Below are 55629 nucleotides of genomic sequence, written 5' to 3' on the forward strand. Positions count from 1 at the left end.
GCCGACGACAAGGCGGTGCTCGCCGAGATGCTCACGCTGCCCTCCGAGGCCTACATCGCCGAGCAGCAGCCGGTGGTCGACGTGGACGCCATCCACGCCGCGCGCGAGTTCGTCCGCCAGTCGCTGGCCACGGTGCTGCGTGACGACTTCATGGCGCTGTACCGGGCCAATCGTTCCGAGGCGCCCTACGCGCCCTCCGCCGAGCAGATCGCCAGTCGTCGCCTGAAGAACGTCGCCCTGGCCTACCTGATGAGCATCGAGGACGAGGAGGCCATCGAGCTGGCCCGCCAGCAGTTCGAGGCCGACCACAACATGACCGACGTGCGCGCCGCGTTGACGCTGCTGGTCCACAGTTCGCGCAGCGCGGTCGCCGATCCGCTGCTGCGGGCCTTCGGCGAGAAGTGGGCGCACGATCCGCTGGTGATGGACCAGTGGTTCAGCCTCCAGGTCACGCGGCCGCAGGCGGACGCCCTCGATCGGGTCAAGTACCTGATGGAGCATCCGGCCTTCTCGCTGAAGAACCCCAACCGGGTGCGCGCGCTGATCGGCGCCTTCGCCGGCCAGAACCGGGTCAACTTCCACCGCCTCGACGGCGAAGGCTACCGGCTGCTCGCCGACGTGGTGATCGCGCTCAACACGCTCAACCCGGAGATCGCCGCGCGGATCATTACCCCGTTGACCCGCTGGCAGCGCTACGACGAGACGCGTCAGTCGCTGATGAAGGCCGAGCTCGAGCGCATTCGCGCCGAGGAGCTCTCGCCCAACGTCTACGAAGTGGTGGAGAAGGCGCTGGCCGAGTGAGGCCCTCGCGGCCTGGGTGAATGCAAGCGGGGCGCCCCAGGGGGCGCCCCGCTTGTCGTTTGCCGGCGGGTGTGCTTCTTCAGGGGGCGATCTGGCTGCTGGCGTCGCTGAAGCCCATCAGCGAGATCGCCAGGTCCAGGCGCTGGCCGCGCGGGTCGATCAGGCTCAGCGTGGCCTGGCTGCCCTGGCGCAGCTGCTGCATCAGCGCCGGCTTGAGGGGGATATCCGCGCGGCAGCCGTCCGGCACGCAGACCTGATAGGGGAACTTGATCGGCTTGCCGCCGTCCACGGTCAGTTGCAGCCCCGGGGCCAGGCGCACGCCTAGCGGCAGCAGGAAGACCATGGCCGGCCCGTCGGCCTGCGGCGGATAGGCGACCACCACGCGCAGGACCGGCTGGTTGCCGTCCGGGTTGTTGATCAGCTGGGTCATGGAACAGCGGCCCTGGCCGGCATCCGTCGGGCAGCGCACCTGCCAGTCCTGGACGGTGCGGGTCTGGATGTTGTCGGCATTGCCGTTCGTGGGCTGCTGGGCGAGGGCGGTTGCGGTCATGGCCATCAGCAGCATGCCGGTGGCGATCAGGCGTTTGGCGCAATCCTGCATGGCGGGCTCTCCGTTGCGTGTGGGTGAGGGAAAGAACGGTCAGTTCAACACGAGGGCAGGGCACCTGGCGAGTCGTCCGGCAGGATATGCTCTCAGACGATCAGCCAGCTCAGTATCGCCAGCCCGAGCAGCGTCCAGATCAGGGCGCCGATCACGGCGCCGCGCAGGAAGCCTCGCAGCCCCTTGTAGAGCGTCAGCAGGCCGATGACGAGCATCAGCATGGCGAACAGCGAGTCGCTGATGCCCAGCGAGGCGGTCAGGCCGTCGACGAAATCGCCGGCCGCCGAGAAGGCACCGCCGAACAGATGGTTCAGAAAGGCGACCAGCTCGCGCAGGGCATCGCCCAGTCGCTCGCCCAGCCAGGTGAAAAAGCCGTTGTCTTGCATGAGGGGAGATTTCCGGAGATGTCTGGTAGTGGCGGCGAGGGCCCCGATAGCTGGCATGGCTGCCTGATGCAGCGGCCATGGTAATCCCTGCGGGGCCGTCCCGCGAGCCGCTGAACGGAGATTGTGATGGGGGATTTCACGGAGTCGGCGCCTCTGTAGGAGTTTCGTATCCTTGCCCAAGATTGGCGTGGCTCGGCCGATATCAGGGGTGCTAGCGTCACCATTCACCCCTTCACACAGCGAGGTATGCGCATGGATTCCATCAATGCGATGAGCGGCATGGCCTCGGCATTGCAGCAGTACAATGCCGGCCAGCAGACCCAGATGAGCCTGCTCAAGGAGTCGCTGGACACGCAGTCCGCCCACGTCTCCCAGCTCATGGAGTCGGTGGCTCCGCAGCAGGACAACCAGCTGGCCACCTCCGGCAGCGTCGGTACGCAGATCAATACCTACGCCTGAACCGGTGACCGAAACGCCAGACGCCGCGGTGATCCCGCGGCGTCTGGCGTTTGTGTCGGCGCCGATGCGCGACCCTCAACTCACTCGCCCCTGGCCGGCGAGCCCCCGCCCACCGGCAAGCCGGCGATGGCCGGCAACCGGGATGAAGGGGATACTGTCTCCGCTGTGGGCGAGGCGCTGCCGTGGTCGACGGTTCCGCCATCGATCTGCCCCGTTGGAATCCCTGTCCAAGGAGAGACAAGCATGAAGACCATCGGTCTGCTGGGCGGAATGAGCTGGGAGTCCACCCAGAGCTACTACCGCCTGCTCAACGAAGGCGTCAAGACGCGCTTGAGCGGCTTCCATTCCGCCCGGCTGTGTCTGGTCAGCGTCGACTTCGCCGACATCGAGACCCTGCAGCGTGCCGGCGACTGGGAGGCGGCCGGCCGCTATCTGGCCGCATCGGCGCGCCAGGTTCAGGCGGGCGGCGCCGACTGTCTGGTGCTGGCCACCAATACCATGCATCGTGTCGCCGAGGCGATCGAAGCGGCCATCGACATCCCGCTGCTGCACATTGCCGACGCCACGGGGGCGGCGCTGCGCGAGGCCGGTGTCCGGCGCGTCGGCCTGCTGGGCACCCGCTTCACCATGGAGCAGGCTTTCTATCGCGAACGCCTCGAGCAGCGTCATGACATCGAGGTGATGGTTCCCGACGCGGATCAACGCCAGATGGTTCACGATGTGATCTTCCAGGAACTGGTGCAGGGAACCATCGACGAGACGTCACGTCAGCGCTATCTCGCGATCATCGATGAACTGGCCTCGCGCGGCGCCGAGGGCGTGATCCTGGGCTGCACCGAGATTGCCATGCTGGTACATCAGTCGCACACGGCCCTGCCGCTGTTCGACACGACCGAGTTGCATGCTCGGGCTGCGCTGGCCTTTGCCCTGGACGGTTGAATTCAGGGCCGTTTCATGCCTCGGTGCGGCGGCGTCAGCGGGGCCGGTAGAACACGAAGTCGCCGGAGGTCAGGGTGCGCTTGAAGCGGCTGGCCCAGCGCGGCGAGATGCCCCGGTGATGGAAGTAGAGTGCCCCGTGCGTGATGTCCCTGGCCTGGCCGTTGAGGGTCCGGCGGGCCACTTCCTTGGCATTCCCATAGGCGTCGCTCTCGCCGGCGTCGTCGGCGCGGCCGTCGCACCACCAGGAAAACTGGCAACGGCCCTGTTCGGAGCCCTGGAGCACCACGCCGCAGACGGTGTCGGGGAAGCGGGCATCGGCGAGCCGGTTCATCACCACGCTGGCCACGGCACCCATCTGCCGGGACGACGTGCCGCGCGCTTCCCAGTAGAGGGTGCGGGCCAGACAGGTCAGCGGGTCGTCCAGCGGGGCGGCGCCACGCGGGTCGACGGCCTGGGCGCCGCCCGGAGTGATGCGCGCGGTGTCGGGCGACGGAGCCGCGCCGGGCTCGGCGGCGATCTGCTCGAGAATCCTCGCCTTGTGCTCGGCCCTGCTGGCCAGCGAGGTCTCCGCCCGGGAGAGCGGCACGGTGGCCAGGGCGGCCAGCCCGAGCAGGGCGGCACCCCCCACGACGGCGAGACGCTTGGCGTGATGCCTGTTCATGTCGAATCCTCGCAATGGGCACCACCCATCGGGTGGTCAACACGTGCGACTGTCGCCCTCTGCCGAACAAGCCGGGGCGGGGAATGGGCCGAGTGTAGCGCGACCGCGGCGCTGATGGTTAGCGGGAATCGCGGCGAACATGCTCCGGCAGTCCCAGCGCCAGGGGAACCGTGACGACGCCGCCTGCAAGCGCCACCCACAGGGGCGCCGTCGCGCCCCATTCGGCAGCGATCGGCCCCAGGGCCATGACACCCAGTGCCGCCAGCCCGTTGGACAGCCCGAGCGCCATGCCCGAGCCCAGGGAACGATTCTCCGGCAGGATGTCCTGGGCGATCAGGATGCTCAGCGGCAGCGTCGAGAACAGGCAGATGCCGAGCACGCCCAGGGCGATCCACAGCCAGAGGCCCTCGGCCATGAGGAAGGCGGCCAGCATCACTACCGAGATGCTCATCGCCGCGATCAGCAAGGGGCGGCGTCCCAGGCGGTCCGAGAGATGCCCGCCGCCGACATTGCCGATCACGCCGATGACCAGCATCACGGTGATGAAGCTGGCTCCGGTGGTCAGCGAGCCGCCGGCCTGGGTCCACATCAGCGGCACGAAGGTCACCACCGAGAAGATCATCAGCGAGCGCAGGGTCGAGAAGGCCACCAGACGGGTCAGCGGGCCGGCGTGGCATCGCCACTGGACCGGGGCCGCATCGCCGGCGCGGGGCGGCAGGCTGGGCGCCCACTGCAGCAGAAACGGCAGAGTCAGCAGCGCGGGCAGGGCGAGCACCCACAGGTATTCCAGCCCCCACTGGACGACGACCCAGCTGGCGATGGCCGGCCACACGCCGCGTCCCACCTCGCCGCCGACCAGGAAGATCGACATTGCCGTGCCGGGCTTGTCGCCGCCCAGCCGGCGCACGCCCGCCAGGGCCTGCGGGTGGAAGAAGGAGTTGGAGACGCCGATCAGCACGAGCACACCCAGCAGCGCCCAGACATCGGAGGTGAAGCCGACCAGCGCGCCGCCCAGCGACGAACCGGCGAGCCCCAGGGCGACCATCACCCGGCCGCCCACCCGATCGGCGAGCAGCCCCACCAGCGGCTGCAGGGCCTGGCCCATCAACAGGGCCGCCATGATGGTGCCGGCCAGTGCCACCGACAGGTTGAGAGATACCAGGATCGCCGGCAGCACGCCCGGCAGGTAGTTGGCGGCGCCGTCGTTGAGAAAGTGCGCCCAGCTCATGCCGGTCAGACGGCCGGGTTGGGTGCGGGGTGTGGCGGCGGTGGTAGCCTCCATGGAACCTCCGTTCAGTGATCAGAACACAAGGGAGGACTCAGGCTGAGTCGCTCCGCCAGGAGCTATTGTAAGCCGACTAAAGGGTGGGGTGCCCGGTTGTATCGAGGCGCTTCTCCATGACCAGCCCTCCCGGGGTTTCCGCTGTCACCCGAAAGCCCAGGCGGCGATAGAGCCGGAGCGCCGGGTTGTGTTTCATCACATTCAGGCGCAATGGCTTGTGCCCGTGTTCACCGGCCAGCGCCTCCGCATGGCGGATCAGCCAGGTGCCGACACCCTGCCCACGAAAGTCGGTGCTCACCTGCAGTTCGCGCACATGGAGGTGGTCGTCGGCATGAAGGAGCGACAGGAAGGCCACCAGGGCCGCTGACGACACCAGGCAGGCATTGTCCGCTTCCTGAAAGCGTCGGCGGAACTGCTCGCTGTTCCAGCTCAGCCCCTGGTCAGTCAGGTAGGGGCGCATGTTGTCGTGGACCAACTGCTCCACGTCCGCCAGATCGGCGGGGGTCGCCGGTCTCAGGGTCAGCCGAGTCCGGCCGAGATGCAGCGAGGCATGACCGTGGGCGGTGCCGATCCCGGTCAGCCATTGCCGGGAACCATGGAGCATGGGCGGTACGCGATGTCAGAGCATGGGGGCGTCGAAGTCGGTCGGCTCGTCGGTATAGACGCAGACGTTGGCGTCCTCGATGTCGCCGTCCTCGGCTTCCAGATGGGTAGCGAAGAAGTGGCGGATCTCCGCGCGCTGGCAGTGGGCTTCGAACGCCGCACGGTCGGCCCAGACTTCGTGGAAGACGATCGGATAGCTCGTGCCCCGGGCGAAGGGATTGTCGACGTGGCGGGTCACGGTATAGCGCAGGCAGCCGTCCTCGCGGTGGGCGTTGGGCTCCAGTGCCTGCAGGGCACGAAAGACGGCATCCTCCCGGCCGGGCCTGGGCTTGAAGCTGGCGATGCAATAGACCTTCGAGGACATGGCGCTCTCCCTGTGCGGATACCCGGCGAATCGGGTGTCGATGGATGAGTCGCCGACGATAGCATCTTCCGCCGGCGAGGGGCATGGCGCGGTGGCCTCAGTCCGGCGCCGGCAGCACCGTGTCGTCGATCACCCGGCGCAGCACGAAGCTGGAGTGCGCACCGCTGACGCCCTCGATGCGGGTGATGCAGTTGAGCAGCAGGTTCTGGTAGTCGTCCATGTCGCGCACCACCACCTTGAGCTGGTAGTCGGCCTCCTGTCCGGTGATCAGCAGACATTCCTGCACCTGGGGCAGGGCGGCGACCTGGGCCTCGAAGTTGGCGAAGCGCTCCGGCGTGTGCCGGTCCATGGAGATGTGCAACAGTGCCGTCAGGCTATAGCCCAGCCGACGGCTGTCGACCCGGGCCCGGTAGCCGACGATCAGTCCGCTTTCCTCGAGGGCGCGGACGCGGCGCAGGCAGGGCGAGGGCGAAAGCCCGATGCGGTCGGCGAGTTCCTGATTGCTGATGCGCCCTTCGCGCTGAAGGATCTCGAGGATGTGTCGATCGTAGCGATCCAGGGCCAATGGTGCGGGCTGTTTCGTCATGTCGGGAATTTTCTGCCGAAATTTCTTTTCGAATTGGCATTTTATGCCGATTTCATTGCGAAGCGGCAACGCATTCGCAATCCATTGCCTCGCGTCTGGGCATATGCTGTTCCTGTCGCCACAAGCGATGTCCGGCTCACCGTCCGGAAGTTTCGAAAACGGGCCGCACGCCTCACAAGGGCCGGCCCCGTTCCCCTGAATCGTCGACCCGACCGCGGGAACCCGAGCAGCGCCGCCCATGCCGCTTTCTCCCACGCTTTCACGATCGACAGGATACCCCCATGGCTTCGTTCGACCATCGCAAGTACACGCCGGCCACGCCGGTGCCGCTCGCCCAGCGCCAGTGGCCGTCACGCACCCTGACCCGTGCCCCGATCTGGGCCAGCGTCGACCTGCGCGACGGCAACCAGGCGCTGCTGGAGCCGATGAGCGTCGAACAGAAGAAACGCCTGTGGGCGCTGCTGGTCAAGGTCGGCCTCAAGGAGATCGAGGTTGGCTTTCCCGCCGCCAGCCAGCCGGACTACGATTTCGTGCGCTGGCTGATCGAAGCGGACCAGATTCCCGATGATGTCACCATTCAGGTCCTGGTGCAGGCCCGCGAGCCGCTGATCGCCCGTACCTACGAGGCGCTGGAGGGCGTGAAGCAGGCGATCGTGCACGTCTACAACTCCACTTCGACGGTGCAGCGTGAGCGTGTCTTCGAACAGGACCGTGACGGCGTGACCGCGATCGCCGTGCAGGGCGCACGCTGGGTGCAGGAATACGCCGCGCGCTATCCGCAGACCGAGTGGCGCTTCCAGTACTCGCCGGAAAGTTTCACCAGTACCGAACTCGATTACGCGGTGGAAATCTGCGAGGCGGTGATGGACGTGTGGCAGCCGACGCCCGAGCGTCCCTGCATCCTCAACCTGCCGGCGACCGTCGAGGTGGGGCCGGTCAATCACTTCGCCGACATGATCGAGTACTTCGTCACCCACCTGAAGAATCGGGACGGTGCGATCATCTCGCTGCATACTCACAACGATCGCGGCGGGGCCGCCGCGGCGGCCGAGCTGGGCCTGCTGGCCGGCGCCGACCGGGTCGAGGGCACCCTGCTCGGCAACGGCGAGCGCACCGGCAACATGGACATCGTCACCCTGGGCATGAACCTCTACAGCCAGGGCATCGATCCCCGGCTCGACCTGTCCAACCCCGACGAGATCATCCAGGTCTGCACCGAATGCACCGGCCTGCCGCTGCACCCGCGCCACCCCTGGGTCGGCGAGCTGGTCTACACGGCGTTTTCCGGCAGCCACCAGGACGCGATCCGCAAGTGCCTGCGCAAGCAGGACGACGACGAGCCCTGGCAGGTCGCCTACCTGCCCGTCGACCCGCGGGACCTGGGCCGCGACTATCAGGCGGTGATCCGGGTCAACAGCCAGTCGGGCAAGGGTGGCATGGCCTTCCTGCTCGAGCGCGACTTCGGCATCAGCCTGCCGCGCTGGATGACGCTGGAGCTGGCGCCCCACGTCCAGCGGGCCAGCGAGCAGGTCACCGGCGAACTCTCCAGCGAGCAGATCCGCGACATCCTGATGGGCACCTTCGTCGCGGCACAACCGCTGAGCCTGCAGGGCTACCGGCTGGATCGCGACGGCGCCGAACGGCTCCAGGTGACGCTCGGCGACGGCTCGCGCCGGCTGCAGCTGGAGGGCGAGGGCAATGGCGTCATCTCGGCCTTCATGGATGCCTGGCAGCGCCACAGCGGGCAGACGGTCAGCGTGGTCGATTACGGCGAGCACGCCCTCGGCGAGGGCAGCGATGCCAGCGCGATCGCCTTCGTCCAGCTGAATGTCGACGGGCAGCGGGTCTGCGGTCTGGCCGAGGACGGCGACACCGTCAGCGCCTCGCTCAAGGCGGTGCTCTCGGCACTCAACCGGGCCGGGGTGACGGTCGCCGACGGCGCCCCCCACGAGACGGCGACCGCCTGACGCTCTCGCCAGCAGTGACGGCCGCCACATCCGGCGGCCGTCGTCGTATTCGGCTGTCGCTGCGGCCAGCCGTCGCTGCGGTCAGCCGTCGCTGCGAATCTGCGCGTGGCTGATCAGCGCGAAGATGAAGGTGCCGCCCACCACGTTGCCGGCCAGCACCGGCAGGATGAAGGTGAACAGATACTCGCCGAGCGAGGCCTTGCCCGCGAATACCAGGTACATCACCTCGGTGGAGCCGGCGATGATGTGGGTGAAACCGCCGATCGCCACCAGGTAGGTGACGATCAGGATGACCCAGATCTTGGCGGCGCCGGCGGCGGGAATCAGCCAGACCATGGTGGCGATCATCCAGCCGGCGACCACTCCCTTGGCGAACATCTCGTCGAGCCCGTTTTCCAGCACGTGCTGCCCGAGACCCAGGAAGATCCGGTGCGTCTCGCCGTCGAACAGCGGCATGGCGGCGATGGCATAGGCCGAGATCGCGGTGCCCAGCAGGTTGCCGACCAGCACCACGCTCCACAGCCGCAGCAGGCACAGCAGCTTGGTCAGCCCCGGCTGGCTCATCAGCGGCAGCACGGCGGTGACGGTGTTTTCGGTGAACAGTTGCTGGCGGGCGAGGATCACTACCAGAAAACCCACCGTGTAGCCCAGCGAGGCCACAAGATAGGCGATGTCGCTGTCCGGCAGGTGGGCGGCGAGCAGCCCCTTGGCCAGCATGGAAAAGCTCATCGACAGGCCGGCGGCCAGCGCCGACCAGAACAGTGCCGAGGCGGTGCGGGTCAGCTCCTTCTCGCCATCGGCGCGAATGGTTTCGTGAACGGCGGCGGCCTGCGAGGGCAGGTGCCGGTCGTCGAGTTCCCGATCGTCGCCGGGTGGTGTCGTGGATCCTGATGGGGTCACGCGAGCCTCCTTGTCGCGATGAGCGTAACGTCCTGACTCTGGGCGATTGTCCGGCCGGCTGCAAGCCGGTGGTGTGGCCGTTTCGGCTACGCTGGAAGACACTGACGGATCGCAACAGAAGGAAACGGCGATGCAGGACGGTGTGCTGGCCATTCTCGTCAACCTGGGCTCGGCCTGGCTGGCCGGCAGCCTGATCGGGCTGGAGCGCAGCTTTCACGGTCGCCCGGCGGGCTTTCGCACGCATGCCCTGGTCTGCGTGGCCTCGGCGCTGCTGATGCTGGTGACCACTCACCAGTGGCAGTGGCTGGATGCCAGCCTGCCCGAGGCGACCGTGAGGACCGATCCGACCCGCATGGCGCAGGGCATCATGACCGGTATCGGCTTTCTCGGCGCCGGCGTGATCTTCAAGGAGGGCCTCAACGTGCACGGCCTGACCACGGCGGCCTCGATCTGGATGACCTCGGCGCTGGGCATCCTGTTCGGCGTGGGCTTCATGATGCCGGCGGTGCTGGTCACCCTGAGCACGCTGCTGACCCTGTCGCTGTTCCGCTGGATCGAGCAGCGCCTGCCCGCGGAGTATTACGCCGATCATGTCCAGAGCTATCCGATCAGCCGCGTGCCCGACGAGACGGCGGTCCGTCGGCAGATCGGCGAGTTCGGCTGCACCATCCAGACCATGAGCTACCGTCTGAGCGAGCATGGCACGCTGTTTCACTACCACATGGTGTTGCAGACCCACGACAAGCGCAATCTCGAGCGTCTGGCGGCCTATCTGCGCCATTCCGCGGACAACGTGCTCGAATTCCATCTCTCCCCCGCGGGGCAGTGAGCCCTTGAACGGCCCGGTGCGGACGCTACAGTGGTCGCCTGCCGACACCTGGAGCCTGCATGTCCCGAGACGTTCCCGCTGCCTCCGGCGCCGGGCGGCTGGCGCTGCTGATCGCCGCCGTCATGCTGACGCCGCTGGCGATCGACATCTACCTGCCCTCGCTGCCGGTCATGGCCCGCGACTTGGACCAGCCCTCCTCGGCGCTGCAGGTCACCATCACGCTGCTGCTGTTCAGCGTGGGGCTGGGTCAGATCCTGGTCGGTCCCCTGACCGATCGCTTCGGACGCCGTCCGGCGCTGCTGCTGGGGTCGCTGCTCTACGGGCTGGGCGCCCTGCTGGCCATGAGCGCGACCACGCTGCTGCCGCTCTACCTCTCCCGGGTGCTGCAGGGGCTGGGGGCCTGCGCCGCCACGACGGTGGCCTTCGCCGCGGTGCGCGACCTGTACACGCCGGCCGAGGGCGCCCGGCTCTACAGCTATCTGAACGGCTCGCTGTGCCTGATCCCGGCCCTGGCGCCGGTGGTCGGCGGGGTGCTGGCCGTGCAGCTCGGCTGGCGCAGCAACTTTGCCTTCATGGCGCTGTTCGCGCTTGTGCTGCTGGCGACGGCGTTCGCGACCTTCGGGGAAACCCGCCCACGGGACGCCGAGCTCCCGCGCCCCCTGTACCGGCTCGCGCGCTATCGTCGCGTGCTCGGGGATCGCCGCTTCCTGCGCTATGCCGGCACGGCCGGGGTGTGCATGGCGGCGATCCTGATCTATGTCTCGGCGGCGCCGGTGCTGCTGGTCGAGCGCCTGGGGCTGAGCGAGCTGGCCTTCGCCGCCTGCTTCGGCGGCAATGCGCTGGTCAACATTGTCACCTTCTTCCGGGCGCCACGGGTCATCCATCGCCTGGGGCGCCGGCGCACCGTGCGGCTCGGCCTGGGGCTGGTGCTGCTGGCCGGCGGGCTGCAGGGGCTGGCCGCATGGGCCCTGCCGTTGTCGGTGGCGGCGTTCATGGGGCCGGTGGCCGTGCTGTCGGTGGGCTTTTCGCTGACCCTGGGGGCGGCCTCCAGCCTGGCGCTGGAACCGTTCCGTGGCCTGGCGGGCACGGCGGCGGCGCTGCTGGGGGCCCTGCAGCTGGGGGGCGGCGCGGTGCTGGCCAGCCTGATGCTGGCGACGCCGCTGTCCCTTCAGATGGCGCTGGCCGCCATGGCGACGCTGCCGGTGGCCCTGTTGCTGGTGACCGACAGGGCTTCCCGCCCGGCGTGAGCGGCCTGGCACTTGCGAGGGGCGCGCGGAGGGGCGATGGTATAGCGGTCAATGGAATGCACAAGGAACACCACGCATGGTTCAGCCCGAGGCGCCGCAGGCCCGCTTGATCTTGAACGGCAAGTCGGCGCAGATTCCCGATGTCCGCGACGCCGTCCAGGCCATGCGCGACCAGGGCCATTCCCTGGACGTGCGTGTCACCTGGGAGGCCGGTGATGCACTGCGCCTGGTGCACGAGGCGGCCGAGGCCGGGGTGTCGAGGCTCGTCGCCGGTGGCGGCGACGGCACCGTCAACGAGGTGGTGGCGGGGCTGATGGCTCTGGAGGCCCCGCGGCGGCCGATGCTGGGCATCCTGCCGCTGGGCAGCGCCAACGACTTCGCCAATGGTCTCGGTCTGCCGCTCGAGCCGGAGCCGGCCTTGTCGCTGGCCCTGACCTCGCGCTGTCACGGGGTCGACGTGGCCCGCCTGGGCGAGGACTGCTTCATCAACATGGCCACCGGCGGGTTCGGGGCGGAGGTCACCACCTCGACCCCGCTGGCGCTCAAGCGCCTGCTCGGCGGCGGCGCCTATTCGCTGATGGGCATGCTCAAGGCCTGGCACTATCAACCCTATCAAGGGCGTCTCGAGTGGGCGGACGAGTCCCTGGAGACGCCACTGTTCCTGCTGGCGACCGGCAATGGTCGGCAGGCCGGGGGCGGCCAGTGCCTGGCCCCCGGCGCCAAGCTCGACGACGGGCTGCTGGACGTGCTGGTGGTTCGGCATTTCGCCTCGCTGAGCGAGATGCGTCAGCTGCTGCATGAAATCGAGCAGCTGCCTCGCGACGGCGAGTTCGTGCGCACGATCCGCACGCCCGACCTGACCTTCACCAGCCGCGACGCCTTCCCGCTCAACCTGGATGGCGAGCCGCGCCATCTGCGCCGCTTCGAGGTGACGCTCGAATCCCGGGCGGTGAAGCTGGCGATGCCCGACAGCAGCGATCTGCTCGCCGGGGCCGGCTGACGTCGCGACAGGCATTCCCGCAACGGAGAGAATCATGGACAGCTTCATGCAGGCGGCGATCGACGAGGCACGCCAGGGGCTGGCGGAAGGGGGCGTTCCCATCGGCTCGGTGCTGGTACACGACGGTCGCATCATCGGCCGCGGTCACAACCGTCGCCAGCAGCGGGGCAGCGTGGTCCTGCACGGCGAGATGGATGCGCTGGAAAATGCCGGGCGCCTGCCCGGCGCCGTCTATCGCCAGTCGGTGCTCTATACCACGCTGTCGCCGTGCCCGATGTGCAGCGGGGCCATCCTGCTCTATGGCATCCCGCGGGTGGTGATCGGTGAAAATCGCACCTTTCTCGGCGACGAAACGCATCTGCGCGAGTGTGGCGTCACGCTCGAGGTGCTCGACGATCCGACCTGCCGGGAACTGATGGCGACCTTCATCGCGCGCCATCCGGAGGTCTGGAACGAGGACGTGGGGCGATGAGCGCCTTGCGCCGCCAGGGGGTGTTTGCTGCAATAGCGCGAACCTGAATCCCGTCAATGCAAGGAGATCGGAATGCCCAAGACGCCCTGGAGAACCCTGGCCGTCACGGTACTGGCGCTGGGCCTGGCGGCCTGTAACGGTGACGACGACGCCTCGCAGGCGTCCGGTCAGCAGGGCGACGCCACGTCCACCACCCAGTCGTCGTCGACGCAGGTGGGTGGCGACAGCGCCACGAGCGACGGCGTCTCACGCACGGCGCGTGACGATCAGTCCGCGGCCGCCGCAACGGCAACCCGGGACGCCCGCGATGGCGAGACATCGTCGACCGGCGACAATCCCGAGCCGTCGGCCGGACAGTCCGGTGGCGGGGCGGTGGAGACACCGACCCTCACTGCCGAGGGCGATACCGGAGACGCCACCGTTGATGGCCCGAGCGGGGGTGCCGGCGATGAAGCTGCGGCAACCAGTGGCTGGGACAATACTCAGGATGAGGTCGATCAGGCGCTCAAGGAAACCGAACGACGCTTCAAGGAAGCCGAGCGCGAGATCAACCAGCAGTTCGAGCAGGCTCAGCACCAGGACGTCAAGTCGCAGCAGGCGGTCGATGCGCCCGATACGGGCACGGACAGTGGCGAGACGAAGGGCGGCAGCAGCGACACGCCCTGACGCCGTCTTTCAGCGTGGCGGGGCGCTGCTGGCGCGAAAGGCTGCCAGCGCTGCCTCGTCACCTGCCAGGGCGGCGCTCAGGCCGGTGATGCTGGCGCCGACGACGGTGATGCGCGATGACGGCATGGTTGCAGCCTCCAACGACGAACGCCCGGCGCGAGCCGGGCGTTCGAGGACTTCAGGCGGTACTTGTTGCTGTTACTTCACCACGTCGGCGATGGCCTTGGCGACATAGGGCAGGTTGTCGTTGACCAGGCCGGCGACGTTGGCGCGACCGGAGCGCACCATGTAGATGCTGTACTCGTCGCGCAGGCGATCCACCTGCTCGCCGGACAGGCCGGTGTAGGAGAACATGCCACGCTGCTCGGCAATGAAGGCGAAGCGCTCGTCCAGGCCGTGAGGCTTGAGGGCCTCGACGAAGTCGCGACGCAGGCCGTTGATGCGGTTGCGCATCTCGGCCACTTCATCACGCCACTGGGCGGCCAGTTCGGCGGATTCGAGGATCTCGATCACCACCGAGCCACCGTGGGCGGGCGGGTTGGAGTAGTTCTCGCGGGCGACGATGGCGAACTGCGAGCGGACGTTTTCCATCTGCTCGCTGTCCTTGGCGATGGCGATCAGACAGCCGGTACGCTCGCGGTAGATGCCGAAGTTCTTCGAGCAGGAGCTGGTGATCAGCAGCTCGTCGAGGTTCTCGGCGAACAGCCGCACGCCGTAGGCATCCTCGTCGAGGCCGTCGCCGAAGCCCTGGTAGGCGAAGTCGATCAGCGGCAGAAGCTGACGGGCCTTGACCACCTCGAGGACCTGCTTCCACTGCGCCTGGGTCAGGTCGAAGCCGGAGGGGTTGTGGCAGCAGGCGTGCAGCAGCACCACGTCGCCCTCGGGAATCTCCTTGAGGGCGGCGAGCATGCCGTCGAAATCCAGGCGATTGTCGGCATCGACGTAGGGGTACTTGTGCAGCTCGACGTCGGCGGCGTGGAAGATGCCCAGGTGGTTGGGCCAGGTCGGGTCGGAGACCCAGATGCGCTTGCCGGGCAGCTGCGTCTTGATGAAGTCCGCCGCCAGGCGCAGCGCGCCGGTGCCACCGGGCGACTGGGTGGCGCTGGCGCGGTTGGCGGCCAGTACCGGCGAGTCCTCGCCCAGCACCAGCGACAGGATGGCCTTGCCGTAGCGCGGGTCGCCGTGCGAGCCGATGTAGCTCTTGGTGGTCTCGTTCTTCAGCAGCCGCGCTTCGGCCTCCTTGACGGAGCGCAGGATCGGGGTGTTGCCCTGCTCGTCCCGATACACGCCGACCCCCAGGTCGACCTTCTGCGGATTGGAGTCCTTCTTGAAGGCATCGATCAACCCGAGGATGGCATCCCCGGGGACCCGCTCAATCTGCTCGAACATTGGACTTTGCTACCTCGTCGGTTCTGGCGGCTAGGATGAAGTCGTTCTTGTGCAGACCCTTGATCGCGTGGGACCACCAGGTCACCGTGACCTTGCCCCATTCGGTCAGCAGCGCCGGGTGATGACCGGCCTCTTCTGCCACTTCACCGATCCGGTTGGTGAACGCCAGGGCCTGCTTGAAGTTGCGAAACGTGAAGACGCGCTCCAGTTGCATGATGCCATCGCGCTCGAGGATCTGCCAGTCGGGGATCGATGGCTTGAGCTGCTCGATCTCGCTGTCGGTCACCAGGGGGGCGTCCCAGCTGCAGGCTTCACAGGCTTGTTCGGAAAGCTGGCTCATCTTCAACTCCGTGGCTTTGTTGTCTTCAGGGTAGTGAGGGCAGGGGGCGTCTGTCAGGCGCCGGCGGCCTGCCTGGGTTCGAAGGTGGGCGCATACAGCCCCAGCGCCATGGCCTCGTGGACCAGCGCCATGATGTCGCGACCGGCCAGTTCGTGCAGGGTCTCGAGGCCGTCGATGACGTAGTAGAGCGGCTGCAGGATGTCGATCCGGTAGGGCGTGCGCAGGGCGTCGAGCGGATCGAAGGGATGATGGGCCGGCACCTCGGAGAGCGCGTGAAACGTCTCCCTGGGCGAGGAGATGATGCCCCCGCCGTAGATGCGTCGGCCCTGGGGCGTGTCGACCAGACCGAACTCGACGGTCATCCAGTACAGGCGCGCCAGGTAGACGCGCTCCTCCTTGCTCGCGGCCAGCCCCAGCTTGCCGTAGGTCTCGGTGAATTCGGCAAACGCCGGATTGGTGAGCATCGGGCAGTGGCCGAAGATCTCGTGGAAGATGTCCGGCTCCTGAAGGTAGTCGAGCTCCTCGGGCGTGCGAATGAAGGTGGCCACCGGGAAGCGCCGGTTCGCGAGCAGTTCGAAGAAGGTGTTGAAGGGGATCAGTGCCGGCACCGGCGCGGTGCACCAGCCGGTCGTCGCCTGCAGCACCCGGTCGACGTCGGCCAGCTGCGGAATGCGCTCCATGGGCAGGGCCAGGCGCTCCAGGCCGTCCAGGTATTCCTGACAGACGCGTCCCTCGATGATCGCCATCTGACGTTCCATCAGGGTCTGCCAGGTGGCGTTCTCGGTCTCGCTGTAGTGGATGATGCCGTCGGCGTCGGGATGATGGGCCTGATATTTTGTCTGCTTTGCCATCGTGGGCTCCCGGTTGCAGGTTGTCATTGTCGGGGAGAGTGGCTCCTAGCTTAGGCGGCCCCGATGGGCTGTAGCAGGGGGCGACACGCGGCTCCGGCGCATGGCGCGCCGGTTTTCCGTCAAGAAAGTGTGACAGAGGGTGGCCGCAGGGGAGGGGCCGACGGCAAGAACCCGGATTGCATTGATCGACGGCGAGTCGGGTGTCAGTTTATCGTTACACATGAGTCACGCCGTCGTGACGCGTATTTCCCCATCGTCGCCGTTTTTCGAGGGCCCCGGCTCCATGCGCCTCAAGTTCCACTGCCAGAATCGCATCGGCATCCTGCGCGATGTCGTCTCCCCCTTTGCCGACTATGGCCTCAACGTGGCGCGTGGCGAGGTCGGCGGAGACCAGGGCAACGCCATCTACCTGCTGGTGCCGCAGCTGCTCAACGCGCAGCTGGCCACGCTCAGGCCGATTCTCGAGGCTCTCCCCGGCGTGTTCAGCGTCAAGCGGGTCAGCCTGATGCCCAGCGAGCGCCGCCACCTGGAGCTGGATGCACTGCTCTCGTCGCTGTCCGATCCGGTGATGTCGATCGACATGGACGGACGGATCGTCGCCGCCAACCGCGCTGCCGGTCAGATGCTGGGCGTGCGGGTCGACGAGGTGCCGGGGCTGTCGCTCGACCGCTACCTGCACGACCTGGACTTGCCCGAGCTCATCCGGCGCAACAACGCTCGGGTCAATGGCCTGCGGCTCAAGCTCAAGGACGAGGTCTATCTGGCCGACATCGCGCCACTGCACACCGAGAGCGACGACGTGGCCTCGCTGGCCGGGGCGGTGGTGACCCTGCACCGCGCCGACCGGGTCGGCGAGCGCATCTATCACGTTCAGCGCCAGGAGTTGCGCGGCTTCGAGGCGATCTTTCAGGCCAGCCCGCGGCTCGCCGCGGTGGTCCGCGAGGCGCGACGCATGGCCCCGCTGGATGCGCCGTTGTTGATCGAGGGCGAGACCGGCACCGGCAAGGAACTGCTGGCGCGGGCCTGTCACCTGGCCAGCCCGCGCGGCCAGGCGCCGTTCATGGCGCTCAACTGCGCCGGGCTGCCGGAGTCCATGGCCGAGACCGAGCTGTTCGGCTATGCCCCCGGCGCCTTCGAGGGCGCCCGGCCGGAGGGCAAGCTGGGGCTGCTGGAGTTGACCGCCGGCGGCACCATCTTCCTCGACGAGGTGGGCGAGATGAGCCCGCGCCTGCAGGTCAAGCTGCTGCGTTTCCTGCAGGACGGCGGCTTCCGGCGGGTGGGCAGCGACGAGGAAACCTATCTCGACGTGCGGGTGATCTGCGCCACCCAGCAGGAACTGCCGCGGCTGTGTGCGGCGGGGCAGTTCCGTCAGGATCTCTACCACCGGCTCAACGTGCTGTCGGTGCACATCCCGCCGCTGCGCGACTGCCTCGATGGCATCGCCGAGCTGGCCGAGCATTTCATCGACCGCGCCGCCCGCCAGATCGTCTGCCCGCTGCCGGCGCTGTCGGAGGCGGCTGCGGCGCGGCTGGCCGAGTACCACTGGCCGGGCAATGTGCGCCAGCTCGAGAACGTGCTCTTCCAGGCCGTGTCGCTCTGCGAGGGGGACGTGCTGTTGCCCGAACACCTGCGCCTGCCCGACGTCGGCGATGCGCCGGGGATGGGCGGCATCGAGCTGGATGGCACCCTGGCCGAGATTCTCGGTTCGGTGGAGCGCCGGGTGCTGGCCGCCTTATACGTCGACTACCCGTCGAGCCGGCAGCTGGCCCGACGTCTGGGCGTGTCGCACACCACCATCGCCAACAAGCTCAAGCGCCACGGCATCGGCGATGCCTGACGCACTTTTCTGACCCTCGGCTTCAGCGTCCCTAGCCGGCGGCGGGGGTGATATTGCGCACCACGGCGATCGCCGCCATGCCTTCCCGCAGCCCCAGGGCATGGCAGGCATGGCGGGTCAGCCGGGCTCGCAGGCGCGCCTCGCCGAGGCGCAGGCCGATATCCACCGTGGCGGCGTCGGTGGTCGAGCGGGCGATGCGTTCGATGACCACCTCGAGCCGGTTGTGATCGCTGGTGGGCGTCGGCGTGATCAGCGCCAGGGTGATGTCGCGTACCGGCACGCGCAGGCGCACGCTGTCCCCGGGGCGTCGGTCGATCGCGGGAACGACGAGCGGCTGGCCGTCGGCGAGCCGCAGCCGGGTCAGGGCAAAGGCCGTGTCGTGGGATTCGATGCGCGCGGTGAGCAGTGACACCGCATCGAAGCCGCCGAGCGCGTCGCCGAACTCCAGGCGGGTCAGCACGTCGTCGAGGGGGCCCTCGGTCAGCACGCGGCCCTGGTCGAGCAGTGCCAGCCGGTCGGCGATGCTGACCAGCTCCTCGGGATCGTGACTCACGTAGATCACCGGGATGTCGATGCGGCGGGTCAAGCGGGCGATGTAGTGCAGCAGTTCCTGCTTGCGCGCGCCGTCCAGCCCGGTCAGCGGCTCGTCCATCAGCAGCAGGCGCGGCTGGCTGAGCAGGGCCCGGCCGATGGCCACGCGGCGTGCTTCGCCCCCGGACAGGGTGGCCGGGAAACGTTCCAGCAGCTGGCCGATACCCAGCAGGGCCACGATGTCGTCGACGCTCGTGGTGGCGCCGGCGGGCATGCCGTAGGTCAGGTTGCCGCGGACCCGATAGTGCGGAAACAGCCGCGCCTCCTGGAAGACCACGCCGAGGCGGCGCCGATGCGGCGGCACGTGGCGGCCACTCCGGGCATCGCTGAGGACCTCGTCGCCCAGGCGGATGACGCCGGCGTCCGGACGGTCGAGGCCGGCAATCAGGCGCAGCAGGGTCGTCTTGCCGCTGCCCGAAGGCCCGAACAGGGCGGTGACGCCGCGTCCGGGGGTGGTCAGGGCGGCCTCGGTCAGGAAGGTGCCCTGGCGCTTGCGGAGGTCGAGGTGCAGGCCCTCGTGGAGGGCGTTCGGCATCGTCCGGGTCTCCGAGTCAGCCATCGCGTTCCTGCAGCCTTTGTCGCGCCCGCCGTGCCAGCCACTCCGAGACCAGCAGCGACATCATGGCGATGGCGATCGACAGCGCACAGAGCCGGGCGGCCGCGGCTTCCCGGCCGGGGGTCTGGATCAGGGTGTACAGCGCCAGCGGCAGGGTGCGTGTCTGGCCGGGGATGTTGGCGGCGAAGGTGATGGTGGCCCCGAACTCCGAGAGTGCCCGGGCGAAGGCCAGCAGGCTGCCGGTCACCAGCCCCGGAAAGGCCAGCGGCAGGGTGATGGTGAAGAACACGCGCCAGCGCCCGGCACCCAGGGTGCTGGCGGCGGCCTCCAGCTTGACGTCCACGGCCTCGAGCGAGAGGCGCACGGCGCGCACCAGCAACGGAAAGGCCATGACGCCGCCGGCGACCGCCGCGCCCTGCCAGGTGAACGGCAGCGTGACACCGAAGAGGCGATCCAGCCAGTGGCCCAGCCAGCCCTGGCGCCCCAGCGACAGCAGCAGCAGGTAGCCGACCACCACGGGGGGCAGCACCAGCGGCAGATGCAGCACCCCGTCGAGCAGGGCCTTGCCGCGGAAGTCGTGCCGGGCCATCAGCCAGGCCAGGGCCACGCCGGGCGGCAGGATCCCGGCGACGGCGGTGCCGGCGACCTTGAGACTGATGGCGATGGTCTGCCATTCGGCGTCCGAGAGCATGATGACCGGTGTCAGGGGGTGCCGGCAGTGGCCGGCGTGAAGCCGAACCGCTCGAAGATGGCCATCGCCTCGCTGCCGGTCAGCCAGTCACGGAACGCCCGGGCGGCGCGGCTGACGGGCGGGTCGACCAGGGCCAGCGGGTAGGTGATGGACTTGTGGCTGGCGGCGGGAAACACGCCCAGCGAGTGCACCCGGTCGCTGGCCCGGGCGTCGGTCCGGTAGACGATACCCAGCGGCGCCTCGCCGCGCTCGACCAGCGCCAGTGCGGCACGCACGTTGTCGGCCCGGGCCAGTCGCGGCTCCAGGGCCTGCCATTCGCCCAGCGACTCGAGCGCCTGCCGGGCATAGATGCCGGCGGGAACGTGGTCGGGGTTGCCCACCGCCAGGCGCTGGTCGTCATCGAGCAGCGCGCGGATCGGCCGGCCCGCGCCCGGGGTGAAGGCCTCGAGCGACGTCCCGGGAGCGGCCACCAGCACCAGGCGGTTGTTCAGCAGGTCCGTGCGCTCGGCCAGCGTCACGTCCTGGCTCGCCAGCCAGTCCATCCATTGCTCATTGGCCGAGAAGTACAGCTCCGCCGGGGCGCCGTGGGCAATCTGTCGCGCCGCGGTGGAAGAGGCGGCATAGACCGGCACGATGTCGACGTCATGGTCGGCCTCGTAGTCGGCGATCGCCGCATCGAGTGCGTCGGTCAGCGACGCGGCGGCGAAGATCGTGACCCGGGGTGGCGTGGCCTGCGCCGGCGATGGGCTGAAGAGCAGCACTGCCGCCAGGCCCAGAAGACAGGTGACGGCGCGCGACGACAGACCGGACAGGGGCGTTCCATGCATGGGGGTTCCCGCTATGTTTGCGTGGGTATAGCGGAGACACTATAGCCATGGCGGTGGAGGCATGCCAAGGCGCCGGGACACTCAGTCGATCGCCGGTCGGCGCCCCAGGCAGTCGAGCAGGGCGCGCGCATCGGGGTTTGCGTCCGGGCTCAGCCGGCGCTCCAGCGCCCGGTAGCGGGCGAGCACCTCGCGGCCCAGCGGGGTCAGGCTGGCGCCGCCGCGCTGGTTGCCGCCCGTCTGGGTGTCGATCAGCGGTGCGGTGAAGTGGCGGTTCATGGTCTCGATGAGCTGCCAGGCCTTCTTGTAGCTCATGCCCAGCTCGCGGCTGCTCGAGGCGATCGAGCCGTTGCGCTCGATCGCCTCGAGCAGGTCGGCCTTGCCGGGGCCGATGACCACGTCCTTCTCGGCGGCCAGGCGCAGCTGGAAGGTCGGGGTGGCGTGTCGCGTGCGCGTCATGGGGCTCGTCCGGATCGGGAAACGCCTCGTTGTACCATGCCGGCGGCGGGGTTGCAGTCGCCTCAGCCGGCATGGGTCACTCCGGGCACGTAGTAGCGGCGTTCCACCCAGTTGAGGAAGCTGGCCACGCTGGAGGTGAGCGCCAGGTAGATGAACCCGGCCAGCAGGAAGATCTGGAAGAACTCCAGGGTCCGCGAGCCGATGTCGGAGGCCCGCGCGGTGATCTCCACGACCCCGATGGTGTAGGCGATCGAGGTGAACTTGAGCTCGATGATGGCCTCGTTCGACCACTGCGGCAGCACCCGCCGCAGTGCCTGGGGCAGCACGATGTAGCGGATCGCCTGCCACTGGCTCATGCCGCAGGCGCGGGCCGCGACCATCTGGCCGCGCGGCACCGAGAGCACCGAACCGCGGAAGTACTCGGCCTGGTAGGCGGCACTGTTGAGCGTGATGGCGATCACTGCGGAGGTGAAGGCGTCGAAGACGATGCCGACCTGGGGCAGGCCCAGGTAGATGAAGAACATCTGCACCAGCATCGGCGTGCCGCGGAACAGCTCCACGTAGGCGGTACTCAGGGCATACCAGAAACGGTTGCCGTAGACCCTGGCCCAGGCCAGTGCCAGGCCGATGAAGAAGCCCAGCACGATGGCGATGATCCACAGCGACAGGGTGATCGGCACGCCCTTGAGCAGTTCCGGAAGCTGTTCGGCACTGAACTGGAGGAAGTCGGTCATGGGGCTCACCCGTGCTCGGCAATGACGTTGAGAAAGGCTCTGGTGCGTTCCTGCGCCGGTGTCGAGAACAGCACGTCCGGTGGCCCCTGCTCGATGATGTGGCCGCCTTCCATGAAGATGATCTCGTCGGCGGCCTGGCGCGCGAAACCCATTTCGTGGGAGACCACCAGCATGGTCATGCCGTCGTCGGCCAGCTGCTGCATGACCTTGACGACCTCGCCGGTGAGCTCCGGGTCGAGGGCCGAGGTGGGCTCGTCGAAGAGCATCAGCATGGGGTCCATGGCCAGTGCCCGGGCGATCGAGACGCGCTGCTGCTGGCCGCCGGAGAGTTCCGCCGGGTAGGCGCCGGCCTTGTCGCCCAGGCCGACCCGTTCGAGCTCCTCGTGGGCGCGCCGCGTCGCCTCCTCGTGGGACAGGCGCTTCACCTTCAGCTGGCAGATACGCACATTGTCGAGCACCGTCAGGTGCGAGAAGAGGTTGAAGTCCTGGAAGACAAAGCCGATCTGCGCCCGCATCCGGTCGATGTTGGCGTCGGTGACGCGCTGGCCGTCGAGCTCGATGGTGCCCCGGTCCGGCTTGTTGAGGTGGTTGATGCAGCGCAGCAGGGTGCTCTTGCCGGACCCCGAGGGGCCGATCAGCACCTTGGTCGCGCCGCGTTCGAGGGTCAGGGAGATGCCCTTGAGCACTTCGTTGTCGCCGTAGCGCTTGTGGATGTCGTCGACACGCAGCACGGGAACGTCAGCCATGAAGGAATCCTGTCGGTTATTGGCGTTTTTCGAAGCCGGGGACGGCGAGTCTGGCTTCCAGCCAGTACAGCCCGCTATTGCCGGCCTTGTTGACGATGAAGTAGAGCAGGGCCACCACCGCGAACACGGTCAGCACATTGCCCTGGGTACTGGTGATGATGTAGTGGGCCTGCCGGGTCAGCTCGACGACCCCGATCACGTAGGCCAGCGAGGTTTCCTTGATCTCCGAGGAAAACTCGTTGGTCCAGGGGCCGATGGCATAACGGATCGCCTGGGGAAACAGGATCCAGCGGATCGCCTGGGTCAGGGTCATGCCGCTGGCCCGGGCGGCGGTCATCTGGCCGGCGGGAATCGACTGGAAGGCGCTGCGGAAGATCTGCGACTGGTAGGCGCCGGAGCGAAAGCCCAGGGCCAGGATGGCGGCCGCGAACGACGAGATGTCGAAGATGCCCGCCAGGCCGTAGTAGAAGATGAACAGCATGATGATGATCGGCACGCCGCGAAAGATGCGTTCGTAGACCTTGAGGGGCCATTGCACGAAGCGGGTTCGCGGGCCGTAGAGCTGGATCAGACAGATCGTCAGTCCGATCACGAAGCCCAGCGCCAGCAGCGCGGCCAGGAGTACCAGGGCCACGCCCAGGCCCTTGAGCAGGAAGGGAAAGTCGCGGAGAAGAACGTCGTAGATGTCCATGCCGTTGCCTGATCGAATGCGCGAGTGAAGAGCCCGGCCCGGCCGGTTGCCCACGCAGGGGCAACCGGTGCGGACCGTGTGCACGGAATGGCAGGGATCAGTTGCCCAGTTCGGGCAGGCCGGCTACCGGCTTGCGGTAGGTGTCGACGTACTCGGGCATGTTGCCGGGCACGGACGGGACCGTCACGCCGGGGATGTAGTTGTGCACGATGGTGGCCCACTCCCCGGACTTGGCCAGGTTGACGATGCCCTGGTTGAGTTTTGCGAGCAGCCCCTGGGGGTCGCCCTTGCTGACCGCCAGGGCCAGGGGCGCGCGGATGAAGATCTTGCCGGCGATCTTCACCGGACGGCCTTCATTGATGTATTCCTGCGCCGAGGTGTCGTCGACGTCGACCGCCGAGATCCGTCCGTTGAGCATGTCGGTGATCGCGGTGACGTAGCTGTCGTAGCTCTTGAGGTTGACGTCGATATCGGAGTTGGTGACGTTGTCTTCCATCCACGCCTTCTGGGAGGAGCCCCCCTGGACGCCGACGGTGGCGCCGCAGCACACGGCGGTGAAGACGTTCAGGTCCGAGTCCTTGGGCACCACGATGACGTCGTTGGTTTCCCACCAGGGGACGGTGAAGTCGATGACCTTGGCGCGCTGCTCGGTCACCGTCAGGCCGGTGGCGAGGATGTCGATCTTCTCGGCGGACAGGGCGGGAATCAGCGAGGGAAAGGGCAGGTCCTTGAACTCGATGTCGAGCCCCTGATCCTCGGCGATCTTCTCCATGGCATCGATGGCGATCCCCTTGTATTCGCCGCCCTCCACGTAGGCCCAGGGCGGGAAGGAGGCCTCCACGCCGACGGTATAGGTGTCGGCGGCCTGGCTGCTCGCGGCACCCAGGGTGCCCAGCGAGAGGATCAGTCCGGCGGTCAGTGTTCTTGTCTCGAGTCCCAGAAGTCTCATCGGTCAACCTCGTTGTTGTGTCGCTCGTTGTCGGCTCGGGTGTCCTGCAGCGCCTGGCCATGAATCACCCGGCGCTTCTACAGCGTAGTCGAGGTTGCCGGTCGTTTTCGTTCAAGAACTGTTGAACATTAGGCGCTTGCGCCACGTCCCGGGAGCGGGGCGGGGGCTTGCCCGAAAAACGGCGGCGCCGAAGCGCCGCCGCAATGGCTGTGGTGGTTGTCTCAGGCGCGTGATGAGCCGGTACTCCGGGACCCCTTTCGCATCTCCTCTTCACGGGGTGGCTGGGACGGGTAGGGGAAGCGCGCCTTGCGGCCCGGATGGCCGGGGACGCGCTCCTGCATCAGCCCGCGGGTCAGGCCCCAGGCCATGAAGATCATCACGAGCGAAAAGGACAGGCCCGTGGTCACCGCCGCGGTCTGCAGCGGCTGCAGGGCCGCGGAGGCCTCGCCCGACGCGGCCCAGCCCGAGGCCAGCAACACGGCGGCGACCACGCCCTCGAGTACGGCCCAGAACAGCCGCTGCTGCCAGACGGGATGTGGATCGCCGCCGTTGGTGAGCATGTCCACCACCAGCGAGCCGGAGTCCGAGGAGGTGGCGAAGAACAGCGCCACGACCAGGATCGCCAGCAGCGCGGTGAGCGTCGAGAGGATCGGCAGGATCGGCAGCTGGTTGAGCAGGATGAACATGGCGTCCGTGGTCCCGGCGCTGGCCAGCGGATTGCTGCTGTCGTCGAGGATCATGCGGATGGCGCTGCCGCCGAAGATCGCGAACCAGACGATCGAGGCGCCCACCGGTGCCAGCAGGGTGCCGGCGATGAACTGGCGAATGGTCCGGCCGCGCGAGACGCGGGCGATGAACATGCCCACGAACGGCGACCAGGAGATCCACCAGCCCCAGTAGAACAGCGTCCAGCTCTTGAGCCAGTCGGACCCGGCCTGGGAGAAGGAATACATCTCGAAGCTGCGCTCCGGCAGGTGCTGGACGTAGTAGCCGGTGCTGTTGACCATGAATTCCAGGATGAACGTCGTCGGCCCGACGACGAACACGAACACCGCCAGCAGGATCGCCAGGTAGAGGTTGATCACCGATAGCCGGCGGATGCCGGCGTCGACGCCGAGCATCACCGAGGTCACCGCCACCGCGGTGATCACGCCGATGATGATCACCTGCGAGGTGGCGCCGATGCTGATGCCGAAGACCTCGTTGAGGCCGGCGTTGATCTGTGTCGCCCCCAGCCCCAGGGAGGTCGCCAGCCCGAACAGGGTGCCGAACACGGCGAGGATGTCGATCGCGTGACCGACGGGGCCATAGATGCCCTTGCCGATCAGCGGGTAGAGTGCCGAGGCCGGGCGCATCGGCAGGTCCCTGCGATAGCAGAAGTAGCCCAGCGACAGGCCGATGACGATGTATACCGCCCAGGGGTGCAGGCCCCAGTGGAAGAGCGTGATGCCCATCGCCTTGAGCGCGGCCTGGCCGGTTCCGCCTTCGCCGACCGGCGGGCTGTTGAAGTGAAAGATCGGCTCGGCGACGCCGTAGAAGACCAGGCCGATGCCCATGCCCGCGGTGAACAGCATGGAGAACCACGACCAGGTGCTCCATTCGGGCTCGCTGTCGTCCGGGCCGAGCTTGACATGCCCCCAGCGGCTGAACATCAGCACCAGCACGAAGATCAGGAACAGCGTTACCACCAGCATGTACCACCAGCCGAAGGTCTGGGCGATCCAGGTGTTGATGTCGCTGGCAATCGCGCCCAGCTGTGCCGGAGCGACGATGCCCCAGATCACGAAGGCCAGCACGATGAACGCCGAGACGAAGAAGACAGGGGGGTTGGTATGTTTCTGCAGATAATCCTTCATCTCCCTGCACCCTCCCGGTGGCTACCGATCCTACAACCAGTGTAGTGCACGGCCTGTGTTGTCCAGCAGGGAGGCGAGAGCGCCACCGGGTTGGCGGCGGGGGAGGCGTGTCATGGTCGCCTCGGGCTTGCTCAGCCGGGGGACCGCCCGGCCCCGAGCGGGGTCGGGCGATGGCGGGCTGTGGCTCAGAGCTTGCTCAGGATCGTTTCGGCGCTGCTCTGGTCGACGCCCTTGGTGTCGATGCCCAGGTACTCGACGACCCCGTCATTGGCGATCAGGGCGAAGCGCTTGCTGCGAATGCCCATGCCGCCGCCGGTGGCATCCAGTTCCAGTCCCACGGCGCGGGTGAACTCGGCATTGCCGTCGGCCAGCATGGTGATGCGCTCGGCGTTCTGGTCCTTCTGCCAGGCATCCATGACGAAGGCATCGTTGACCGCCAGGCAGGCGATGGTGTCGACACCCCTGGCGAAGATGTCGTCGGCCTTGATCACGAAGCCGGGCATGTGGGTGTTGGAGCAGCCCGGCGTGAAGGCGCCGGGCACGGCAAACAGCACGACGCGCTTGCCGGCGAAGAGTTCGCCGGTCGAGAGGTCCTCGGGACCGTTGGCGCCGTTGGTCTTGAGGGTGATGTCGGGCAGCGTGTCGCCGATGGAAATGGCCATGCCGAACCTCCAGAGAGTGGAATGAACGGCTATCCTAGCGCGCTCCCGCCGGCCGGGTACAATCCTGGCGACGGGAAAGGGCAAATGCCCCGGGCCAGACGACACGACCCCGCCGAGGCGGGGTCGTGAGGGCGACATGCGGTCAATCGGCTCAGGTGCCGTCGGACGTGAGCGTGTCGGGGTCCAGCTTGGCGATCTGGGTGTTGCTGTCGTCCTCGAGCTTGGCCAGCAGCGGGCCGGCCTGTTGCTTGAAGGCGGCCAGGGCCTTGCCGGAGAGGTTCCTGCTTTCCGGCAGCTTGACGCGCATGGCGTCGACCGGCCGGTTGTTGACGATGATCTCGTAGTGCAGGTGAGGGCCGGTGCTGCGCCCCGTGTTGCCCGACAGGGCGATGCGCTGGCCCATCTTCACCCGGTCGCCTTCCTTGACCAGCGTCTTGGACAGATGCATGTAGCGGGTCTTGTAGCCGTTGTCTTGGCGAATCACCAGGTAGTTCCCGGCGCCGCCGCGCTGGTAGGCGGCCTTGACCACGCGGCCGTCGGCGGGGGCGCGGACGGGGGTGCCCCGGGGCATGGCGAAGTCGGTGCCGTAATGGGGCGAGACGCGCTTGGTCACCGGGTTGACGCGACGCAGGTTGAAGGAGGAGCTGATCCGGTAATGCCCGTTGAAGGGGTAGCGGTCGAAGGCCGGGTCGAGGCTGTGGCCGTCCGGCGTGTAGAAACGGTCGTCCTTGTCGTTGCGCACCACTGTCAGGTCGGTGCGCCGGCCTTCATAGTGGGCGGCGAGAATCCGTGATTCCATGGCCTTGCCGTCGATCATGTCGGACTCGACCAGCACCTGGAAGTGATCGCCGCGCCGGGTGTCGCGACGGAAGTTGATCTTCTTCGCCAGCAGGTTGGTGAGCTCGGCCACGTCGCCGCTGGAGAGGCCGGTGGCGGCCGCCGAGCCGGCGAAGCTGCCGTTGACGGTGCCGGCGAACAGCCGCTGGGTGGCTTCCGTGGCCTTCTGGATGTCGGACACGGCGAAGGTGGCATCGGGCGCCTCGCGCTTGATCAGATAACCGCTGCGCGCATCCTTCATCACGCGCAGGGCGAGCAGGTGGCCGTCCTGGTCGAGCTTGAAGTCGATGTTGTCGCCCACGCGCCAGCGGGTGAGTACTGTCTTGTCGGGCAGGGTATCGAGCAGGCCCAGCACCTCGCGATACCCCAGGCCGAAGGTGCGCTCGGCCATCACCGCGAAGGTGTCGCCGGGCTGCACGGTATAGGTTTCCCACTGCGGGACGAAGACTTCCTTGGCGGCCAGTTCGTTGGAAAGGTCCACGTCGCCGTCGTCCAGCACCAGCGGATCGGTGGAGAACACGTCCTGATCGCCGCCATCCGTCGGCCGATCGGCACCGCTGAGCTGCAGTGAGGCGAGGACGGCGCCGTCGGCCACCTGTGGCAAGGCATCGGCTGCGGGCCGGGCGACCGCCATGGCCGGCTCGACCTCCAGCGTCGGGGGCAGGGCGCTCGCCGTGTCGGCATGGGCCTGGCTGATGAAGTCGATGTCGACGATGCCCTGGGGCGCGAGCTCGGAAAGGGGGATCTCCTTGCCGATGGCCGATGACGCCGCGTGAATGGCATCGCTCAGGGGATGGGAGGCATCGATCGACGCTGTCTCGATGGACGTCGACGGGGCAGTGTCGAGGGAAAGCGCGACACCGTCCGCTGCGACCGACGGTGCGCTGTCGTCGAGTGCGGCAAGAATCTTGTGCGCGCCCAGCACGGTGACCATGGTGGCAACGGGCAACAACAGCAACTTGTGCGTGCGGGGCAGCGAATTGAGTATCCGCAACATAAACAGGAGCCTGGGTGCATGTCGGTGAATATAAACCGAAAGCACCTTACCCCATGCCATACCAGCTGCCTAGCCTGTATGGGTGTACAGGCTATTAAACTCAGTATTAACGCCTACATGATGTTACTCATGCTTACGTCCAGTGTCTTCCCGCGCCCCTGAGTTACGCATCATGACCGTCACTGTAGGGTGTCTGCACGCGAGTGGAAAGCGGCTCAGACCGTGGGTGACGCGAAGGTGCCATCCCGGTAGTCGCGCAGGGCCTGGTCGAGTTCTTCATGGGTGTTCATCACGAAGGGGCCGTAGTGAGCGATGGGCTCGCCATGGGGGCGGCCGCTCAGCAGCAGGGCCTGGCTGTCGGTGTCGCTGTCCAGGGTCAGGGTGTCGCCGGTGCCCAGGCGGGCCAGCTGGCGAGCGCCGATGGTCTTCCCCGCCACATCCACGGCCCCCGAGAAGACATACACCAGCAGCGTCGGGGCATCGGTCTCGAGCGTGACCGTTGCCCCCGGGGTCAGTGTCAAATGGGCGACGCCGGCGTCACCCGCCAGGGTGTCGAGCGGCCCCGCGAGCGGGGCATGTCCGGCGACCCGCCAGGTGCCGCCCAGCGCCGCCAGCGTGATGCCTTCGGCGTCGAGGCGCGGCATGTCGGCGTGGCGCACGTCACGGTAGGTGGGCGGGCTGAGCTTGTCCCGGGCCGGCAGGTTGATCCACAGCTGGAAGGCGTGCAGGCCGTGGCTGTCGGTCAGCGGCATTTCCGAGTGAATGATGCCGCGGCCGGTGTGCATCCACTGGGCGTCGCCGGTGCCGATGGTGCTGCGGTGGCCGAGGTGGTCCTCATGGGTCAGGCCGCCGTGTACCACGTAAGTCAGTGTCTGCAGCCCGCGATGTGGATGAGGCGGAAAGCCGCCGATATAGTCATCCGGCTGGTCCGACCCCAGTTCGTCGAGCATCAGGAAGGGATCGAGCCCGCCACCGAAGTCATGGATGCGCGAGATCTTGACGCCGTCGCCGTCCTGGCTGGGGTGGCTAGCGACGAGGCGGTCGATAGTGCGAGCGATCATCGGGAACTCCTGAACAGGTCGTTGCTTGACTCCTTTCGATTCTAGGACGATTTTTTCGAAGGTTAAGCGCATAGTTTTGCCGATACCATTCGAGGAAAACGAAATGTCACGCGTCACCCTGGCCCAATGGCAGATGCTGGCGGCGGTCGTCGATCATGGGGGCTTCGCTCGCGCCGCCGAGGTCATTCACAAGAGTCCGTCGACGCTCAATCACGCCGTGCACAAGCTGGAGACCCAACTGGGAGTGGCGCTGCTCGAACCGGCAGGGCGTCATGTCCGCCTCACCGAGGCCGGCGATATGTTGCTGCGCCGCGCCCGGCAGCTGATCGAGAGTGCTGCGGCAATCGAGGATGTGGCGGCGAGCCTGGCGACCGGGCTGGAAGCGGAAGTCTCACTGGCCGTCGATCAGGTCTTTCCGCCCGATGCGCTGGCCGAGGCCCTGCAGCAGTTCTCCGGCGAGTACCCCCACGTGCGGGTCCAGCTGCACGAGACGGTGCTCAACGGCGGGGTGGAGATGCTCTACGATCGGCGCGCCGACCTGGTGGTCTCGGGGCTGGCCGCACAGGGCTTCCTGGGCGAGGCGCTGGCGACGCTGCGCTTCATCGCCGTGGCCCATCCCTCGCATCCCCTGCATCGCCTCGGGCGCAGGCTGGATCTGCGCGACCTGGCGCAGCATCGGCAACTGGTGGTGCGCGATTCGGCGTTGCGCCAGTCGATGGATGCCGGGTGGCTGAAGGCCGAGCAGCGCTGGACGGTCAGTCACCTGGCCACGTCGCTGGACATGCTGGAGCGGGGACTGGGCTTCGCCTGGCTTCCCGAGACACGCATCCGCGGCGCGCTCGAGGCCGGGCGCCTGGTGCCGTTGCCGCTGGAAGTCGGTGGCGTGCGCGAGGTGCCGGTGCACCTGATCTTTCAGGATCGCGACCGCGCCGGGCCGGCGACGCATGCGATGGCAAGGGCGCTGCATGAGGCCGTGACAGCGTGCAGTGATTCGAATGCGTCGAATGCATAGGCCCAAATAATGCGCAGCAGCGTCGATGCAATCGACTTATCCTGAATCGCGAAGACATGCGTCAACCGAGGAACCGAAAGCATGGGCCTATTGATCGACGGACGCTGGCACGACCAGTGGTACGACACCAAGTCGCACGGCGGTGAGTTCGTGCGCGAATCCGCCCAGCTGCGCAACTGGGTCACCCGCGACGGCAGCCCGGGCCCCGAGGGGCAGCCCGGCCTCGAGGCCGACGAAGACCGCTTTCACCTCTATGTCTCCCTGGCTTGCCCCTGGGCGCATCGCGCCCTGATCCTGCGCAAGCTCAAGCAGCTCGAGCCCCTGATCGGCGTGTCGCACACCAGCCCCCTGATGCTCGGCAACGGCTGGACCTACGACACCCGCGAGGGCTCGAGCGGCGACGCGGTCAACGGCGTCGATTACCATCACCAGCTGTATACCCTGACCGATCCGCACTACACCGGCCGGGTCACGGTGCCGGCGTTGTGGGACAAGCGCGAGGGGCGCATCGTCAACAACGAGTCCGCCGATCTGGTGCGGATCTTCAACGATGCCTTCGATCATCTCACCGGCAATCGGCTGGACTTCTACCCGGCGGACCTGCGCGAAACCATCGACGCCGTCAACGCCGACGTCTACGATCACATCAACAACGGCGTCTACAAGTCCGGGTTCGCCACCGAGCAGGCCGTCTACGAGAAGCACGTCACGGCGTTGTTCGAGGCCCTGGATCGCATGGAGTCCCGGCTCGGCGAACAGCGCTACCTGGCCGGGGAGTGGCTGACCGAGGCCGACATCCGCCTGTTCACCACCCTGATTCGCTTCGACGCGGTCTATCACGGCCACTTCAAGTGCAACCTGCGGCGCATCGAGGACTATCCGAACCTGGCGAACTACCTGCGCGAGCTGTATCAATGGCCGGGCGTCGCCGAGACGGTGAACCTGGACCACATCAAGCGCCACTACTACTACAGCCACGACACCATCAATTCTACCCGGATCGTCCCCCGGGGGCCGCTGCTCGAGCTCGACCGGCCCCACGATCGCGAGCGGCTGCCCGGGCGCGGCGTCCGGCGCAAGTAGCCTCGGGGCGGCATCGGCGCCGGCCTGCACCGACAGGTCGCCGCAGAAGCCGACGCGATTGGCGTCGATTGGACATTTTGTTTGCAGGGTAATAGTATGCCTGCCCTCGGGTCGGGTGCCGTGCTGCCCCGGCCCGATACCGCTCCCGCAACGGGAGCGGCTGGTCTCGCCACGACGATGACTGGATCACCGGGACTTTCGACCGTCCGATGCCGACGTCATCGATAGATGAGGAATCCATGTCGCCCCATTACACCGACCAGGGCCGCTGCATGCCGCGTCGCCCGCCACCACCTCTCCGGCCCTTCCGGGGCTAGCGTCGCCGCGACGACGCTTCCCGCCTCCTGCCGCCGCCACGGCTGACACGACAGGCTCGCCCTGCCTTCAAGGCGCGCGTTTCAGGCGCGACCGAGGGCAGCGCGTCGCGCGTGTCATCCGGGCGATCACGGCGATATCACCGCGTTCCGGGCATGTCGACCTCCGTCGGTGTGCGCGGCCGCCTCCTGCCAATCCACCGAGGGACTGCCCTTGAGCAACGCATCACTCCATCAATTCTCGACCCTGACAGTGATCCTGTTGATGCTCGCCTTCTATGGCGGCACCTACCTGATGACGCTCGGCATTCGCAAGAAAGAGGAAGATGCCGACGCCTTCATGGTCTCCAATCACCGCGTCGGCTTCGGCATCGGCGCGGCCAGCATGACCGCCACCTGGATCTGGGCGGCTTCCTTCTATGCCGCCGCCACCTCCGGCTACACCTACGGCGTCTCGGGGCCCATCCACTACGGGCTGTGGGGGGCGCTGATGATCCTGTTCATCTACCCCTTCGGCCGCCGTTTCCGCAAGCTCGCCCCCAATGCACATACCCTGGGCGAGCTGATCCATGCCCGCCACGGCGCGTCCAGCCAGTTGATCCTGGCGCTGTCCAACCTGCTCGGCAGCATCATCAGCCTGATGGTGAACTTCACCGCCTCCGGCGCCCTGGTGTCGGTGCTCTCGCCACTCTCCTTCCAGGCCGGGGTGATCATCGCCGGCGTCGGCGTGCTGCTCTATACCCTGTGGTCGGGCTTCCGCGCCTCGGTGCTGACCGACTTCGCCCAGCTGGTGGCGATGATGGCCATCGCCGTGGTGATCATTCCGGCGGTCTTCTTCGCCATGGGCGGGCCGAGCGAACTGGTGGCGGGTCTCGGTAATCTCACGCCGGAGCAGGCCGACTTCTTCTCGGTCGACGCCATCCTCAATCAGGGCGCGCCGTTCTTCGTCGCCGTGCTGGCCTATGCGATCGGCAACCAGACCATTTCCCAGCGGCTGTTCGCGGTCAACGAAGACCACATCAAGCCGACCTTCCTGACCGCCACCGTCGGCTACGGGGCCATCGTCATCGGCCTGGGCATGATCGGGCTGATGGCGCTGACGCTGGGCATCGAGCCGCTCAACGGCGACATGAACAACCTGATTCCGCAGATGGTCTCGGGCTATCTGCCGCCGCTGTTCATCGCGCTGTTCTTCATCCTGGTGATCGGCTCGCTGTCGTCCACCGCCGACTCCGACCTCTCGGCGCTGTCGGCGATCATGATGGCCGACGTCTACGGCAAGAACATCGCCCGGGGCAAGGCCGATCCCCGGCGCATGCTGCTGGTGGGGCGTCTGACCATGATCGTCGCCACCGTGATCGGCATCGTCTTCGCCAGCTTCTCGCTGGATATCCTGGTGATGCTGGTGTTCGTCGGCGCCCTGTGGGGGGCCATCGTCTTCCCGGTCATCGCCAGCTGCTTCTGGAGCCGGGTCACCAATGCCGCCTTCACCACCTCGGTGATCGTCGCGATGCTGCTGTTCTGCGTGGCGCGCTTCGAGTGGCTGCCCCTGACCGGGCTGGTCGGCCTGGGCTTCGAGGTGCTGGCCAGCATCGGCGGCGGCGTGATCATCGGCCTGATGGCGTTCGGCTTCCTCGGCCGGGTGGCCGGTTTCCTGGCCGGCGCGCTGGCGCTCGTGGCGATGCTGGTGTTCGCCACCGGCTTCCTGCGCGACTACACCGTGCTGCTGGCCTCGCTGACCGCCTATGGCACCAGCACCCTGGTGTGCGTGGTGATGAGCCTGGCCAGCCGCGAGCGCTTCGACTTCGACAGCATCCGCGAGCGGGTCGGCGACTACAGCGACCACCATCCCGCCGCCGAGCCGGTCGAGCCGGCCCGCGACCCGGCGCCGGCCTCTCTCGCCACGCCGCGCTGATCCTCATCCCTGCAGACCGGGCGCCGGTGAACCGGCGCCCGCCAACCGGAGTTCGACCATGACCACCTTCTTCACTCTCTACGTACTGATCTGGCCGGCCCTGACGCTGGGCGTGCTGATCGTGATCTGCCGCGCCGTATTGCGCGATCGGCGCGAGGCGCGTCGCCAGCGCAAGCAGCTGGTCTGAGCCGCGGTATGCCGGCGGCCGTATGCATGCGGCCGCCTCGCCCCCCGGGGCGAGGTCAGCGATGCCTGGCCAGCCAGCGGTCCAGGGCGTTGGCGAATTCGCGGCGATCGGCGTCCGAGTAGCCCTTGGGGCCGCCGGTGTGCTCGCCGCTGGCGCGCAGGGTCTCCATGAAGTCGCGCATCTGCACCCGCGAGCGGATGTTGTCCGCGGTCAGCGGCTCGCCCCGGGAAGTCATCACCGCGGCGCCCTTGTCGAGCGCCTCCATGGCCAGCGGCAGGTCCGAGGTGATCAGCAGATCGCCGGGCACGAGACGCCGCACGATCTCGTCGTCGGCGGCGTCCAGGCCGCTGGCCACCGAGAGCCCCTTGGCCCAGCGCGAGGGCGGCAGCGGCAGGGCATGATTGGCCACCAGCCAGGCGGGGGTTCGGGTACGTTCGGCGGCACGGATCACGATGTCGCGCGCGGCGCGCGGGCAGGCATCGGCATCGACCCACAGGGAGGGCATGGCAGGCTCCAGTTTGGGCCCGCGGCAAGGCGGGCCGTTAAAAAGACGTAGGCAATATGCCCGCGACGATGGTAGCATGGCGCTTCCTCGCCTGTGTTGACCCCTCCATCCCGGTGATTTGTCCTGCCCGTGCGGCGGACGATGACGTGACTCCAGCACCGGGCGCCCTGTCGTGCGACATGCCGATGCACCGCGCCCGGGAGCCTTGATTGATGGATTGCCGGCGCCGATGAACCGGCCGGCGTGAAGAGGTCGCCACACTGTTCGTGCCGTCGAGCGACGGTCGAGCAGGAGCAGGAGTGAGCCGCGGCGCGCAAGCTGCGGCAGAGCGACCTGGTGCCGTGTCACATGCCGCCATCCCGTCATGGCAATGAGAAGGGCAGGGCACCACGACATTTTCTGCCGGCCGACATGCCGGCCATGCAAGGTGTGATATGACCCTGACTTCCGTTGCCTCGCCGAGTTTCGGCGACCTGGCACTCGTGCCCGCCGTTCTCTCCGCGCTGGAAACCCTGGGCTACGAAACCCCCTCGCCGATTCAGGCACAGACCATCCCGGCCCTGATGGAAGGCCGTGACATGCTGGGCCAGGCCCAGACCGGTACCGGCAAGACGGCGGCCTTTGCCCTGCCGCTGCTCTCGCGCCTCGACCTGTCGCGCCGCGAGCCGCAGGTGCTGGTGCTGGCACCGACCCGTGAGCTCGCCCAGCAGGTGGCGGTCTCGTTCGGCAAGTACGGCCAGAACCTCCCGGGTCTGGAGGTCGCCAGCCTGTGCGGCGGCCAGGATTACCGCGAGCAGCTCGGCGCCCTCAAGCGCGGCGCGCATGTGGTGGTGGGTACGCCGGGCCGCGTGATCGACCACCTCGATCGCGGCAGCCTCAAGCTCAACGGCCTCAGTGCGCTGGTGCTCGACGAGGCCGACGAGATGCTGCGCATGGGTTTCATCGATGACGTCAAGCGCGTGGTCGCCGATACCCCGACCACCGCCCAGCGGGTGTTCTTCTCGGCCACGCTGCCGGCGGAGATCGAGCGCATCGTCAACCGCTACCTGGTCGACCCGGTCAAGGTGGCCATCGAATCACGGGTCACCACCGGCGAGAACATCGAGCAGCGTCTGGTGCGCATCGATGGCGCCGGCAAGATCGAGGCCCTGTCGCGTCTGCTCGAGGTCGAGCCGGTGGATGCCGCCATCGTCTTCGTGCGGACCCGTGCGGCCTGCACCACGGTGGTGGACCAGCTGACCGCGCGTGGTTTCAACGCCGCGGCGCTGTCCGGCGATCTGGACCAGAGCCTGCGCGAGCGCACCGTGGCCCGTCTCAAGAAGGGCAAGGTCGATGTGCTGGTGGCCACCGACGTGGCGGCGCGCGGCCTCGACGTGCCGCGCATCACCCACGTGTTCAACTATGACCTGCCGCAGGACAGCGAGGCCTACACCCATCGCATCGGGCGTACCGGCCGGGCCGGACGTTCCGGTATTGCGGTGACCTTCGCCGGCTTCCGCGAGACCCGCAAGGTGCGCTGGCTGGAGCAGGCCACCGGTCAGGCGATGACCGAGACCGAGCTTCCCGACGAGGCCACGATCCGTGCCCATCGCGACGAACGCTTCCGCGAGCGGGTGCTGGGCACGCTGAGCGGCGATACCGGCGAGCAGCGCAGCCTGGTCGAGCGGCTGGCCGCGGAAGGCCACGACCCGCTGGAGCTGGCCTGTGCCTTCGCCAGCCTGGCCCGTGCCGACGAGGCGCCGGTCGGCCGCCTGCCCAAGCCGGGCGCAGCCCGTGACGGCGGTCGCGACGGCAAGCCGCCGCGTCGCCGCGAGCGCACGCCTTCGGAAGGCATGACCCGCTACCGGGTCGCCGTGGGCCATCGTGACGGCATCAAGCCCGGCCAGCTGGTGGGGGCACTGGCCAACGAGGGCGGTATCGAAGGGGGCCGCATCGGCCGCATCGATATTCGCAACGCCTTCTCCGTGGTCGAGCTGCCCAGCTCCCTGCCGACCTCGATCCTGGCCAAGATGGCCCGGGCGCGGGTCGCCGGCCGGGCGCTGGAGATCGCCGAGGACAACGGCGCCCCGGAGCGGGCGTCACGCCGGCGTCATGACGATGACGCGCCGGTGCGCCGCCGCTCGCGGGCCTGAGCCCGGCCGCGGTCGGCTTGACCGCGGCGCCGTGTGTTTCCCACACTGTCGGACGTCACAGCCGCATTGATACATTCCTGCAACAGGAGGTGACAGATGGCCAAGGGAGATATCCGCTCACGGCGCGGCAAGGTCGCCAATGGCAGCTATGGACGCCGGCGGCCGCAGTCGAGCCGCAAGGCACAGCGTTATCGTCAGGTCGGCTACTGACAGCCGACGCACGAAATACACGGGGGCGGCCGGAAGGCCGCCCCCGTTGTTTTTGGGCAAGGCGCCTGGAGAGGCTCAGTTGCTGGCGAGCAGCGAGGCATCGTAGCGTGACTGGCGCTCGCCGTCGGCCAGCAGCGCGACCTGGCTGGTGTCGCCCCCCCGGGCGAGGCTGGCGAAGATCACCCGGTAGGTGAGCACCGCCTGCACATAGGCGCGGGTCTCGTGATAGGGAATACTCTCGACGAACAGGTCGAAGTCCTGCGGGGCGTCGCGCAGCCAGCGGTCGACCCGGCTGGGCCCGGCATTGTAGGCGGCCACGGCGGCCAGCCGGTTGCCGCGGTAGCGGTCCAGCATCTCGCGCACGTAGTGGCTGCCCAGGCGGATGTTGACCGCCGGATCGAACAGCTCCCCGGCATCCGGGGCGTCCAGCTCTTCGCGCGCACTGACGTGGCGTGCGGTGGCGGGCATCAGCTGCATCAGGCCGCGTGCGCCGACCGCCGACTGCGCCTGCGGGTTGAAGGCGCTCTCGCGGCGGGCGATGCCCATCAGCAGATAGGGGTCGACGTCGAGGCGCTGCCCCCAGTGCTGGAAGGCGTCGCGGTAGGCCAGCGGAAAGCGCCAGGCCAGCGCATCCCATTCACGGGCGAGGATGGTGGTCTGCACCGCCAGGGCGTACCAGCCCTGCTGCATGGCGTAGTCGGCCATGGCGTTGGCCCTGTCGGTGTCGGCGCGGCGTGCGGCGAAATACCATTCGCTGCGCGCCAGCCCCGGCTCGCCGATGCGCATCAGCGCCTCGACACGCCGGATGACCGGCCAGTCGGCGACCTGCCGACGATAGGCCTCGTTGAACGTTGCCCGCTGCAGGTTGAGGTCGTAGGGCTGGCCGAGCCGATCGGCGGCGGCGAAGCCGTAGAAGCTGCGCTGCCCGGCCGCGGCGGCGTAGGCCTTGCGGGCGGTCTTCGCATCGCCGAGCTCGGCCAGGGCGCGGCCCAGCCAGTACTGCCAGCGGGCATCCTGACGCGGGTCGTCGGGCATGGCATGGACCCAGTCGATGACCCCCTGCCAGTCACGGTCGGCCAGTGCCCGGCGCACCCGCAGTTCCAGCAGGTCGCTGTCGCCGAGCTCGGGCAGGACCTGGTCGACCCAGCCGCGATTGTTGTCGACCTCGCGGACCATCGAGTAGAAGGCCAGGTCGCGCTCGATCGTCTGGCGCTGCCGGGCATCGAGGTCCAGGTGCGGGGCGATCTTGCGCCAGGCTTCCAGCGCCGCCTCGGTGTCGGCCCGCGTGAACTGGTGCATGGCGGCGGCGAACAGCGGGCCACTGGCACCCTTCGGCCCCACGTCGCGCGGTACCCGGGTAATCGCCGCGTAATCCTTGCGCAGCCGCGCCAGCGCGCTTTTGGCATCGCCCCAGCCGGCAGGCAGCAGGCCGTCGAGGTAGTGCATGAGCCCGGTCTCGCCATTCTCCCAGGCCAGCAGCAGGCGCTGCCAGATCTGGGGGCCGGCGATCTCGCCGCGCTGGCGCAGGGTGTCGAACAGGGTGTCGCACTCGCCGGGCTGGGAGTGGCCGGTCAGCCACAGTTTTCGCCCGCCCTCGGCCGCCCTGCCCGGTGCCTTGTCGAGCAGCGCCGTGTAGTAGTAGCAGCGACGAATCACCCCGCGCGGCTCGCCATCGCTCACCGCCAGCAGGTCGTCGAGACGGCCGGCCTTGCCGTAGGCGACTTCGGCGACGCCGCGCAGCCAGCTCGACAGCGGCGAATCGGTGTGCCGGTCGATGAAGGCCTTGACCTCGGCCGGCGGCACGTCGGGCAGCCGGTCGCGCAGGCGGTGATACGCGATGTAGCCGGCCAGCACATGGTGGTCGATGGCCGTGTCGTCGATGCGGCTCCACTGGTGGGCGCGGGCGGCGTCCAGTGCCTCGCGCAGGGCCTGGTCACCGGCCTCGTCGGCCACGGCCGGCAGGCTGAGCAGCAGGGCACTGAGCAGCGCGAGTCCATGACGGGGGATTCGAAGGGGCATCGCCGGCTCCTCCTCGGGCTTGCCTATCGGTTGCGATCTGTCTCATCCTCGCCCATAGCGACGGCCTTGAGTAGTGTCGTCGGGTTACGACAGGAGCGATCATGGCCCTTTTCAAGGCCGGCGGCCTCGCCGCCACCCTCAAGAAGCGCCGCCGGGCCCTGACGGCCATCGCCCGGGCCATGCGCCTGTTCGTGCCGATGTGCGCGGATGTGCTGAGCGGCCGCTATCGCCCGGTGCCCTGGCCGGCGTTCGGCTGGATGGCACTGGCGGCGGCCTATCTGATCTCGCCGCTGGACCTGATTCCCGACGTGCTGCTGGTGATCGGTCTGGTCGACGACATGGTGATCGTCGGCTGGCTGCTGACCCGTGTCGACGCGGCGCTGGCCGATTACCGGCGCTGGAAGGGAGAGGGGCCGCCCGCGGCGCGCTGAACGGCACGGACTCGGTTCGTCGGCGTCCACCGGTCAGGCCAGTAGCTCGTGGTTTTGATTCAGGTGCTTGAAAACGCTCGGACTAGCCCCATATCGGCGGTGTCACGTTCTACACACCATGAGGGGCCTGAATCCATGACCACCGCCACCCATGAAGAAACGCTCGGCTTCCAGACCGAAGTCAAGCAGCTGCTCCATCTGATGATCCACTCCCTGTATTCCAACCGGGAGATCTTCCTGCGCGAGCTGATTTCCAACGCGGCCGACGCCACGGACAAGCTGCGCTATGCGGCGCTGAACAACGACGCGCTCTACGAGGGCGACAGCGACCTGCGCATCGAGATCGAGCACGACGCCGACAACAAGACGGTGACGGTGCGCGACAACGGCATCGGCATGACCCGCGACGATGTCGTCGCCAATCTCGGCACCATCGCCAAGAGCGGCACCGCCGAGTTCCTCAAGCAGCTCTCCGGCGAGCAGCAGAAGGATGCCAAGCTGATCGGCCAGTTCGGGGTGGGCTTCTATTCCGCCTTCATCGTCGCCGACGAGGTCACCGTGCGCACGCGGCGTGCCGGCAGCGATGGCGGCGTCGAATGGCGTTCGAAGGGCGAGGGCGAGTTCACCGTCGCCGATATCGACAAGCCCGAGCGCGGCACCGAGATCGTTCTGCACCTCAAGGAGGATGCCGGAGAATTCGCCGACGACTTCCGGCTGCGCAACCTGGTGCGCAAGTACTCGGACCACATCGACGTGCCGGTGCGCATGCCCAGGACCGAGACCGCCAAGGACGACGACGGCAACGAGATCGAGGGCAGCGAGGTCACCACCTGGGAGACCGTCAACGAGGCCCAGGCGCTGTGGGTGCGGCCCAAGAGCGAGGTCAGCGACGACGAATACAAGGCCTTCTACAAGCACATCGCCCACGACTTCAGCGATCCGCTGACCTGGAGCCACAACAAGGTCGAGGGCAAGCTCGAGTACACCAGCCTGCTCTACGTGCCCGAACGCGCGCCGTTCGACCTCTACGAACGTGACGGCGCCCGCGGTGTGCGCCTCTACGTGCAGCGGGTGTTCATCATGGATGACGCCGAGCAGTTCCTGCCGCTGTACCTGCGTTTCGTCAAGGGCATCGTCGACACCAAGGACCTGTCGCTCAACGTCTCGCGCGAGTTGCTGCAGAAGGACCCGCAGGTCGACAAGATGAAGTCGGCGCTGACCAAGCGTGCGCTGGACATGCTCAAGAAGCTGGCCAAGGACAAGGATGCCTACCAGACGTTCTGGAACACCTTCGGCAGCGTGCTCAAGGAAGGCCCGGCGGAGGACTTCGCCAACCGCGACAAGATCAGCGAGCTGCTGCGCTTCTCGACCACGCACACCGACACCGCGGTGCAGGACCAGTCGCTGGCCGACTATGTGTCGCGCATGAAGGAAGGCCAGCAGAAGATCTACTACATCGTCGCCGATGGCTTCAACGCGGCCAAGAACAGCCCGCACCTGGAGATCTTCCGCAAGAAGGGCGTCGAGGTGCTGCTGCTCCACGACCGCATCGACGAGTGGCTGATGAGCCACCTCACCGAGTACGACGGCAAGGCCTTCGCCGATGTCGCCAAGGGCGATCTGGACCTCGGCGAGATCGAGGGCGAGGAGGAGAAGCAGGCCCAGGAGGAAACCGCCAAGGCCAAGGAGGAGCTGGTCAAGCGTGTCAAGGAGGCGCTGGGCGACAGCGTCCAGGAGGTCCGCGTGACCCATCGCCTGACCGATTCGCCGGCCTGCGTGGTGCTCTCCGAGCATGAGATGGGCTTCCAGATGCGCCGCATCATGGAGGCCGCCGGCCAGCCGATGCCCGAGGTCAAGCCGATCCTCGAGCTCAACCCCGAGCACTCGCTGGTCAGCCGACTGGAAGGTACCGAGGGCGAGGGTTTCGCCGACCTGGCGCACATCCTGCTGGATCAGGCGATCATCGCCGAGGGCGGCCACCTCGATGACCCGGCGGCCTACGTCAAGCGCCTCAACAGCCTGTTGACCGCCTGACGATCACGAAACGCCGCACCCGAAACCCGCTCGCCGGTCACGGCGGGCGGGTTCGTCGTTTTCGGTGCCCTCGCCGGTTTTACCCGCCCGGGTCCGATGATTAGAGTGGATGTGAATGCTCGCCGACCGAGGTGACAGCCATGAGCCTTGATGACCTGCGCTTCGACAATAGCTGGGCGCGCCTGCCCGAGGCGTTCTACCGCGAGGTGGCGCCCACCGCCTGGCGCGACACCCATGTGCTCGACCTCAGCCCGCTGGGGGCCGCCCAGCTCGATCTCGAGCCGGCGTCGATCGAGCCGCAGCGCCTGGCCGCCCTGATGGCCGGGCGCGAGCTGCTGCCGGGCATGCGCCCGATCGCCCAGAAGTACACCGGCCACCAGTTCGGTACCTACAATCCGGCGCTGGGCGACGGGCGCGGGCTGCTGCTGGGCGAGGCGATGACCCGGCAGGGGCCGGTCGACCTGCACCTCAAGGGGGCCGGACAGACGCCGTTCTCGCGCTTCGGCGACGGGCGGGCGGTGCTGCGCTCGTCGATCCGCGAGTATCTGGCCGGCGAGGCGATGCAGGCGCTGGGCATTCCCACCACCACCGCGCTGGCCGTGGCGGTCAACGGCGAGCGAGTGATGCGCGAGCGGGTCGAGCCGGGCGCCACTCTGCTGCGCCTGGCGCCCAGCCATGCCCGCTTCGGGCATGTCGAATGGCTCTACCAGCAGCGGGATGTCGAGGGCATGCGCCGGCTGCTGCAGCAGGTGATCGAGCGCCATCGCCCGGCGCTGGCCGAGGCCGAGAACCCGATCGAGGCGCTGTTCGCCGATGTCATCGCACGCACCGCCGAGACGATCGCCGCCTGGCAGGCCTACGGCTTCGTGCACGGGGTGATGAACACCGACAACATGTCGCTGCTCGGCCTGACCCTGGACTATGGGCCCTATGCCTTCCAGGAGCGCTTCAAGCCCGGCTGGACGCCCAATCACACCGACGCCGAGGGGCGTTATGCCTACGATCGCCAGCCGGGGGTGGCACTGTGGAACCTGATGGTGCTGGCCCAGTCGCTGACGCCGCTGGTCGATGCCGGGCGCCTGCGTGACCGGCTCGATGACTTCGAGCCGGCGCTGGAGGCGGCCTATGCGCGGCGGATGCGCGCGCGGCTGGGGCTGGCCGAATCCCGGGATGACGACGCCACCCTGGCGGCCGACTGGCTGTCGCTGCTGGCTCGCCATGAGGCCGACTTCCACTCGGCGTTTCGCGCCCTGGGGGCCTACCGGGGGGATGACGAGTCGCGCCGGCAGCTGGCGGCGCATCTGGAGATTCCCGCCGATGACCCTGCGCTGGTTGCCTGGCTCGAGGCCTACCGGACGCGTCTCGAGAAGGAGTCGCGCAGTGCCGAGACGCGCCAGCGTGCCATGGATGCCGTGAATCCCTGCTACATCCTGCGCCACCGGCCGCTTCAGCAGGTCATCGCCGCGGCCGAGGCCGGCGACCCGGGGCCGCTCCGGCGCCTGCGCGGGCGCCTGGCCGTGCCCTTCGTGCCCCATGAGGACGGCGCGGAGGACTGGACGAGCCCGCCCCCGCGCGACGCGCCCCCTGTGGTCCTGTCCTGCTCCTCGTGACGTGAAGCCCGAGCGGGCCGGACCGGGCGGCCGGATCGAGAGCGCGCATAACACGGGTGGGGCGCCTATGCTGTGTGGACGCCATGTCGCCCGACAGGAATTCTGCCATGCCCGTCTCGTCCCGTTCCCTGCTCCAGCGTTCCACCGATGCGCGCGATAGCGGCACGGCCCTGCTGCTGATCGACCTGCAGCAGACGATGGATGGCTGCGCTCGAGCACGGCAGCGCAGCAATCCCGATCTCGAGGCTCGGGTCGCCGCCCTGCTGGCCTGCTGGCGCCGAGGCGATGGACTCGTCGTGCATCTGCACCGCTTTTCCCCGACGTGCGATGACGGCGTGCCCTCTTCCCGCCTCGAGCATCCGCTGTCGTGTGCCGACCCCCTCCCGGGCGAACGCGTCCTGGCCCGCCATGCCGAAAGCGGCTTCGTGGGCACGGGGCTGGAAACCTGGCTGCATCGCCGCGGCGTCTCGCGGCTGATGCTCGCCGGCGTGGCGACGGCCAGGAGCGTCGGTGCCACGGCGTGTCACGCCACCAGCCTGAGTTTCTCCGTGACGGCCGTGGAGGACGCCTGTGCCGACTTCGACCTGATCGATCGTGGTGGTCACACCTGGCAATCCGGGATGGTTCATGACCTGGGAATGGCGCTGATGGTCGCGGAAGGCGTCGATGAAATGAGTGTCGACGAGGTCCTTCGCGGTTACTGAGTCCGCGGCGGGTTTTCATGATGCCGGCGCGTCGAGTGCGCGATTCGAGAATAAGACGATTGCGTCAATAAAGGATGACTTATGCCGTTCATAAGAATAAGTCGAGGTATGGGATTTCCAGATTTTTCAGTCAAATCAACAGCTTGTTTATTGTGCAATGCATAACGGGCGCGTTATGGATGTCATAAATCCATGATTATGATGGATTTTTTTGACATAGATATTGATCTTTCCGGCGTTTGCCAAAAGACTGGAAAAAAGCCGCTGCGACATGCGCATTTTTTCGAGTTGGTGCCGTGTCGTGGCGAGTAATTATGGCGACGCGTTCCGACAAACACGCCAGGAATCCGGCAAGGGATCGGCCACGATGAACGAGCGGCCGAACGGCAAGCGTCGCCGTCGTGTCACGGGCTCGTCCTGGCGCGGCTGTTCGAGCGGGACACGCCGGCGTGCTCACTATCGTCAAGGGGAGGGAAGCGCATCATGAAAGTCGGTGCACCCAAAGAAGTCAGGCCGGGCGAGGCGCGTGTCGCGCTGACGCCCGAAAGCGCCCAGCACATCCAGAAGCTGGGTCACGAGTGCCTCATCGAGGCCGGGGCCGGTGTGGCCGCCGGTTTCGATGACGCGGCCTATCGCAAGGCGGGCGTCGAGGTCGTGGAAGGGGCCGAGGCGCTGTGGCAAGCGGCGGATGTGGTCATCAAGGTGCGCGAACCGACCGAGGACGAGGCCGGATGGCTGCGCAATGACCAGACGCTGATCTCGTTCTTCTGGCCGGCCCAGAACGAGGCCATGCTCGAGCGCTGCAAGGCCAGCGGCGCCACGGTCGTGGCCATGGACATGGTGCCGCGCATCTCGCGGGCCCAGAAGATGGATGTCCTGTCGTCCACCGCCAACATCGCCGGCTACCGGGCCGTGATCGAGGCGGGCAACCAGTTTGGCCGCTTCTTCACCGGCCAGGTGACGGCGGCGGGCAAGGTGCCGCCGGCCAAGGTGCTGGTGGTCGGCGCCGGGGTGGCGGGGCTCGCCGCCATCGGTACGGCGACCAGCCTGGGAGCGGTGGTGCGTGCCTTCGACGTGCGCCCCGAGGTGGCCGAGCAGATCGAGTCCATGGGCGCCGAGTTCCTGTTCCTCGACTTCGACGAGAGCCAGGACGGCGCCGAGAGTGGCGGTTACGCCAAGCCTTCCAGCCCCGAGTTCCGCGAAAAGCAGCTGGCGCTGTTCCGCGAGCAGGCCGCCGAGGTGGACATCGTCATCACCACCGCGCTGATCCCGGGCAAGCCGGCGCCCAAGCTGTGGCTCGAGGACATGGTCCAGGCGATGAAGCCCGGCTCGGTGATCATCGACCTGGCGGCCGAGAAGGGCGGCAACTGCGATCTCACCGTCCCCGACCAGCGCATCGTCACCGACAACGGGGTGGTCGTCGTCGGCTACACCGACTTCCCGTCGCGGATGGCCACCCAGGCCTCGCTGCTCTATGCCACCAACATCCGCCACATGCTGACCGACCTGACGCCCGACAAGGACGGGGTGCTCCAGCATGACATGGAGGATGACGTGATTCGTGGCACCACCGTGACCCATCAGGGCGAGATCACCTTTCCGCCGCCGCCGCCCAAGGTCAAGGCGATCGGCGCCGCCAAGCCCAAGCCCAGGGTCAAGGAGCCGACGCCCGAGGAGAAGAAGGCCGCCGAGCATGCCGCCTTCCTCGCCCAGACCAAGCGTCAGGTGACGATGCTCGTCGTCGGCGGGGTGGTGATGTGGCTGCTGGGGCTGGTCGCGCCGGCGTCCTTCATGCAGCACTTCATCGTCTTCGCCCTGTCGTGCTTCGTCGGCTTCCAGGTGATCTGGAACGTCAGCCATTCGCTGCACACCCCGCTGATGGCCGTCACCAACGCCATCTCCGGCATCATCATCCTGGGGGCGATCCTGCAGATCGGCTCGAGCAGCATCCTGGTCGGCCTGCTGGCCGGTATCTCGGTGCTGATCGCGAGCATCAACATCGTGGGCGGCTTCTTGGTGACGCGTCGCATGCTGGCGATGTTCCAGAAATCCTGAGCGGCGGAGAAACGAGATCATGATGGGACAAGAATTCGTGTCTGCCGCGGCGATCGCGGCGAGTGTACTGTTCATCCTCTCGCTGGGGGGGTTGAGCAACCAGGAGAAGGCCAAGCGGGCGGTGTGGTACGGCATCGTCGGCATGGCGATCGGGGTCGTCTTCACGGCCCTGGGGCCGGGCATCGGCGGCTACTGGTGGATGCTGCCGATGATGCTGGTCGGGGCGCTGATCGGTGCCTACCTGGCCCGCAAGGTCGAGATGACCGAAATGCCCCAGCTGGTGGCGGCGCTGCACAGCTTCGTCGGCCTGGCCGCGGTCTTCGTCGGCTTCAACGCCGACCTCGAGCGGCGCCGGGTGCTGGCCATGCAGCTCGCCGACCAGGGCGCCGAGCGGTTGTCCGCCTTCGCCGCCCTGCTGGCCCACAAGACGTCGGCGGAGCTGGCCTTCCTGCAGGTGGAAGCCGTGCTGGGCATCTTCATCGGCGCGGTGACCTTCACCGGCTCGGTGGTGGCCTTCGGCAAGCTGGCCGGCAAGATCAACAGCAAGCCGCACAAGCTGCCGGGCGGACACTGGCTCAACGGTGGAGCGGCGCTGGTGTCGCTGCTGCTGGCGATCGTCTACCTCAACGGGGGCGGCTTCTGGACGCTGCTGCTGATCGCGCTGCTGGCCTTCTTCATCGGCTATCACCTGATCATGGGCATCGGCGGCGCCGACATGCCGGTAGTGGTGTCGATGCTCAACAGCTACTCCGGCTGGGCGGCGGCGGCGATCGGCTTCACGCTCTCCAATGACCTGCTGATCGTCACCGGCGCGCTGGTGGGCTCCTCCGGCGCGATCCTCTCCTACATCATGTGCAAGGCGATGAATCGCAACTTCGTCAGCGTGATTCTCGGTGGCTTCGGCGGTACCCAGGGGCCGGCCGCGGAAATCGAGGGCGAGATGGTGTCGATCGACGTGGGCGGCGTGGCCAGCGCGCTCAACGACGCCGACAGCGTGATCATCGTGCCGGGCTACGGCATGGCGGTGGCCCAGGCCCAGAACGCGGTCAGCGAGCTGACCCGCAAGCTGCGCAGTGCCGGCAAGGAGGTTCGCTTCGGCATCCACCCGGTCGCCGGGCGCCTGCCGGGACACATGAACGTGCTGCTCGCCGAGGCCCGGGTGCCCTACGATATCGTCATGGAGATGGACGAGATCAACGACGACTTCGCCGAGACCGACGTGGTGATCGTCATCGGCTCCAACGACATCGTCAATCCGGCCGCCCAGGAGGATCCCAACAGCCCGATCGCCGGCATGCCGGTGCTGCGGGTCTGGGAGTCCAAGCAGGTCTTCGTCTGCAAGCGCGGCCAGGGCACGGGCTACTCCGGCATCGAGAACCCGCTGTTCTACAAGGAGAACACCCGCATGCTCTATGGCGACGCCCGGTCCAGCATCGACAGCCTCGTACCGTTGATCGACTAGCCTCCCGCCGACGTGACGCCCCCGCCAGGGGGCGTTTTTCGTTACACTGGGGGTCACTCAACGTGGCAGCTAGGAAGCGAGGATGAGCGACGATAGCCCGAAGGTGGCGGTACTCGGCGGTGGCAGTTTCGGCACGGCGCTGGCCAGCATCGCCGCCGACAACGGTGCCCGAGTCCGGCAGTGGCTGCGTGATGCCGAGCTGGTGTCCACCATCAACCGCGAGCATCGCAATACGCGCTATCTGCCGGATTTCGCCATCAACCCGAACGTGGTGGCCGACACCGACCTGGCCGCCGTGCTCGACGGCGCGGAGCTGGTCTTCGTGGCCATTCCCTCCAAGGCCTTCCTGCAGGTCGTCCGCCAGGCACGCCCCTGGCTGCGGCCCGAGCAGATCCTGGTCAGCACCACCAAGGGCATCCAGGCCGACGGCTTCAAGCTGATGAGCCAGATCCTCGAGGAGGAGACCGGCTTTGCCCATGTCGGCGTGCTCTCCGGCCCCAACCTGGCGTCCGAGATCGCCGACCGGCAGCTGACGGCGACGGTGGTGGCCAGCGACGACGCGCTGACGCGGGCCCGGGTGCAGACGGCGCTGGGCTGCGACTACTTCCGCGTCTATGCCAGCAACGACCGCTACGGGGTGGAGCTGGGCGGGGCGCTCAAGAACATCTACGCCATCGCCGCCGGCATGGCCGCCGCCCTGGGCATGGGCGAGAACACGCGCAGCATGCTGATGACCCGCGCGCTGGCCGAGATGAGCCGCTTCGCCGTCGCACTGGGAGCCAATCCCATGACCTTTCTGGGGCTGGCCGGGGTCGGCGACCTGATCGTCACCTGCTCCTCGAAGCTGTCACGCAACTACCGCGTCGGCTTCGCGCTGGGGGAAGGGCGGTCGCTGGACGAGGCGGTCGCCGCACTGGGCCAGGTGGCCGAGGGGGTCAACACCGTCAGTCTGGTGCGTGACAAGGCCCGCGCCGAGGGGATCTACATGCCGCTGTGCGAAGGGCTCTATCAGGTGCTGTTCAATCAGGTGCCGGCGCGCGACATGGCGCGCCTGCTGATGCGCAACGAGCAGAGCAGCGATGTCGAGTTCACGCTGTCGCGGGAGTCGGTGGTGAAGGCCAAGCGCGAACAGGAGGAGGGGCCGTGATGTCGATGCTGTGGATCATGCGCCACGGTCAGGCCGCGCCGGGCCACCCGGACGCCGCCCGCGAGCTGACCGCCGAGGGGCGTGCCGAGGCGGCGCGCATGGCCGACTGGCTGGCCGGCTCGCTGAGCGAGCCGCAGCGTCGGTCGCTGCGACTCGTCGCCAGCCCCTACCGGCGTGCCCGGCAGACCGCCGCCATCGTCGCCGAGCGGCTCGGCGTGGCGGGGGAGACGCTCGAGTTCATCACCCCCGATGACCCGGTCGAGCCGGTCATCGACTGGCTGCAGCAGGCCGCCGACGAGACGCCGGTCCTGCTGGTCAGCCACATGCCGCTGGTCGGTGCGCTGACCGGCCGCCTGGTGGAGGGCGACCGGCGCAGCTCGCTGCCGATGCCCACCGCGGCCATCGCCGCCCTGGAAGCCGAGGTCTGGGCGGCCGGTTGTGCCGAACTCCGGGCGTTTCGTCACCCGGCCGATTTCGACTGACGGTCTTGCGTCCGTCGGCGACGCTTCGAGGCAGTGTCCTGTGCCTGGGCGTGTCCCGGGTTCTCTTGCCGTGCTCACAATTCCGCTCCTTGTAAGCGCCTTGCCCTTGGCTTGCTGGCTGCCATGCAGCATGGCGGCACTTTCTCCACTCGAGTTGCCCCTTCGTCGCATCGACCATGGTCGACGTTGTCATACAGCCGGCCGGCTTCTAGATTTGCAGCTGTATGATGTATGACAAGTAGGCGGCCTGTTGCAGCGTGCCGCCTTCAACGAGTCGGGCAAGAGGGGCAATTCGTGAATTTTTCCAGAGACGCAGTCATTCAGGCAGTCGGTGATGGCCTGCTTTCCTTTCCCGTGACGGATTTCGACGAGCAGGGGCGTTTCGATCGCGACAGCTACCGTCAGCGGCTGGAATGGTTCGTCAGTCATGAGGTGTCGGCGGTGTTCGTCGCCGGTGGCACGGGGGAATTCTTCAACCTGACGCTCGACGAGTTCCGCGCAGTCGTCACCGTCGCCGTGGAAACGGTGGGCGGCAAGCTGCCGGTCATCGCCAGTGCCGGTCTCAGTGTCGGCGCCGGCAAGGCTTATGCAAGGGCGGCGGAAGAGGCCGGGGCGGACGGTATCCTGCTGATGCCACCGTACCTGACCGAATGCCCGCAGGATGGCCTGGTGGAGTACGCGCGCAACATCTGCGATTCGACCTCGATCAACGTCATCTACTACAACCGCGGCAATGGCGTGCTCGAGGCCGAGGCGGTGCAGCAACTGGCCGATGCCTGCCCGAACCTGGTCGGGCTGAAGGATGGCAAGGGCGACATGCAGCTGCTCAACCAGATCGTCAAGACGGTGGGCGATCGGCTGGTCTATGTCGGTGGCGTACCGACTGCCGAGATATTCGCCGAGGCCTACCTGTCGATCGGGGTGAACACCTACTCCTCGGCGGTGTTCAACTTCGTGCCGGAGCTGGCGGTCACGTTCTATCGGGCATTGCGCCAGGGCGATTCCGCCACGGTGAAGCGAATCACCAACGACTTCTTCATTCCATTCATCAACCTGCGTGACCGCCGGAAGGGCTATGCGGTCAGTCTCATCAAGGAGGGGGCTACCATTATCGGCCGATCCGCCGGCAGCGTGCGCGCGCCTCTGGTGATGCCGAACGAGGATGAATGCAAGCAACTCGAGAACCTGGTGCGTATCGCCAGGCAGCTATAACGACAATTTCCTTTGCCACAGGAGTCATGTCATGCCGATCAACAACAATCTCAAGATGAAGGGCACGCTTTCTCTCGCCGCGCTGGGTGGCGCGATGGTGCTGATGGCCTCGCCGGCTCAGGCGGAACAATGGCGCGGCTGGAACATCCATCCGCCGGGCTACCCCAACAGCATCGCACTGGAGGACTTCGCCAAGGAGGTCGCCAAGAAGACCGATGGCCGCATCGAGCCCAAGGTCTACAACAATGCGGTGCTCGGTGATCAGCCCGATGCCATCGAGCAGACTCGCAACGGCGCCCTGGACTTCGCCAACTTCAACATGGGGCCGATGGGCCCGATCGTGAATGCCACCAACGTGCTCTCGCTGCCGTTCATCTTCAAGAGTCCGGACGACATGTATCGGATCATGGACGGCGAGATAGGCGACCGCTTCGCCGATGCCCTGGCCAAGAAGAACCTGATCGCGTTGTCCTGGTTCGGCTCCGGGGCTCGCAGCCTCTACAACACCGATCACCCGGTGAAGACGCCCGATGACGCCAAGGGGCTCAAGGTCCGCGTCATGAACAACGACCTGTACGTTCAGATGATCGACGAGCTCGGCGGGAATGCCACGCCCATGCCCTATGGCGACGTCTACCAGGCGCTCAAGACCGGGGTCATCGACGGTGCCGAGAACAACTACCCGTCGTACGAGTCCAGTGGTCACTATGAGGTGGCGAAGTACTACTCGCTGACCGAGCACCTGATCCTGCCCGAGTGTCTGTGTATCGCCAAGTCAAGCTGGGAGGATCTGTCTGCCGAAGACCAGAAGATGGTGCGTGAGGCTGCCGAGAATGCCGCCAAGGAGCAGCGCCAGCTGTGGCAGAAACGTGTCGAGAAGAGCAAGCAGAAGGTGCTCGATTCCGGCGTGACGATCAACAAGGTGAATGACAAGTCGGCGTTCCAGGCCAGGATGCAGCCGATCTACGACGAATTCATCAAGCAGAATCCGGATCTGGAATCGCTGGTGACGGACATTCAAGCTGCACAGAAATGATCTGTTAGTCCCACGAAGCGCCCCGGGCACGACCTGACTCGGGGTGCCTTGAGAGGATTGGATATCGTGAGCTCCTACTCCGACCAATTGAGTGACCAGAGCGAGGCATCGTCTGCGCCACAATCAGCATTCGACAATCTCCTGGATGGCATCGCCCACCTGTGCATCATCGTCTCGGGCGTGCTGCTGGTTTTCTTGATCATTACCTTCGGCTGGCTGGTTTTCGGCCGCTACGTTCTCAACGACACGCCGACATGGGTGGAGCAGTCCTCGCTGTTGATCGTCGTCTATGTCACCTGCCTGGGGGCGGCCGCCGGGGTGCGCAAGAATACCCACCTGAGCATCGATTTCGTCCGTGAAGGACTGCCGGCGTTGCCGCGTGACATCATGCGCTATGTCGCGGATCTCTTCGTGATCAGCTTCGGTGGTTTCATGGCCTGGCAGGGCGGGATCCTGGTCATGGACAACATCGGACGCCCGATCCCCATGATCGGCCTGTCCGAGAGCTGGCGTGCGGCACCGCTGGCGATCTGCGGGGCCCTGATGGTGCTTTTTTCCGGCACCAGTATCGTCCAGCGTCTCATGCAGCACGGGAGGAAGTGACATCATGGGCCTGATGATTCTTTTCGGCGTGTTCTTTCTGGGGTTGATCGTCGGTGCGCCGGTGGCCTTTGCCGTGGGGCTGGCGGCGGTCGTCACCTTCATCCATGAAGGGCTGCCCCTGTTCGTCGGCTTTCAGCGCATTCTTTCGGGAATCTCGGTCTTCTCGCTGCTGGCGATTCCCTTCTTCATCTTCGCCGGGGAGCTGATGCTGCATGGCGGCATCTCCACGCGCCTGGTGCGCCTGGCATCGGCCGCGGTGGGGCGAGTCCGCGGCGGGCTTGGCCTGGTCAACGTCACCTCCTCGATGCTGTTCGGCGGCATTTCCGGCTCGGCGGTCGCCGATACCTCGGCGCTGGGCTCGATCCTGATCCCGGTCATGAAGGAAAAAGGCTATGACGGGGACTATGCGGTCAACGTGACGGTCACCTCGTCCATCGCCGGCGTGGTGATCCCGCCCAGCCACAACATGATTCTCTATGCGGTGGCGGCCGGGGGTGGCATCTCGGTGACCAAGCTGTTCATCGCGGGCATCGTGCCGGGGGTGCTGATGTGCCTGGCCCTGGCGGTGGCGGCCTACGTGGTGGCGGTCAAGCGGGGGTATGCCGGGGAAGCGTTCCCGGGCTGGCGGGCGCTGATCATCAGCTTCGCGGCGGCGCTGCCGGGCCTGCTCACCGCCGTGATCATCGTCGGCGGCGTGCTCTCGGGCATTCTCACGGTGACCGAGTCCGGGGCCTTCGGCGCGATCTACGCCATCGTGATTACCGGCCTGGTCTACCGGGAACTGCGCTGGGAACCGTTCAAGCAGGCGGTCTATCAGTCGGTGCGCACGACGTCGCTGGTGATGATCCTGGTGGGCTGTGCCTCGGCGTTTTCCTATCTGCTGGCGCTGTACAGCGTGCCCGAGTTGCTCAGCGATGCACTGCTGAAGATCTCCGACAATCCCTACGTGATCCTGCTGCTGCTCAACCTGCTGCTGCTGGGGCTGGGCATGATCATGGACATGGCGGCGCTGATCCTGATCTGCACGCCGATCTTCCTGCCGGTCGCCGAGCAGTTCGGCATGGACCCCATTCAGTTCGGGATCATCATGATGATCAACCTGGGGCTGGGGTTGTGCACGCCGCCGGTCGGCTCCTGCCTGTTCGTCGGCAGCGTGATCGGCAAGGTCAAGATCGAGCATGCGGTCAAGACGATCTGGCCGTTCTACCTGGCGCTGTTCGCCGTGCTGATGCTGGTGACCTATATCCCGGCGATCTCCCTGACGCTACCCGGCATGCTGGGCTGACCGACAACTCATGACCAGGAATTCGAGTGCCATGAAAATTGCCGCCGTAAATACGCATATTCTCGACTACAAGCTCGATCAGGCCTTCGAGAGCGCCTCGATGCGCTTCGAGCGGCGCCAGCACTGTCTCGTCGAGATCGTCTGCGAGGATGGAACCGTCGGCTGGGGCGAGTGCCTGGGCCCGGCGACGATCAACGCCGTGATCGTCCGGGCCTACGCGGCCGGTCTGATCGGCAGCAACCCGCTGGAGACCGAGAAACGCTGGCTCGAACTCTACAACCGGCTGCGCGACCAGGGGCAGCGCGGCGTGACGATGACCGCGCTGAGCGGCATCGACATCGCCCTGTGGGACATCAAGGGCAAGCACTACGGCGCGTCGGTCTCGGAGCTGCTGGGCGGACGCTTTCGTGACCGCGTGCGGGCCTACGCCACCGGCTCGTTTCGCCGCGACGGCGTCGACCGGGTGCAGGACGTCGCCGAGGAGGTCGCCGGCTACGTCCGGGAAGGCTTTCACGGCGTCAAGATCAAGATCGGTTTCGGCGTCGAGGAAGACATGGCGGTCATCGCCGCCGCCCGCAAGGCGATCGGTCCCGAGTGCCGTCTGATGATCGATGCCAATCACGGCTACGACCTGCTCGAGGCGCTGGAGGTGGGGCGACGGGCGGCCGAGCTCGGCGTCGACTGGTTCGAGGAGCCGGTGCTGCCCGAGCAGATCGACACCTACCGTGCCGTGCGCCAGGGGCAGCCGGTCCCGGTGGCCAGCGGCGAGAACTGGCATGGCCGCTATGCCATGCAGGAGCCGCTGGCATCACGGGCGGTCGATATCATCCAGCCGGATGTCTGTGGCGTCGGCGGGTTTTCCGAGAGCCGGCGTGTCGTTGACATGGCCGCCATGCACGGCGTGCGGCTGGTGCCGCATGTCTGGGGAACGGCGGTGGCCATCGCCGCGGGCCTCCAGTTCCTGGCGGCGCTGCCGCCCAACCCGCCGCGGCGCCGGCCCATCGAGCCGATTCTCGAGTTCGATCGCACCCGCAACCCCTTCCGTCAGGCGGTGGTGACCTCGCCCCTCGAGCATGTCGAGGGCGTGGTCACGATCCCCGACGGCCCGGGGCTGGGCATCGAGATCAACCACGATGCGCTGCGTCGGTACGCGCTGAAGGAGGCCTGACGGTGATCGCGATTCCCGCCAATACCCGGCCCCTGGACGGGCCGCCACCCCGGCTGACGGCGCCGGCCGGGGCGACCGACTGCCACATTCATCTCTATCCGCCGGGCTTTCCCTCCCGGCCCGGCGGGCCCGCCATCGCCGAGCTGGGCACCGTCGAGGACTATCGTCGGGTCCAGCAGCGCCTGGGACTCGAGCGGGTGGTGGTGACCCAGTCCAATGCCTATCAGCAGGACAACGGTGCCCTGCTGGCCTCGCTCGACCGGCTGGGCGAGACGGCTCGCGGCGTGGCGGCGGTCACGCCCGAGACTCCGTCGACCCAGCTGCGTGACTGGCACGACCGGGGAGTGCGCGGGGCGCGGATCATGAACCTGCCCGGCGGCGCCGTCACCCATGCCGACATGCCCGCCGTCGAGCGGCGTATCCGGCCCTTCGGCTGGCACCTGATGGTGCAGTTCAACGGCCGTCACCTGGATACCTACCGGGACGGCCTCGAGCGTCTCGAGGGCGACTACATCATTGATCATGTCGGCAAGTTCATGCCACCGGTACCCGCCGACGACGACCGCGTCGACGCCATCGTTCGGCTGCTGGATCGCGGCAATGCCTGGTTCAAGATCTGCGGCGGCTACGAGGTGAGCGTCACCGGCGGGCCCGACTACGCGGATGTGGGCGCCATTGCCCGCCGGATCATTCGCCACGCGCCGGAGCGGGTGATCTGGGGCAGCAACTGGCCGCATGTCGGAGTACCCCGCGCCGAGTATCCCGATGATGCCGAACAGCTGGACATACTGCTGGACTGGGCCGATGCCGAGGCTCGGCAGCGGATCCTGGTCGACAATCCGGCGGCCCTGTACGGCTTCGAATGATCCGTCGGTCGGTGGGTACCGGCCGCTTTCCTGACCGAGTTGCAAGGAGGAAACATGCTCGAGCGAATTCTTGTCACGGGGGCCGCCGGCGGCGTCGGCAAGGCCATCCGTCCGCACCTGCATCGCCTGGCGAGGCGGGTGCGGGTCTCCGACATCGTCGAGGTGGACCCCCTCGGCGAGCACGAGGAGGCCGTGGCCTGCGATCTGGCCGAGGCGTCGGCCGTGCGCTCGCTGGTCGAGGGCTGCGAGGCGGTCGTGCACCTGGGCGGAATGTCCGTCGAGAAGCCCTGGGCGAACATCCTGCAGGCCAACATCGTCGGCAC

Annotated in this window: 56 protein-coding genes (2 of these 56 cut by a window edge); 31 read left to right on the forward strand and 25 right to left on the reverse strand. The window is 67.2% G+C overall.

The genetic code is table 11. The features are described from left to right. Positions 1 to 801: the 3' end of an aminopeptidase N gene (gene pepN, locus G7A98_RS05205; RefSeq protein WP_163648426.1), read on the forward strand. 1881 nt of this gene lie to the left of the window's left edge; the window shows 801 of its 2682 coding nt (coding positions 1882-2682); the start codon falls outside the window, past its left edge; it ends in the stop codon at positions 799 to 801. Positions 802 to 880: 79 nt separating this feature from the next. On the opposite strand, the gene G7A98_RS05210 is transcribed toward pepN, so the two are convergent. Beyond that, a complete protein-coding gene (locus tag G7A98_RS05210; RefSeq protein ID WP_163648427.1) occupies positions 881 to 1402 on the reverse strand; it encodes an invasion associated locus B family protein in 522 nt (173 codons plus the stop codon). A gap of 92 nt (positions 1403 to 1494) precedes the next feature. Further along, complete coding sequence (locus G7A98_RS05215; RefSeq protein ID WP_163648428.1) at positions 1495 to 1788, reverse strand: hypothetical protein; 294 nt, start codon at positions 1786 to 1788, stop codon at positions 1495 to 1497. A gap of 252 nt (positions 1789 to 2040) precedes the next feature. On the opposite strand from G7A98_RS05215, the gene G7A98_RS05220 reads away from it, so the two are divergent. Both G7A98_RS05220 and G7A98_RS05225 read left to right on the forward strand, forming a co-directional pair. After that, positions 2041 to 2247: a putative motility protein gene (locus G7A98_RS05220; protein WP_163648429.1), complete on the forward strand. Its 207-nt coding sequence runs from the start codon at positions 2041 to 2043 to the stop codon at positions 2245 to 2247. A 243-nt stretch (positions 2248 to 2490) separates the two neighbouring features. Next, positions 2491 to 3186 carry an aspartate/glutamate racemase family protein gene (locus tag G7A98_RS05225; protein WP_163648430.1) on the forward strand — a complete coding sequence of 232 codons (696 nt, stop codon included), beginning with the start codon at positions 2491 to 2493 and terminating at the stop codon, positions 3184 to 3186. Between the two features lie 34 nt (positions 3187 to 3220). Here G7A98_RS05225 and G7A98_RS05230 read toward each other — a convergent pair whose 3' ends face one another. The 5 genes from G7A98_RS05230 to G7A98_RS05250 form a co-directional block, all read right to left on the reverse strand. Further along, complete coding sequence (locus G7A98_RS05230; RefSeq protein ID WP_163648431.1) at positions 3221 to 3847, reverse strand: cell wall hydrolase; 627 nt, start codon at positions 3845 to 3847, stop codon at positions 3221 to 3223. A gap of 118 nt (positions 3848 to 3965) precedes the next feature. Continuing rightward, a complete protein-coding gene (locus G7A98_RS05235; protein ID WP_163648432.1) occupies positions 3966 to 5129 on the reverse strand; it encodes an MFS transporter in 1164 nt (387 codons plus the stop codon). Between the two features lie 76 nt (positions 5130 to 5205). Further along, positions 5206 to 5733, reverse strand: coding sequence for an N-acetyltransferase (locus tag G7A98_RS05240; protein WP_163648433.1), 528 nt, complete (start codon positions 5731 to 5733; stop codon positions 5206 to 5208). 15 nt (positions 5734 to 5748) lie between these two features. Then, entirely contained in the window at positions 5749 to 6096 is a 348-nt protein-coding gene (locus tag G7A98_RS05245) for a putative quinol monooxygenase (RefSeq protein WP_163648434.1), read from the reverse strand. Positions 6097 to 6193: 97 nt separating this feature from the next. Then, positions 6194 to 6682: an Lrp/AsnC family transcriptional regulator gene (locus G7A98_RS05250; RefSeq protein WP_163648435.1), complete on the reverse strand. Its 489-nt coding sequence runs from the start codon at positions 6680 to 6682 to the stop codon at positions 6194 to 6196. A 281-nt stretch (positions 6683 to 6963) separates the two neighbouring features. Between G7A98_RS05250 and G7A98_RS05255 the strand changes: the two genes are divergently transcribed. Continuing rightward, on the forward strand, positions 6964 to 8649 hold the full coding sequence (locus G7A98_RS05255; protein WP_163648436.1) for a 2-isopropylmalate synthase: 1686 nt from the start codon (positions 6964 to 6966) through the stop codon (positions 8647 to 8649). Between the two features lie 81 nt (positions 8650 to 8730). Here the strand turns inward: G7A98_RS05255 and G7A98_RS05260 are convergent, their stop codons facing one another. Beyond that, entirely contained in the window at positions 8731 to 9549 is an 819-nt protein-coding gene (locus G7A98_RS05260) for a formate/nitrite transporter family protein (protein ID WP_224414414.1), read from the reverse strand. A gap of 130 nt (positions 9550 to 9679) precedes the next feature. On the opposite strand from G7A98_RS05260, the gene G7A98_RS05265 reads away from it, so the two are divergent. The 5 genes from G7A98_RS05265 (at position 9680) to G7A98_RS05285 (ending at position 13763) form a co-directional block, all read left to right on the forward strand. Next, positions 9680 to 10378 (forward strand): MgtC/SapB family protein, encoded by a 699-nt coding sequence (locus G7A98_RS05265; RefSeq protein WP_163648438.1) that lies wholly within the window; start codon positions 9680 to 9682, stop codon positions 10376 to 10378. Positions 10379 to 10437: 59 nt separating this feature from the next. Then, positions 10438 to 11625, forward strand: a complete 1188-nt coding sequence (locus tag G7A98_RS05270; protein ID WP_163648439.1) for a Bcr/CflA family efflux MFS transporter — start codon at positions 10438 to 10440, stop codon at positions 11623 to 11625. Between the two features lie 76 nt (positions 11626 to 11701). Continuing rightward, a complete protein-coding gene (yegS, locus tag G7A98_RS05275; RefSeq protein ID WP_163648440.1) occupies positions 11702 to 12625 on the forward strand; it encodes a lipid kinase YegS in 924 nt (307 codons plus the stop codon). A gap of 34 nt (positions 12626 to 12659) precedes the next feature. Continuing rightward, entirely contained in the window at positions 12660 to 13097 is a 438-nt protein-coding gene (locus G7A98_RS05280) for a nucleoside deaminase (RefSeq protein ID WP_163648441.1), read from the forward strand. A 72-nt stretch (positions 13098 to 13169) separates the two neighbouring features. Continuing rightward, a complete protein-coding gene (locus tag G7A98_RS05285; RefSeq protein ID WP_163648442.1) occupies positions 13170 to 13763 on the forward strand; it encodes a hypothetical protein in 594 nt (197 codons plus the stop codon). 198 nt (positions 13764 to 13961) lie between these two features. On the opposite strand, the gene G7A98_RS05290 is transcribed toward G7A98_RS05285, so the two are convergent. The 3 genes from G7A98_RS05290 to phhA are packed head-to-tail and all read right to left on the reverse strand — an operon-like array spanning position 13962 to position 16343. Next, a complete protein-coding gene (locus tag G7A98_RS05290; protein ID WP_163648443.1) occupies positions 13962 to 15152 on the reverse strand; it encodes an amino acid aminotransferase in 1191 nt (396 codons plus the stop codon). Continuing rightward, a complete protein-coding gene (locus G7A98_RS05295) occupies positions 15136 to 15492 on the reverse strand; it encodes a 4a-hydroxytetrahydrobiopterin dehydratase (RefSeq protein ID WP_163648444.1) in 357 nt (118 codons plus the stop codon). Before G7A98_RS05295 ends, G7A98_RS05290 begins: the two co-directional genes overlap by 17 nt. 53 nt (positions 15493 to 15545) lie before the next feature. Next, a complete protein-coding gene (gene phhA, locus G7A98_RS05300; RefSeq protein WP_163648445.1) occupies positions 15546 to 16343 on the reverse strand; it encodes a phenylalanine 4-monooxygenase in 798 nt (265 codons plus the stop codon). A 283-nt stretch (positions 16344 to 16626) separates the two neighbouring features. Between phhA and G7A98_RS05305 the strand changes: the two genes are divergently transcribed. After that, the gene (locus tag G7A98_RS05305) at positions 16627 to 18180 is read left to right on the forward strand and encodes a sigma-54-dependent transcriptional regulator (protein ID WP_163648567.1); all 1554 of its coding nucleotides are present in this window, start codon (positions 16627 to 16629) and stop codon (positions 18178 to 18180) included. A 31-nt stretch (positions 18181 to 18211) separates the two neighbouring features. On the opposite strand, the gene modC is transcribed toward G7A98_RS05305, so the two are convergent. The 12 genes from modC to G7A98_RS05365 all read right to left on the reverse strand — a co-directional run bounded on the left by modC (position 18212) and on the right by G7A98_RS05365 (position 29834). Continuing rightward, positions 18212 to 19306, reverse strand: coding sequence for a molybdenum ABC transporter ATP-binding protein (modC, locus tag G7A98_RS05310; protein WP_240464678.1), 1095 nt, complete (start codon positions 19304 to 19306; stop codon positions 18212 to 18214). Between the two features lie 16 nt (positions 19307 to 19322). After that, positions 19323 to 20018, reverse strand: coding sequence for a molybdate ABC transporter permease subunit (modB, locus tag G7A98_RS05315; RefSeq protein WP_205596222.1), 696 nt, complete (start codon positions 20016 to 20018; stop codon positions 19323 to 19325). Positions 20019 to 20029: 11 nt separating this feature from the next. Continuing rightward, complete coding sequence (gene modA, locus G7A98_RS05320) at positions 20030 to 20845, reverse strand: molybdate ABC transporter substrate-binding protein (protein ID WP_163648447.1); 816 nt, start codon at positions 20843 to 20845, stop codon at positions 20030 to 20032. 81 nt (positions 20846 to 20926) lie between these two features. Further along, complete coding sequence (locus tag G7A98_RS05325) at positions 20927 to 21301, reverse strand: winged helix-turn-helix domain-containing protein (RefSeq protein ID WP_205596223.1); 375 nt, start codon at positions 21299 to 21301, stop codon at positions 20927 to 20929. Positions 21302 to 21363: 62 nt separating this feature from the next. Then, the gene (locus G7A98_RS05330; RefSeq protein ID WP_163648448.1) at positions 21364 to 22035 is read right to left on the reverse strand and encodes an amino acid ABC transporter permease; all 672 of its coding nucleotides are present in this window, start codon (positions 22033 to 22035) and stop codon (positions 21364 to 21366) included. A gap of 5 nt (positions 22036 to 22040) precedes the next feature. Then, the gene (locus tag G7A98_RS05335; protein WP_276207475.1) at positions 22041 to 22781 is read right to left on the reverse strand and encodes an amino acid ABC transporter ATP-binding protein; all 741 of its coding nucleotides are present in this window, start codon (positions 22779 to 22781) and stop codon (positions 22041 to 22043) included. 16 nt (positions 22782 to 22797) lie between these two features. Then, positions 22798 to 23472 carry an amino acid ABC transporter permease gene (locus G7A98_RS05340; protein ID WP_163648449.1) on the reverse strand — a complete coding sequence of 225 codons (675 nt, stop codon included), beginning with the start codon at positions 23470 to 23472 and terminating at the stop codon, positions 22798 to 22800. 97 nt (positions 23473 to 23569) lie between these two features. Beyond that, positions 23570 to 24421, reverse strand: coding sequence for a transporter substrate-binding domain-containing protein (locus tag G7A98_RS05345; RefSeq protein WP_163648450.1), 852 nt, complete (start codon positions 24419 to 24421; stop codon positions 23570 to 23572). Positions 24422 to 24642: 221 nt separating this feature from the next. After that, positions 24643 to 26277 carry a BCCT family transporter gene (locus G7A98_RS05350; RefSeq protein ID WP_163648451.1) on the reverse strand — a complete coding sequence of 545 codons (1635 nt, stop codon included), beginning with the start codon at positions 26275 to 26277 and terminating at the stop codon, positions 24643 to 24645. A gap of 185 nt (positions 26278 to 26462) precedes the next feature. Beyond that, positions 26463 to 26939: a peroxiredoxin gene (locus tag G7A98_RS05355; RefSeq protein WP_163648452.1), complete on the reverse strand. Its 477-nt coding sequence runs from the start codon at positions 26937 to 26939 to the stop codon at positions 26463 to 26465. Between the two features lie 151 nt (positions 26940 to 27090). Further along, a complete protein-coding gene (locus G7A98_RS05360; RefSeq protein WP_163648453.1) occupies positions 27091 to 28773 on the reverse strand; it encodes a peptidoglycan DD-metalloendopeptidase family protein in 1683 nt (560 codons plus the stop codon). A 215-nt stretch (positions 28774 to 28988) separates the two neighbouring features. Next, a complete protein-coding gene (locus tag G7A98_RS05365; protein ID WP_163648454.1) occupies positions 28989 to 29834 on the reverse strand; it encodes a pirin family protein in 846 nt (281 codons plus the stop codon). A 103-nt stretch (positions 29835 to 29937) separates the two neighbouring features. Here G7A98_RS05365 and G7A98_RS05370 point away from each other — a divergent pair, with 103 nt between their 5' ends. The 4 genes from G7A98_RS05370 (at position 29938) to G7A98_RS16675 (ending at position 34345) form a co-directional block, all read left to right on the forward strand. Then, positions 29938 to 30846: a LysR family transcriptional regulator gene (locus tag G7A98_RS05370; protein WP_163648455.1), complete on the forward strand. Its 909-nt coding sequence runs from the start codon at positions 29938 to 29940 to the stop codon at positions 30844 to 30846. An 81-nt stretch (positions 30847 to 30927) separates the two neighbouring features. Next, complete coding sequence (locus tag G7A98_RS05375; RefSeq protein WP_163648456.1) at positions 30928 to 31929, forward strand: glutathione S-transferase family protein; 1002 nt, start codon at positions 30928 to 30930, stop codon at positions 31927 to 31929. 528 nt (positions 31930 to 32457) lie between these two features. Further along, positions 32458 to 34158 (forward strand): sodium:solute symporter family protein, encoded by a 1701-nt coding sequence (locus G7A98_RS05380; protein ID WP_163648457.1) that lies wholly within the window; start codon positions 32458 to 32460, stop codon positions 34156 to 34158. A gap of 58 nt (positions 34159 to 34216) precedes the next feature. Beyond that, on the forward strand, positions 34217 to 34345 hold the full coding sequence (locus G7A98_RS16675; RefSeq protein WP_224414435.1) for a putative transporter small subunit: 129 nt from the start codon (positions 34217 to 34219) through the stop codon (positions 34343 to 34345). A 55-nt stretch (positions 34346 to 34400) separates the two neighbouring features. On the opposite strand, the gene G7A98_RS05385 is transcribed toward G7A98_RS16675, so the two are convergent. Then, complete coding sequence (locus G7A98_RS05385; protein WP_163648458.1) at positions 34401 to 34850, reverse strand: YaiI/YqxD family protein; 450 nt, start codon at positions 34848 to 34850, stop codon at positions 34401 to 34403. Between the two features lie 434 nt (positions 34851 to 35284). On the opposite strand from G7A98_RS05385, the gene G7A98_RS05390 reads away from it, so the two are divergent. Together G7A98_RS05390 and G7A98_RS05395 are read left to right on the forward strand one after the other, a co-directional pair. Then, positions 35285 to 36982: a DEAD/DEAH box helicase gene (locus G7A98_RS05390; RefSeq protein WP_163648459.1), complete on the forward strand. Its 1698-nt coding sequence runs from the start codon at positions 35285 to 35287 to the stop codon at positions 36980 to 36982. 96 nt (positions 36983 to 37078) lie between these two features. Continuing rightward, positions 37079 to 37192: a 30S ribosomal protein THX gene (locus tag G7A98_RS05395; RefSeq protein WP_163648460.1), complete on the forward strand. Its 114-nt coding sequence runs from the start codon at positions 37079 to 37081 to the stop codon at positions 37190 to 37192. A 75-nt stretch (positions 37193 to 37267) separates the two neighbouring features. On the opposite strand, the gene G7A98_RS05400 is transcribed toward G7A98_RS05395, so the two are convergent. Further along, positions 37268 to 39211: a transglycosylase SLT domain-containing protein gene (locus G7A98_RS05400; protein WP_163648461.1), complete on the reverse strand. Its 1944-nt coding sequence runs from the start codon at positions 39209 to 39211 to the stop codon at positions 37268 to 37270. 101 nt (positions 39212 to 39312) lie between these two features. On the opposite strand from G7A98_RS05400, the gene G7A98_RS05405 reads away from it, so the two are divergent. From G7A98_RS05405 to G7A98_RS05475, 15 genes are all read left to right on the forward strand, one after another. After that, positions 39313 to 39642: a DUF1232 domain-containing protein gene (locus G7A98_RS05405; protein ID WP_163648462.1), complete on the forward strand. Its 330-nt coding sequence runs from the start codon at positions 39313 to 39315 to the stop codon at positions 39640 to 39642. Between the two features lie 135 nt (positions 39643 to 39777). Beyond that, the gene (htpG, locus tag G7A98_RS05410; RefSeq protein ID WP_163648463.1) at positions 39778 to 41676 is read left to right on the forward strand and encodes a molecular chaperone HtpG; all 1899 of its coding nucleotides are present in this window, start codon (positions 39778 to 39780) and stop codon (positions 41674 to 41676) included. Between the two features lie 140 nt (positions 41677 to 41816). Continuing rightward, positions 41817 to 43286: a protein adenylyltransferase SelO family protein gene (locus tag G7A98_RS05415; protein ID WP_163648464.1), complete on the forward strand. Its 1470-nt coding sequence runs from the start codon at positions 41817 to 41819 to the stop codon at positions 43284 to 43286. A 107-nt stretch (positions 43287 to 43393) separates the two neighbouring features. After that, on the forward strand, positions 43394 to 43990 hold the full coding sequence (locus G7A98_RS05420; RefSeq protein ID WP_163648465.1) for an isochorismatase family protein: 597 nt from the start codon (positions 43394 to 43396) through the stop codon (positions 43988 to 43990). Positions 43991 to 44473: 483 nt separating this feature from the next. Beyond that, a complete protein-coding gene (locus tag G7A98_RS05425; RefSeq protein WP_163648466.1) occupies positions 44474 to 46045 on the forward strand; it encodes a Re/Si-specific NAD(P)(+) transhydrogenase subunit alpha in 1572 nt (523 codons plus the stop codon). Positions 46046 to 46064: 19 nt separating this feature from the next. Then, on the forward strand, positions 46065 to 47507 hold the full coding sequence (locus tag G7A98_RS05430) for an NAD(P)(+) transhydrogenase (Re/Si-specific) subunit beta (protein WP_163648467.1): 1443 nt from the start codon (positions 46065 to 46067) through the stop codon (positions 47505 to 47507). Positions 47508 to 47589: 82 nt separating this feature from the next. Beyond that, the gene (locus G7A98_RS05435) at positions 47590 to 48654 is read left to right on the forward strand and encodes an NAD(P)H-dependent glycerol-3-phosphate dehydrogenase (RefSeq protein ID WP_163648468.1); all 1065 of its coding nucleotides are present in this window, start codon (positions 47590 to 47592) and stop codon (positions 48652 to 48654) included. Next, the gene (gene sixA, locus G7A98_RS05440) at positions 48654 to 49136 is read left to right on the forward strand and encodes a phosphohistidine phosphatase SixA (protein WP_163648570.1); all 483 of its coding nucleotides are present in this window, start codon (positions 48654 to 48656) and stop codon (positions 49134 to 49136) included. The genes G7A98_RS05435 and sixA overlap by 1 nt, the downstream gene beginning before the upstream one ends. 294 nt (positions 49137 to 49430) lie before the next feature. Beyond that, positions 49431 to 50348 carry a 5-dehydro-4-deoxyglucarate dehydratase gene (kdgD, locus tag G7A98_RS05445; RefSeq protein ID WP_163648469.1) on the forward strand — a complete coding sequence of 306 codons (918 nt, stop codon included), beginning with the start codon at positions 49431 to 49433 and terminating at the stop codon, positions 50346 to 50348. Positions 50349 to 50379: 31 nt separating this feature from the next. Then, positions 50380 to 51384 carry a TRAP transporter substrate-binding protein gene (locus G7A98_RS05450; RefSeq protein ID WP_163648470.1) on the forward strand — a complete coding sequence of 335 codons (1005 nt, stop codon included), beginning with the start codon at positions 50380 to 50382 and terminating at the stop codon, positions 51382 to 51384. A gap of 66 nt (positions 51385 to 51450) precedes the next feature. Continuing rightward, positions 51451 to 51987 carry a TRAP transporter small permease gene (locus tag G7A98_RS05455; RefSeq protein ID WP_163648471.1) on the forward strand — a complete coding sequence of 179 codons (537 nt, stop codon included), beginning with the start codon at positions 51451 to 51453 and terminating at the stop codon, positions 51985 to 51987. A gap of 4 nt (positions 51988 to 51991) precedes the next feature. Beyond that, the gene (locus G7A98_RS05460; protein ID WP_163648472.1) at positions 51992 to 53272 is read left to right on the forward strand and encodes a TRAP transporter large permease; all 1281 of its coding nucleotides are present in this window, start codon (positions 51992 to 51994) and stop codon (positions 53270 to 53272) included. 31 nt (positions 53273 to 53303) lie between these two features. Next, on the forward strand, positions 53304 to 54440 hold the full coding sequence (locus tag G7A98_RS05465) for a mandelate racemase/muconate lactonizing enzyme family protein (RefSeq protein ID WP_163648473.1): 1137 nt from the start codon (positions 53304 to 53306) through the stop codon (positions 54438 to 54440). Between the two features lie 2 nt (positions 54441 to 54442). Further along, positions 54443 to 55306, forward strand: coding sequence for an amidohydrolase family protein (locus G7A98_RS05470; protein ID WP_163648474.1), 864 nt, complete (start codon positions 54443 to 54445; stop codon positions 55304 to 55306). Between the two features lie 54 nt (positions 55307 to 55360). Then, positions 55361 to 55629 carry the 5' portion of an NAD(P)-dependent oxidoreductase gene (locus tag G7A98_RS05475; RefSeq protein WP_163648475.1) on the forward strand. Its footprint extends 532 nt past the window's final position, so the window shows 269 of its 801 coding nt (coding positions 1-269); its start codon is at positions 55361 to 55363; its stop codon lies beyond the right edge, outside the window.

This window comes from Modicisalibacter sp. 'Wilcox' (assembly GCF_010993675.1).
Taxonomy (GTDB): domain Bacteria; phylum Pseudomonadota; class Gammaproteobacteria; order Pseudomonadales; family Halomonadaceae; genus Modicisalibacter; species Modicisalibacter tunisiensis.

Coding starts and splice junctions, on each gene's coding strand:
- phhA (WP_163648445.1), bottom strand. CDS start 16,343: ATGGCAAAGCAGACAAAATATCAGGCCCATCATCCCGACGCCGACGGC.
- G7A98_RS05210 (WP_163648427.1), bottom strand. CDS start 1,402: ATGCAGGATTGCGCCAAACGCCTGATCGCCACCGGCATGCTGCTGATG.
- G7A98_RS05450 (WP_163648470.1), top strand. CDS start 50,380: ATGCCGATCAACAACAATCTCAAGATGAAGGGCACGCTTTCTCTCGCC.
- G7A98_RS05465 (WP_163648473.1), top strand. CDS start 53,304: ATGAAAATTGCCGCCGTAAATACGCATATTCTCGACTACAAGCTCGAT.
- G7A98_RS05270 (WP_163648439.1), top strand. CDS start 10,438: ATGTCCCGAGACGTTCCCGCTGCCTCCGGCGCCGGGCGGCTGGCGCTG.
- G7A98_RS05235 (WP_163648432.1), bottom strand. CDS start 5,129: ATGGAGGCTACCACCGCCGCCACACCCCGCACCCAACCCGGCCGTCTG.
- G7A98_RS05250 (WP_163648435.1), bottom strand. CDS start 6,682: ATGACGAAACAGCCCGCACCATTGGCCCTGGATCGCTACGATCGACAC.
- G7A98_RS05255 (WP_163648436.1), top strand. CDS start 6,964: ATGGCTTCGTTCGACCATCGCAAGTACACGCCGGCCACGCCGGTGCCG.
- G7A98_RS05240 (WP_163648433.1), bottom strand. CDS start 5,733: ATGCTCCATGGTTCCCGGCAATGGCTGACCGGGATCGGCACCGCCCAC.
- G7A98_RS05420 (WP_163648465.1), top strand. CDS start 43,394: ATGCCCGTCTCGTCCCGTTCCCTGCTCCAGCGTTCCACCGATGCGCGC.
- G7A98_RS05435 (WP_163648468.1), top strand. CDS start 47,590: ATGAGCGACGATAGCCCGAAGGTGGCGGTACTCGGCGGTGGCAGTTTC.
- G7A98_RS05215 (WP_163648428.1), bottom strand. CDS start 1,788: ATGCAAGACAACGGCTTTTTCACCTGGCTGGGCGAGCGACTGGGCGAT.
- G7A98_RS05415 (WP_163648464.1), top strand. CDS start 41,817: ATGAGCCTTGATGACCTGCGCTTCGACAATAGCTGGGCGCGCCTGCCC.
- G7A98_RS05395 (WP_163648460.1), top strand. CDS start 37,079: ATGGCCAAGGGAGATATCCGCTCACGGCGCGGCAAGGTCGCCAATGGC.
- G7A98_RS05245 (WP_163648434.1), bottom strand. CDS start 6,096: ATGTCCTCGAAGGTCTATTGCATCGCCAGCTTCAAGCCCAGGCCCGGC.
- sixA (WP_163648570.1), top strand. CDS start 48,654: ATGTCGATGCTGTGGATCATGCGCCACGGTCAGGCCGCGCCGGGCCAC.
- modA (WP_163648447.1), bottom strand. CDS start 20,845: ATGCATGGAACGCCCCTGTCCGGTCTGTCGTCGCGCGCCGTCACCTGT.
- G7A98_RS05430 (WP_163648467.1), top strand. CDS start 46,065: ATGATGGGACAAGAATTCGTGTCTGCCGCGGCGATCGCGGCGAGTGTA.
- G7A98_RS05220 (WP_163648429.1), top strand. CDS start 2,041: ATGGATTCCATCAATGCGATGAGCGGCATGGCCTCGGCATTGCAGCAG.
- G7A98_RS05355 (WP_163648452.1), bottom strand. CDS start 26,939: ATGGCCATTTCCATCGGCGACACGCTGCCCGACATCACCCTCAAGACC.
- G7A98_RS05325 (WP_205596223.1), bottom strand. CDS start 21,301: ATGACGCGCACGCGACACGCCACCCCGACCTTCCAGCTGCGCCTGGCC.
- G7A98_RS05400 (WP_163648461.1), bottom strand. CDS start 39,211: ATGCCCCTTCGAATCCCCCGTCATGGACTCGCGCTGCTCAGTGCCCTG.
- G7A98_RS05425 (WP_163648466.1), top strand. CDS start 44,474: ATGAAAGTCGGTGCACCCAAAGAAGTCAGGCCGGGCGAGGCGCGTGTC.
- G7A98_RS05330 (WP_163648448.1), bottom strand. CDS start 22,035: ATGACCGACTTCCTCCAGTTCAGTGCCGAACAGCTTCCGGAACTGCTC.
- G7A98_RS05385 (WP_163648458.1), bottom strand. CDS start 34,850: ATGCCCTCCCTGTGGGTCGATGCCGATGCCTGCCCGCGCGCCGCGCGC.
- G7A98_RS05350 (WP_163648451.1), bottom strand. CDS start 26,277: ATGAAGGATTATCTGCAGAAACATACCAACCCCCCTGTCTTCTTCGTC.
- G7A98_RS05375 (WP_163648456.1), top strand. CDS start 30,928: ATGGGCCTATTGATCGACGGACGCTGGCACGACCAGTGGTACGACACC.
- G7A98_RS05370 (WP_163648455.1), top strand. CDS start 29,938: ATGTCACGCGTCACCCTGGCCCAATGGCAGATGCTGGCGGCGGTCGTC.
- modB (WP_205596222.1), bottom strand. CDS start 20,018: ATGCTCTCGGACGCCGAATGGCAGACCATCGCCATCAGTCTCAAGGTC.
- G7A98_RS05405 (WP_163648462.1), top strand. CDS start 39,313: ATGGCCCTTTTCAAGGCCGGCGGCCTCGCCGCCACCCTCAAGAAGCGC.
- modC (WP_240464678.1), bottom strand. CDS start 19,306: ATGCCGAACGCCCTCCACGAGGGCCTGCACCTCGACCTCCGCAAGCGC.
- G7A98_RS05285 (WP_163648442.1), top strand. CDS start 13,170: ATGCCCAAGACGCCCTGGAGAACCCTGGCCGTCACGGTACTGGCGCTG.
- yegS (WP_163648440.1), top strand. CDS start 11,702: ATGGTTCAGCCCGAGGCGCCGCAGGCCCGCTTGATCTTGAACGGCAAG.
- G7A98_RS05305 (WP_163648567.1), top strand. CDS start 16,627: ATGCGCCTCAAGTTCCACTGCCAGAATCGCATCGGCATCCTGCGCGAT.
- G7A98_RS05460 (WP_163648472.1), top strand. CDS start 51,992: ATGGGCCTGATGATTCTTTTCGGCGTGTTCTTTCTGGGGTTGATCGTC.
- G7A98_RS05335 (WP_276207475.1), bottom strand. CDS start 22,781: ATGGCTGACGTTCCCGTGCTGCGTGTCGACGACATCCACAAGCGCTAC.
- G7A98_RS05265 (WP_163648438.1), top strand. CDS start 9,680: ATGCAGGACGGTGTGCTGGCCATTCTCGTCAACCTGGGCTCGGCCTGG.
- G7A98_RS05290 (WP_163648443.1), bottom strand. CDS start 15,152: ATGTTCGAGCAGATTGAGCGGGTCCCCGGGGATGCCATCCTCGGGTTG.
- G7A98_RS05390 (WP_163648459.1), top strand. CDS start 35,285: ATGACCCTGACTTCCGTTGCCTCGCCGAGTTTCGGCGACCTGGCACTC.
- G7A98_RS05230 (WP_163648431.1), bottom strand. CDS start 3,847: ATGAACAGGCATCACGCCAAGCGTCTCGCCGTCGTGGGGGGTGCCGCC.
- G7A98_RS16675 (WP_224414435.1), top strand. CDS start 34,217: ATGACCACCTTCTTCACTCTCTACGTACTGATCTGGCCGGCCCTGACG.
- G7A98_RS05280 (WP_163648441.1), top strand. CDS start 12,660: ATGGACAGCTTCATGCAGGCGGCGATCGACGAGGCACGCCAGGGGCTG.
- htpG (WP_163648463.1), top strand. CDS start 39,778: ATGACCACCGCCACCCATGAAGAAACGCTCGGCTTCCAGACCGAAGTC.
- G7A98_RS05365 (WP_163648454.1), bottom strand. CDS start 29,834: ATGATCGCTCGCACTATCGACCGCCTCGTCGCTAGCCACCCCAGCCAG.
- G7A98_RS05360 (WP_163648453.1), bottom strand. CDS start 28,773: ATGTTGCGGATACTCAATTCGCTGCCCCGCACGCACAAGTTGCTGTTG.
- G7A98_RS05340 (WP_163648449.1), bottom strand. CDS start 23,472: ATGGACATCTACGACGTTCTTCTCCGCGACTTTCCCTTCCTGCTCAAG.
- G7A98_RS05225 (WP_163648430.1), top strand. CDS start 2,491: ATGAAGACCATCGGTCTGCTGGGCGGAATGAGCTGGGAGTCCACCCAG.
- G7A98_RS05295 (WP_163648444.1), bottom strand. CDS start 15,492: ATGAGCCAGCTTTCCGAACAAGCCTGTGAAGCCTGCAGCTGGGACGCC.
- G7A98_RS05345 (WP_163648450.1), bottom strand. CDS start 24,421: ATGAGACTTCTGGGACTCGAGACAAGAACACTGACCGCCGGACTGATC.